The following is a 55215-nucleotide window of genomic DNA, read 5'->3' on the forward strand; positions in this document are numbered from 1 at the left end:
CGATCTGCAAGTCCATGTCGTCGAGCACGAAGAGGAAGACGTCCTCGATATCGCTTCTCGACATCGCGCCGCGTAGTTCGACATCCCAGCCGATGGTGCACTCGGTCGGTACCAAGTCGGCCAGCAACGGGATCTGATCGGTCCGGGCGACGATCCGGCACTCGCCCAGCGTGCGCAGCTCGTCGAGCAGCGCGAGCGGGTTGATGCCGTTCTGCATCGCTTCCGGCGGCAGTCGCAGCGACAGGCGCCATTGCTGGATCGCGGGTGCAGGTGCTTCGGTCGGGGCCGGGGCCCCATCAAGCGCCGCTTGCAGTTTCGTGAGGATCGCCTGGCCTTCTGCGTCGCAGGCGGCACCGTCGCCTTCGATCAACGCGCGCATATGATCCTGCGCCGACAGGATCACCGCGATCAGTTGCGGCGTCGCCGGCGTGAGGCCCTTGCGCACGCGATCGAACGCGGTCTCGCAGTGATGCGTGAAACTGGCCAGCGCATCGAACCCGAACATCGCGCCCGAGCCCTTGAGCGTGTGCAGGCCGCGGAACACCGCGTCGATCAGCTCGTGATCGTCCAGCCGATGCCCGAGGTCGAGCAAGCCTTGCTCGACTTGCTCGAGCAACTCGCCCGCCTCGACGCGGAACGCGGCGACGGGATCGTTATGGCTCACCGCCCGAGGACCTTGCGGACGACCTTGATCAGCTGATCGGGGACGAACGGCTTGACCAGCCAGCCGGTCGCGCCTGCCGCCTTCGCCTGCTGCTTCATCGCGTCCTCGGACTCGGTCGTCAGGAACAGGATCGGCGTGCCGCATTGTGCCGGGCTCTTGCGCAGCGTGCGGATCATCGTCAGCCCGTCCATGTTGGGCATGTTAAGATCGGTGATGATCATGTCGAACTTGCTGCCATTGGCCTTGCTCAGGCCCTGTGCGCCGTCGGCCGCTTCGGTGACGGCATAGCCGGCCCCGGTCAGGGCCATGCGGATGGCCATCCGCACGCTGTTGGAATCATCGACGATGAGAATGGATGCGGTCATTGCGGCAGGCCTCCGTGAAACCAGAATATTTGATCTGTTGGGACGATATCGGTGAGGAAGCCGGCGCGCTCGAGCAGGGCGGCCACTGCGTCGTTTGCCGGACTGGCGAGGCGCAGGGCCTTTCCGTCCCGCTCGGCCTGAAGGCGGGCGGCGCAAACGAGTTGCAGGAAACTGACGTCGGCGTCTGCGACCTCGGTCACATCGAGTTCGACAGCATCGTTTTGCGCGAGGTGCGCGGCGAGTTCGGCAGCGAACGGGGATACGGTCGCCGTCGTGACGATTGCCGGTACTAGGACCATCTGCGTCATGCTTTCCCTCTTCTTGGCCGCGCGGCGGCTTGTCTTTCCCGGAGCTTGGAAGTCTTGGTTCACCTTATAGAGACCGAGGGCGCGTCCGATCTTGGACTGACGTTTATTTTTGAAGGCTGGAACGCGGAGACGAGCGAAGCGTGGCACGCGGCCAACCGGGTGCATCGACGGAGCCATTCCGCGCGGCAGGGGGCTGTCAGACACGTTCGGTACTGATGCCGAACGGCAGAGGCGGGCAGGTCACCACGCGGTGGCCCGTCTCGCCGATGTCGCCTGTCAGGCCGCCTGTGTACCGAAATTGTCGTCCTCGGCATCCGTCCCGCCCTTGATCAGATCGAGCGCAAATCCGCTGACCCGGGCCTTCTGATCGGCGATCGAATTGGGTTTGACGCGCTTTGCCTTGACCCCGGGTCGCGCCACGCTTGCGCTGCGCGCCGACGGCTTGCGGGCCACGACCGGCGTATGCCGCCGATGGACCGGGTCCTGTCCGTTGCCCGTCCTGAAATAGGCAATGCTCGCCTGCAACTCTTCGGCTTGCGATGCCAGTTCTTCCGACGTCGATGTGATCTGCTCGGATGCGCCCGCATTCTGCTGGCTGATCAGGTCTAGCTGTTGGATCGCCTCGTTAATCTGCGCGGCGCCAATGTCCTGCTCGCGGCATGCGGCGCTGATCTCGGCGACGAGTTCGGCAGTGCGGCTGATATCGGGCACGAGCTTGGTCAGCATCTCGCCCGCCTCCGTTGCGGCGGTCACCGTCTGTGACGAGACCGAGCCAATCTCGGCGGCGGCGAACTGGCTGCGTTCGGCCAGTTTGCGCACTTCCGAAGCGACCACCGCAAATCCACGACCATGTTCGCCCGCGCGCGCGGCCTCCACCGCTGCGTTGAGCGCGAGCAGATCGGTCTGCCGTGCAATTTCCTGTACGATCCCGATCTTCTCCGCGATCGTTCGCATTGCGTTGACCGCGCGCTGCACCGCGATGCCGCTCAGTTCCGCGTCCTTGGCGGACTGGCGTGCGATCTTCTCGGTCTGGGCGGCGTTGTCCGCGCTTTGCTTGATGTTGGCGGCGATCTCTTCCATCGCCGAGGATGCCTCTTCGGCTGCTGCCGCCTGTTCGGTTGCACCTTGCGAGACTTGCTCGGAGCTTGCCGACAGCTCCTGGCTCCCGGCCGAAACATTGTCCGCGGCACCGTTGGCGTTGCCGACGACGCTGCGCAACTGTTCCACCATCCGAACGAGCGCCAATCCGAGAATATCCCGATCGGACAAAGGCTGATGCGATACCGACAGATCCCCGTCGGCAATCTTGTCGGCCAGATCGGCACTCACGCGCAGATTGTCGACCATCCGCACGATTGCCTGACCAAGCGTGTCTCGATCGGACAAGGGCTGGTGCGCCACGCTCAGGTCGCCATCAGCGATCTTGTCCGCCAGGCTGGCGCTGAGACGCAAATTGTCGATCAGCGCGTTGATCGAATCCTTCATGCGCCGGTGGTCGCCTTCGCACACGATGTCGACCGTCTGTCGCAGGTCGCCCACGCTGACCAGATTGAGGACCCTGTTGCCTTCCTCGATTGGCAGAAGCGTTGCATCGAGCATGTTGTTGACCCCGGCGATCATCGCCGCAAAATCCCCGACGAAGCGCTTGTCGTCGCCCCGCTGGCCGAGGTGCCCTGCCGTGGCGGCGGTGATGAGGCGCTGAACCTCGCCGATGATGTCGCGCAAATTGCGCCGCAGCATCTCGACGGTATCGTTGATGAAGGCCTTCTTGCCTGGGAATTGTTCGAGCGGCGCGTCGAAATTGCCCTCACCGAGTTCCTTGATGCACGCCATCGCCTTCTTCTTTACGGCAATGTGGTTGGCGACCATCGTGTTCACGCCGCGCGCCATCGCGCCGAAATCCCCGCGGAACCTGTCCGCCGCGACCCAGACGTCGATATCGCCCTTGTCATGCTCTTCGGACATGTGGTTCATTTCGGCGATCAGGCCCTGGAGATTGGCGCGCAACCTCTCGATCGTTTCGTTGATGAAGGCCTTCTTGCCGGGAAAGGGTTCGAGCGGCGCGTCGAAATTGCCCTCACCGAATGCCGTGATGCAGGCCATCGCCTTTTTCTTCACGGTAATGTGGCTGTTGACCAACCGGTTCAGCCGCTGCGCCATGACCGCGAAATTGCCGTTGAAGGCCTCGACCGGCAAAGTGGTATCGATGTCTCCACGGTCGTGCTCTGCGCCCCATTGCTCAATCCGATCGCCGAACTGGGTGACCGGTTGCAGCGCGCGATCGAGCAATTGATTGATAGCGAAGAGGACATCGTGCGTCGGTCCCTTGGCATGGGCCAGGTCCGCACGCTCTAAAACGTCACCATCGGCAAACGCCTTATCCAGACGAGCAAGTTCAGAACACAAGACGGTCGACGAGACGCCGAAGATATTCGTCAGCACTGGTGCCATTCCTTTCGACTTTTGTTCAGTCCACATTCAGCGCGTCGTTGAATTCGGTGAAAAAACTTCGAGTGTCGATCGGACGATCAAGTATAATTCGGGCGACGTAGATCGGACTGGTTGATGTTTGATAGGTATAGGAACGTCTGACGTTGGACGGTCGATGGCGGCGATAAAATCCGCGAGATGCCGTTCCGAAACGTTCAGCCGACGTATCCGGCCGGGGTTGCCTCACGACCACCGCTCGCCTTCCGCCCTGAAGGGGCGGGACGTTGCGGGCTGATGTTCCTACGTCGAGCGTGCGTCTGTGCAGGGATGTTGCGGTCCAGACGTGCGTGCCACTTCGAACTGCATGAAACACAAGCAGGGGCCGATCTCCTGCAGGACCGTGGGGGTTAAGCGTCAGCGTCGCATAAGCGGTGTTGGCGACGCCGAGCGTGCGGAGGGCGCCCGCGACCGCCGCCTGGTTGCCGGTCTGCGCGAGTGTCGCCAGCGACGCGCCGGTGCGCGCGAGATCGACGGCGATGTCGTTCGCGTTCTGCACCGGTCGGAATTCGGTGCCGCCGACCGGCGTCTGCACGAGCGTATAGGTGCCGATGACCCCGCCCGCCGCGGTCAGCAACGTGTAGCGCTGGCCGATCCGGAAGGTGCCGGCATCGCACGTCACGCTCAGCAGCACGCGAGCCCCGCGCCACCGTCGATCGTCCCGCTGACGCCGGTCGTCGCGCCGTTGACGACGAGGGTATCGTTGGCCGCGCCGAATTGCAGCGTGTCGGTAATCGTGCTGCCTGCCGCGACATAGGTTGCGCCCGTTCCCGACAGGGCACCGTAAGGCTCGTAGCCGAGATTGACGTTGCCGGTGATCGTGCCGGCATTGGTCAGCGTGCCATAGCCGGTGCGGATCGCGAATTGCCCGGTCCCGCCGCGGATCGTGCCGCCGGCGAGGTTGGCGATATTCGCGGCGAAATCGGACGTGATCGCGATGCCGCCGGTACTGACGATGCTGCCACTGTTCACCACCGTTGTCGGGCTGGCGATCGTGACGCCCTGCATCGAGGTCGTCCCGCTGTTGATGACCGACCCGACGCCGTTAACTCCGATCGACGCGACCGTGCCGCCATTCTGCGTGATCGATCCGCTGTTGTTGAGCGTGCGCGCCGCTCCCGCCGTCAGAACACCGTTCGACCCGACGCCGATGCCGTTCTGCACATTGATCGACCCGGCGTTGGTCACGCGGGTGCCGCCGACGATCGCGACCGTGTACGGCGTCGCCTGCGCCGTGGTGTCCGTGATGCTGATGGTGCCGGTATTGGTGAAGCTGTCATTGGCACCGAGCGATACCGCCGACAGTCCGGTCGAATTGCTGGTGCGCGTGTAGAAGAGCGCGCCGCGGCTGGTGATGGCGAGCCCGGTCGTCGCCGTGTCCGTCAAACCAGGGATCGGGATCGCGCCGTCCTTTAACGTGGGTGCATCGGTGGTAGCGATGGTGGCGTTGAGGTTGATCGTGCCCGAGCCCGTCAGGGTTAGGGTCAGGGTCAGGGTCAGGGTCAGCTTCTGCGTGCGCGTCGCCGACGCCGTCAGATTGAACTCTGCGCGGCCCACGAGATCGTAGCCGGCCTGCTGGAACGGCCCGACCGGCGCGAGCGTTATGGCGAGACCGGCATTGTGAGCTCGGGCATCTGCCGCCACCTCATCGTAGAAGGACAGCGCCACCTGATGGGTGATCCTTTAGTACTCGGCCGTGAAGGCGATGTTCGCGATAACGCTTTGCTGCCGCGCCGTGTCGGCCAGTTCCGCACGTATGCCGAGGTCGAACAACAGCCATTCGAGCGAAAGCGCCACGATGCCACTGACACCATCGCCGTTGCAGTCCGTCCGCAGGTCGAGCGTAGATAGGGTCGAACGATTGGCAATCCCGCTGGCCGCTCCGGTCAGCACGACGCATGGGGCGTAGCTGCTGTGGACCATGGCGGCGGCCAACGCCGCATTCCGCGCTTCCTAATAAGCGGTCCGCGTGCGCGGATTGTTGGAACGGGCGAAGTCAACCAGTTCCGATAGGGTGTAGCGGTGCTCGGGATCCGTCAGGGAAGCAGTTGGAACCGTCGGCAACACCTAGTTTGCGGGGAGGAGGTAATCGCTACCCGTAGCGCTCAAGGTAGCTGGGCGGCCAGTGTCGGCAGGATTTCACCGGCGGCATTGGTCGCGGGCGTCAACGGGAGATAATAGGATGGCGGTGCGAGCTGTTTCCTCGAGCCCAGGCATCCGCTCAGCATCGCGGTCGCCAGTGGAACAAAGGGTGCGACCGTATGCCGGCTTACGCGTCGAACTAGGGTCAGGACCCATAAACGGGATTCCTTTGGCGGCGCGAATGTGATTCAGGCTCGGCGACAGCAGGAGCGTGGGTTTGAGCGAGTTGTGGTTGAGTGAAGAGCAGTTCGAGCGGCTTCGGCCGTTGCTGCCGGACAAGGTTCGAGGGGTTGCTCGGGTTGATGACCGGCGTGTGATCAGCGGCATCATCCATGTGGTGAGATCGGGCGGTCGCTGGGTCGATGCACCGGCCTGCTACGGTCCGAGAAAGACGCTGTACAACCGGTTCGTCCGGTGGGCGGCGAAAGGCATCTGGCAAGAGATCTTCGTCACGCTGGCGGCAGCGGGCGGACCGCCTGCCGAAGTCCTGATCGACAGCACACATATGAAGGCGCACCGCTCGGCGGGCGGCGGAAAAGGGGGGCGCTCGTCCAGGCGATCGGGATCAGCCGAGGCGGACGCAACACCAAGCTCCACGCCCTTACCGACTGCGAAGGTCGCCCGCTCCGCTTCCTGCTGACCGGCGGTAACGTTGCCGGCTGCCGTGCTGCCGATGTCCTCCTCGACGATCTCCCACCGCGCACCATCGTTTTGGCGGACAAGGCGTATGACAGCAACGCGATCCGCGACCTGATCGAGCGCCAGGGTGCCGTGCCCAACATTCCCTCCAAGGCGAACCGGCGCTGGAAAAGCTGCTTCTCGCGCTCACTCTACAAAGGCCGAAACGCCGTCGAGCGCATGTTCTGCCGCCTCAAAGATTATCGTCGCATCGCCACTCGCTACGACAAGCTCGCCACAAACTTCCTCGGCGCGATCTACCTTGTGGCAGCCGTCACCTGGTGGTTATGAGTCCTAACCCTAGATCGGCGCGCTTTCTGCAAGCTATCAGATGGTCAGTGGTCCAAAGCGATTCCGTCCATGCGGTTTTGCCAATGACCGCGCGGACGTCCTTGGGAACGACCATGCGAAATTGCTCGATACGCAATTTGCTGCGCTTGACGGAATGCGACTTGCGACGCCCCTTTTGTAGCACCGGGCGCCTCACGAAGTATTGTTTTTCTTGGTATTCCGCCACTCTCAACCACTTCGTGATGGAGATGGTGACCCCTACGGGAATCGAACCCGTGCTTCAGCCGTGAAAGGGCCGCGTCCTAACCGCTAGACGAAGGGGCCGTCCCCGATTGCTCGGGAAGCGAAGGGCCGGTTAGGCAAAGTCTGCGCGGCGGTCAAGCGCTTTACGCATCAATTTGCCCAAGCGGCGTCATCGAGGTGCAATTCCGCAGTTGGGCGAGACCCCCAATCGTCGAGTTTGGCGCGGCCCGCGAGCCACAAGCGGCGATGCGGTGGGGCGCCTAGCAACGCCTGTCCGAGCAGACCCTCCGCCGCGCGGAAGGCGACCGTCTTGAGCGTACCGCCGCCATCGCCCGCCACGATCGCGCGGACGTGCCCGTTGCCGACGATGTCGGCCTTGATCACCCGGACCGGCCCCGCGACGATGCGCGGCTGCGGCCAGCCCATGCCGTAAGGTCCGCCGACTTCCATTGCCGTCACGAGCTCAGGATTGACCCCCGCCGTCGTCAGCACCGCGTCGAGCAGTAACGCCCGGTCCCCCATCGCGCGGGTGACGGCGGCGTCCAGGCGGTCGCTGAGGAAATCGTCGAGCGTGGCGATTCGGTCCTCAGCGATCGTCAGGCCCGCTGCCATCGCGTGGCCGCCGCCCGCGATCAGCAAGTCGGACTCCTTTGCGGCCAGGACCGCAGCGCCGAGATCGACGCCCGGGATCGATCGACCCGAGCCCTTGCCCATCCCTGCATCGTCGATCGCGATGACGAGGGCAGGGCGCCCGTATTTTTCCTTCAGCCGTCCCGCGACGATCCCGATCACGCCGGGGTGCCAGCCATGGCCTGCGACGACCAGGACCGCGCGATTGCTCTTCGATTGAGCGATGATGTCCGCCGCTTCCTGGACAATCGCCTCGATGGCACGGCGTTCTTCATTGAGCCGATCGAGTTCGACCGCGATGGCATCCGCTTCCGCCGGGTCCCGGGTGGTCAACAGGCGAACCCCGAGGTCTGACTTACCGACTCTGCCGCCGGCGTTGATGCGTGGGCCGAGCGCGAAGCCGAGGTCGCTGCACGTCGGCGCGCGCGTTAGGCGGGAGGCGGTGATCAGCGCGTTGAGACCGATGTTGCGGCGCTGCGCCATCACCTTGAGCCCTTGCGCGACGAAAGCGCGATTGAGCCCCTTGAGCTGCGCAACGTCCGCCACGGTGCCCAGCGCGACCAGATCGAGCAGGTCGAGCAATCGCGGCTCCGCGCGGGTTTCGAAGAAGCCGCGCGCGCGCAGGGTGCGGATCAGCGCGGCTGCCAGCAGGAAGGCGACGCCCACTGCGGCAAGGTGGCCGTGTGCAGCGCCTTCGGTCTCGTCGAGCCGGTTCGGATTGACCAGCGCATGCGTCAGCGGCAGCGCGGTCGCGCATTTGTGATGATCGACGACGACGACGTCGACCCCGGCTTCGCGCGCGGTCGCCAGCGCGTCGAACGCCTGGGCGCCGCAATCGACGGTGATGATCAGGCTCGCGCCTTCATCGTGGAGTTGAACCATCGCGGCACCGGTCGGTCCGTACCCCTCGGTCAGGCGATCGGGGATATAGGGCCGGGCCTCGATCCCGAGATCGCGCAGCACGAGGATGACGAGCGCGGCGGAGGTGGCACCGTCGACGTCGTAATCGCCGAACACGGCAACCTGCTCGCTGGCAATTACCGCGTCGGCCAGGCGGGCCGCGGCCTTGTCCATGTCCTGGAAGATCGATGGGTCGGGCATGAAGCCGCGGATACTGGGCGATTTGTGCAGTGCGATGTCGTCGCGCGCACATCCGCGGGCGAGCAGCAATTGGGTGACGAGGTCGTCGGGCGCGAAGCCCGGGTCGCGTGCGTCGGTTTCGAGCATGCGCCAGCGCCAGGGCTGGCCGAGGATCGAGCGGTCGATGTTGAGGACGGTGTTCACCCGCCCGGCTCTACTGGATCCGGAGGACGGCGCAAACATCGCTGGGATCGAACGATATTCAGGCCTTGATCCAGTTGCCCTCGCGAAACCACTTGGTGATGATCGACTTGGTCCCGGCGGTGACCGGCATACCTTCGTGCAACGTATTGGGATTGGGGCTTCCGTCCGGGCGCATGTTGTTCCAGGCGATCAGCAGTCCGCGCTTCGGGGCGATCCGCACGCCGACCAGCGGGAACCAGGTCGCGCCGCCTTCCTCGACATCGTTGAGATAGATCATTGCGGTCCATGTCCGCTGGCCGCCGCTCTCGATCATCTTCGGCCAGTACGGCTGGTCCTGGTTGAAGTAATCATTGTGCGCGCGGAAATGTTGGCCGATCGCATAGCGTTGGCCTTGCATCGTCTCGCCGTGGACCGGGTCGATCCCGAGCAGCGCGGCGATCGCTTCGTCGGTCGGGCGGACGTCGGGGGACCAGCGATCCATGTCGCAGCTTTCGCTGGTGCGGAAGTCCTGGACCGCGTCTTCCGCCAAGACGGTTGAGCGGCGGCGGTTCGCGTCGATGAGCTTGACGAACTTCGCGCAGGTGGCGGCATCGAGGAAATCGGGATGGCGATAGATTTGCGCGTCCCCGACCGATGACCGGGTGATCGCGGGATTTGCGTCCAGCCGCCGGGACACCGTCTCGCCGAACGCGCGCCGTACCGGCGACGTCGCGCCGGATTTCTTGGAAAAAAAGCCCATAACCGGGACTTTGCCCTCGGCACTGGAAAAGACAAGGGGTCGCGCCGCCGGACGGCACGACCCCGGGAGTCTTACCAGAAGATGTCGTAGACCGTGTCGACGACATTGCCCGTGCGGACGTCGACGAGGAGTGCGTCGTTGTAATAGCGGACCCAGCGATAGGGACCATAGGCCGGCGGAAGCCGGTAATAATCCGCGTTGGCGATCCAGTAATCCTGCCGGAACAAGATCGAGTTCAGTTGAAATCCGATCCCGAAACGACGATATCCATATCCCCAGCCGCTCGGCGCATAATAGCGGGGCAGGCGGTAGGCGTTGTAATTTTGACGTCGATAATCGCCGTAATTGAATCGATTGTCGCGCCTCCACTCGCGATTCCACGCCCCATTGCTGCCGTTCCAGCCCCGATTCGCGCCGTTTCGGTCGCCTGCGTTCCAATTGCCGGCGCGCCAATCGTTCTGGCGGTCGTTGCCGCGCCAGTTGCCGCCCCGACGGTCGTCGCCGCGAGGATCACCTCGACGATCGTCGTCGTTCCAGGTGCGTCGACCAGGAGCCTGGTTTCCGCGCTGGTCGTCGAACGCGCCGCGTCTGCCCTGATACCCGCGATCCTGGGGTTGCGGGTTCGGGACTTGTCCAGCCTGCTGGCCGCGATCCCATTCGCCGGGCCGGCGGAAATCGCCGCGCTCCCCATCGGGACGCCCGGGTCGGTCGGGGCGTTCGTAGCGCGGTTGCGGCTGGCTCTGCGGTTGGGGCTGGCTCTGGGGTTGCGGTTGCGGTTGCCGCTGAAACTCCGGCTGGCCGTTGGCACGCTGTTGCCAGCGCTGTCCGCGGTCTTGCCCGCCGTCCGGACCGCGATCGCCCCGGAAGCCCTGCCCGCGGTCCTGCGGCGGCTGGCCGGGCTGTCCCGCCTGTTGTCCACGACCTTCGCCGCGACCGCGCCGTTCGCCGCCATCCTGTGCGAGCGCTGCTGCCGGGATCAGGGCGGTTGCCGCAATGATGGCGGCGAGCAAAGACTTTCGCATTCTCATGTCCTTTACCGCGGCGGGGAAGAAGACCGAGCCGTGATCCACCGTGTAGACGCGACACGCTGCATCATGTCTGAATTGTCATGACAGCTTTGCGAAAGCTTCCGCTAACGCCGCACCACCAGCGCCGGCACCGCCCGGGCGGCATCGCCTGGCAGGATTCCCGGGGCAGGGGGAGCGTCGATCGTCTCGTCGCCGCGCTGGATGCTCGCCGCGAGCAGGATCGCCTCGACCAGCCGGGGGTAGCATCCGCACCGGCACAGGTTGGTGATCTCGCGACGAATGTCGTCCTCGCTCGGCGTGCGGTTATGCTGGAGCAGCACCGCCGCCGCCATCACCATGCCGGGGATGCAGAACCCGCATTGAACGACGTTCTTGGCGATGAAGGCGGTCTGGACCGGGTGGCTGCGGTCGCGCGACAAGCCTTCGATCGTCGTGACGTAGCTGCCCTCGATCGTGCCGATCGCACGAAGGCAGGATCGCACCGCGGCCCCGTCGACATCGACGGTACAGGCGCCGCACGACCCCGTACCGCAGCCATATTTGGTGCCGGTCAGGTTGGACGCATCGCGGAGCGCCCACAGCAATGGGGTCGCGGGATCCATAGCATATTGGACGGGCTGATTGTTGACGGTGAAGCGGGTCATGTGCGTCGCGGACTTTAGGGGAACTTTGCCGGTCATCAAGCGCTTCGAGCCCCGGGTGGTACCGGGCGATCCGCCCGGCGCCAAGGGATTGGCTGCAGGGGTTTATCACAGTGGCGGCGATACGCGATGCATGGCGCCAAGGCGTCGTGGCGATCATGCTTGGCGCGTCCGGCATGCTTGGCGCGTCCGGCGTCGCGAATGCGCAGTCCTTGCCCGCATCCCCCGCATCCTCGACCGAGAAACCGGGGCAGGAGGAGACCGCGCCGGCCAAGGATGACGATGGTCTGCTGGTTACGGCGGCGATCCGGGCGCGCTACGAAACGGTTGGCGGACGACCCAGTCCGGACGTTGCGGCCGCCGAACAGGCGTTCCTGGTCCGCACCGGGATCGCGCTGGAATACGGGCCCGGCCCGCTGACGATCGGGGGCGAACTGGTCGACAGCCGTGGGTATGGCATCGGCACCAGAACGCAAATCGACAATGGCGACATCAATGCGCTCGAACTGCCACAGGCGTACCTCAAGCTGCGGCTCGACCCCGGCGCGACCCCGCTGGGGCTGGCTTCGGTCGAGGGAGGGCGGTTTCTGATCAACCTGGGGTCGGGGCGCCTGGTGGCGACGGACGAGTATCGCAATACGGTGACGGGGTTCACGGGCGTGCGGTTCGACTTCAAGCCGACCCGGACCACCGGCGTGAGCCTATTCTACGTCATGCCGCAGGAACATTTGCCGAGCGGCGACGCCGAGGTTCGGCGCAACGTCGTGCGGTTCGATCGCGAGACGTTGAACAACGTCCTGTTCGGGGCCCACATCACGCAGAAGCAGGCGCTGGGTGCTGGGCAGGTCGAGCTTGCCTATTACCGGTTGGCGGAGCACGATTCGCCAGGTCGCGCCACCGCGGATCGCCGCTTGCATACGATCGACGCGCGGTTTTCGCGGAGCGCGCAGGACCGTGGCTTCGATTACGATCTCGAAGGCGCCTACCAGTTCGGGCGAGCGAGCGAGTCTATGCGCGCCGACGCGACCAACGCGCCGATGAAAGCGGGCTTCGTCCATGCCGCGGCGGGGTTCACTTTCGGCGGCGCGATCAAGCCACGGCTTGGGCTGTTCTACGATTATGCCAGCGGGAATGGCCGACAGGCGGGGGCTGGCGGGACGTTGCATCGCTTCGACACCTTGTTCGGCAGCCGACGCGACGATTTCGGGCCATCGGGCACCTATGCCGCGCTCGCCCGCAGGAATATCAGCGCGCCCGGCGTCCGCTTCGAGGCCAAGCCGGCCGATCGGTTCGAAGTGCTGACGGATTACCGCGGCATCTGGTTGGCGTCGCGCTACGACGGTTTCTATGATCTCACGGATCCGACCGGCAGATCCGGGCGCTTCGCCGGGCAGCAGGTCGAGGGGCGATTGCGCTATTGGGTGATCCCGAATCGGCTGCGGCTCGAAAGCAATTTTGCCGTGCTGTTCAAAGAGGCGTTCCTCCGGAACGTGCCCGAAGCGGTCGCCCGCAAGGCATCGACTGTTCGGTTTCTCGAAACCAATCTGCTCGTTACCTTCTGAAAACGCATCGGATCGATCGTCGCGGGGCGGGCGCGTAAATCACGCGGTTTGCCCGATCCGCGCGGGCGCGATAGGCCTGTCGAAACAGTCTGCACAAGCAGCGAATCGGGGACGCCGAAGCGTACCCCAGGGGGAGAAACGAATGACGTTCCGTGTCGCGGTCGCGCCGCTGTTGCTGCTTTCCGGTGCCGTATCGGCGCAAGTCGCCGCGCCCCCGCCGCCGGCCAAGCAGGCCCCCGATGCCGGGATGCCAGCGCTTGCCCCGTGGGACAAACCGCCAATCAAGGGCGTGTGGAGCGACGCGACGCAAACCCCCGATGCCCGCGCCAAGGCGCTCGTCGCCGCGATGACGACGGACGAGAAACACACCCTGGTGTTCGGCTATTTCGGCACCGACTTTCCAATCTCCCGCTACATCGCGCCCAAGGCGGCGCTCGAAGGTTCCGCCGGCTATGTCCCCGCCATCCCGCGGCTCGGCATCCCCGCGCAGTTCCAGACCGACGCCGGGGTCGGGGTCGCCACGCAGGGCGGCGCCAAGGTCAAGCGCGGGCGCACCGCGCTTCCCTCCGGACTCGCGATCGCGGCCAGCTGGGATCGCGACGTCGCGCGCGCCGGCGGTGCGATGATCGGGGACGAGGCGCGACGGTCCGGGTTCAACGTGATGCTCGCAGGCGGCGTCAATTTGCTGCGGGAACCGCGGAACGGGCGGAACTTCGAATATGGCGGGGAGGATCCCGTGCTCGCCAGCAGCATCGTCGCGCAGCAGGTGATCGGGATCCAGTCGAACCACGTCGTCTCGACGATCAAGCATTACGCGTTCAACGACCAGGAAACCGATCGCAACACCGGCAACTCGGTGATCGACCATAGTGCGGCGCGGGTCTCCGACCTGCTCGCGTTCCAGTTGGCGATCGAGGAAGCCAAGCCCGGATCGATCATGTGTTCGTACAACCGGGTCGACGGCACCCACGCGTGCGAGAACACATGGCTGCTGACCGACGTGCTGCGCCGCGACTGGGGCTTCAAGGGCTATGTCATGAGCGACTGGGGCGCGGCGCACAGCACGGTCGCCGCCACCACCGCCGGGCTCGACCAGGATTCGGGCTTCCCGTTCGACAGCAAGCCGTTCTTCGGGCGCCCGCTGCGCGAGGCGATCGACCAGGGAACGGTCAAGCCGGCGCAGCTGGACCTGATGGTCGAGCGCATCCTGTACGGCATGTTCGCGCAAGGCCTGTTCGAGCATCCGTTGCAGCAACAAGCGATCGACATGGTCGGCCATGCCGCCGTCACGCGGGCCGCCGCCGAAGCGGGGACGGTGTTGCTCAAGAACGCGCGCAACCTGCTGCCGTTGACCGCAAGCGCGAAGCGGATCGCGATCATCGGCGGTCATGCCGACAAGGGCGTGCTGGCGGGCGGCGGATCGTCGCTGGTCTACCCTGCCGAGGGCAATGCGGTGCCGGGGATCGCCCCGACGTTCTGGCCGGGACCGGTGATGTATTACCCGTCGTCCCCCATGGCGGAAATCCAGCGTCAGGCACCGGGCGCGGTCGTGCGCTATGCGGACGGAAACGATCCGGCCGCCGCCGCGGCGCTGGCGAAGGACAGCGACGTCGTGATCGTGTTCGCGACGCAATGGGCGGGGGAATCGTTCGACGTTGCGATGGCGCTCGACGGCAAGCAGGATGCGTTGATCGACGCGATCGGTGACGCCAATCGCAACACCGTGGTCGTGCTGGAAACCGGCGGACCGGTGATGATGCCGTGGCTCGACAAGGTCGGTGCGGTGCTTGCGGCATGGTATCCCGGCACCGCGGGTGGGGCGGCGATCGCCAACGTGCTGACGGGCAAGGTCAATCCGTCGGGGCGTCTCCCCGTCACCTTCCCGCGCGGGGTCGATCAGTTGCCCGATCCGGCGGTGCCGCACAGTGGCGACGTGGTGTACCGCGAGGGTGCGACGGTCGGGTATAAATGGTTCGATGCGAAGGCGTTCAAGCCGTTGTTCCCGTTCGGTTATGGTCTGTCGTACACGCAGTTTGCCGGGAGTGGGCTGAAGGCGGGCGTGGCGAACGGGGCGATCACCGCGCGCTTCCAGATGCGCAATACCGGTGCGCGTGCCGGGGCTGCCATCGGGCAGATCTATGTCTCGCCGGTTGCGGGCGGCTGGGAAGCGCCCAAGCGGCTTGGGGGTTTCGTTAAGGTGGCGCTGGCGCCTGGCGCGAGCAAGAGTGCGTTGGTGACGGTCGATCCGCGTCTGCTCGCGACGTGGGACGAGGCCGGGCAGCAGTGGCGGATTGCGGGCGGTGCGTACCGCGTGATGCTGGGGACCTCCGCTGCGGACATCGTGCAGACGGTGACGGTGACGGTCCCGGCGCGGACAATGCCCGCGACGTGGCGGGCGCGGTAAGACCGTCGTACCGTTGAGGCCGATCGAGTCCGGGTACAACCGCTCCCGGACTCGATCAGGCGCGCCACCCGGTGTCGATCTTGTCGACCAGCCGCACCATCGCTGCAAAGTCAGCCTGGCCCGGGCCACCCGGGACTTGCGCCATGTGCAGGTCGCGCTGATGCACCGCGACCACTTCGGGCGACACTTCGAGTGGGGTGCCCATGCTCGCGGTGGCAATCTGGATCTCGCACGCGCGTTGCAGCGACCAATGCTTGATGAACGCTTCCGGCAAGGTCCGGCCCATCACCAGGATCCCGTGGTTCTTCAACAGCATGACGCGCTTGCTGCCGAGATGTTCGAGCAACCGCGCACCTTCTTCGTCGCGCACCGTCACGCCTTCGAAATCGTGATAGGCGATCTGGTCTGCGAAATTGCACGCGTAGAAGTTGGTCGGGCGCAACCCGCCCTCGACCGAACTGACCGCCATGCCCGCCGTCGTATGCGTGTGCATGATGCAATGCGCGTCAGGGAGATGGCGGTGAAACAACGCGTGCTGGACGAACCCGGCGCGGTTGACGGGGTAGGGGCTGTCGTCGAGCTTGTTGCCGTCGATGTCGATCTTGACGAGGCTGGACGCCGTCACTTCGCTGAAATGCAGCCCGAACGGGTTGATCAGGAACGCGCCGTCCTCGCCCGGGATCTTAAGCGTGATGTGGTTGTAGATCATCTCCGACCAGCCGAGCATCGCGAACACGCGGTAGCAGGCGGCGAGTTGCTGGCGCGCTTCCCATTCGGCCTCGGACATCGGCACGGTGCGGACTGCGGCGGTTGCCATGATCGTCTCCTATCTGTGCTTTGGGGAAATTATCGCATGATCGCTGGGGCCGCGCAAATCACAGCAGCGCCGTGATCTCGGTGGCGCTGAACCCGGCTTCCTGGAGGATGGCCGCGCTGTCCGCCGCGCCGGCCATCCGGGGCGGGACGGTCGCACTCGCGGAATAGCGCGGGGCAGGGGCGGGTTGGACGACGTTTCCGCTGGTGACGAACGTTCCCCGCGCGACGTTGTGCGGATCGGCGACGGCTTCGTCGAAACCGAGCACCGGGGCGACACAGGCCTCATGTCCGGCGAAGGCGTCGATCCAGGCGTCGCGCGCGCGTTCCCGGAACCGTTCGGCCAGCAGACCTTTCAGCTTTGGCCATTGCGCAACGGCGAACTGTCCGTCCCACTCCGTCCCGTCGAGCGCCATCACGCGGCGCAAGGCGGCATAGAATTGCGGTTCGATCGCGCCGACCGCGATCCATTTGCCGTCGGCGGTTTCGTAGGTGTCGTAGAAGGGCGCGCCGCCGTCGAGCAGGTTGGTCCCGCGCGCGTCGCTCCACATCCCCATCGCGCGGAAGCCCCAGACCATGCTGGAGAGGACGGCGGCACCCTCGGTCATCGCGGCATCGACGATCTGACCCTCGCCGGTCGCCTTTGCGTGCAGAATCGCCGCGAGCATCCCGAACGCGAGCATCATCCCGCCGCCGCCGAAATCCGCGGCGAGGTTGATCGGTGCGGTCGGTTTGCGCCCCGCCTCGCCGAGCGCGTGGAGCGTGCCGGAGATGGCGAGATAATCGATGTCGTGCCCGGGCACGTCGGCGAGGGGGCCAGTCTGCCCCCAGCCGGTCATGCGGCCGTAGACGAGCCGCGGATTGTCCGCGAGCAACAGATCGGGACCCAGGCCAAGCCGCTCCATCACCCCCGGGCGATACCCTTCGATCAACCCGTCGCACGTGCCCGCCAGCCGCCGCACCGCCGCGACCGCGTCCGGCCGCTTGAGGTCGAGCACGATCGTCCGGCGCGATCGCAGCAAGGGATCGCGCGACGGATCGGTCAGGCCACCGCTGGACGGGCGCTCGACCCGGATCACCTCGGCGCCGTGGTCCGCGAGCATCATCCCGCAGAACGGCCCCGGCCCGATCCCCGCCAGCTCGAGGATGCGCAATCCAGCGAGGGGCGGGGGCGCGGTCATCAGAAGGCCGCGATGCCGGTGATCGCGCGTCCGAGGATCAGCGCGTGGACGTCGTGCGCGCCTTCATAGGTGTTGACGGTTTCCAGGTTCATCATGTGCCGCATCACCTGATATTCGCCCGAAATGCCGTTGCCGCCGTGCATGTCGCGCGCCATCCGCGCGATATCGAGCGCCTTGCCGACGTTGTTGCGCTTGACGATCGAGATCATCTCGGGCGCGAACCGGCCCTGGTCCATCAATCGCCCGACCCGCAGGCTCGCCTGCAGCCCGAGCGCGATTTCGGTCTCCATGTCGGCGAGCTTCTTCTGGAACAGCTGCCGCCCTGCCAGCGGGGTGCCGAACTGGTTGCGATCGAGCCCATATTGCCGCGCCGCATGGAAACAGAACTCCGCCGCGCCGAGCGACCCCCAACTGATCCCATAACGCGCACGATTGAGGCAGCCGAACGGACCCTTCAGGCCCTGCACGTTCGGCAGCAGCGCGTCTTCGCTCAGCTCGATCTCGTCCATCAGGATCATGCCGGTGATCGACGCGCGCAAGCTGAGCTTGCCTTCGATCTTCGGCGCGGACAGGCCCTTCGCGCCCCTTTCGACGATGAAGCCGCGAATGCCGTCGCCATGCGCGTCCGACTTTGCCCAGATGACGAAGACGTCGGCGATCGGCGAATTGGAGATCCACGTCTTCGCGCCCGACAGCAGATAGCCGCCATCGACCTTCTTCGCGCGCGTCGTCATCCCCCCGGGGTCGGACCCGGCATCGGGTTCGGTCAGTCCGAAACAGCCGATCCATTCGCCCGTCGCGAGCTTGGGCAGATACTTCTGCTTCTGCTCTTCCGAACCATAAGCGAGGATCGGGTACATCACGAGGCTCGACTGGACCGACATCATCGAGCGATAGCCCGAATCGATCCGCTCCACCTCGCGGGCGACGAGGCCGTAGGCGACATAGGATGCGCCGACGCCGCCATATTCCTCGGGGACGGTCGGACCCAGCAAGCCGAGCGCGCCCATCTCGCGGAAGATCTCGGGATCGGTCGTTTCGTTCTGGAATGCATCGACGATCCGCGGCGCGAGCTTGTCCTGCGCATAGGCGCGCGCGGTGTCGCGGATCATGCGTTCGTCGTCCTCGAGCTGGTCGTCGAGGAAGAAGGGGTCTGCCCAATCGAAACGCGCCATGTCGGCCATGAGATACTCCGTTGATTCTATCACGCGCTTCCCAGGCGAAGGCCGGGGTCCAGTTGCGGGACGATCGTTATCGAGCGCGGCGTGCGCAAACGGGATCGCTCACAACTGGCCCCCGGCCTGCGCCGGGGAGAAGCGCAGGGATTAGGTGTTCAGCACCCGGTCGTCGAACAGGCCGAACACGATGGTGGAAGCGTAATACGCAATCGCTTTGTCGCGCGGCATCGTGCCGGCCCATTTGCGCATGTCGAACGCCGCATTCTGCAATGCCATCAACGCCTGCGCCGCGATCAACGGATCGACCGCACGGACCGATGCCTCGGCGACACCGTCGCTGATCGTCCCAGCGTAGCGCCGTGCGATCCGATTGGAGCGATCGACCATCGCCCGCCGTCCCTCGGCGGGGAGGCCCGACAAGGCGGTCGTCCGCAACAAGGGGCCGCGTTCCGAGAATTGCACGTCGAGCAACGTCGCGATCGTTCCTGAAAGCCGATCCCATTGCGACCCGCCGCGTTCGTCCGCGAGATGCTGCGCATCGGCGATCGTATCGAGGCTGCGTTTGTAACAAGCGAGCACCAGATCATCCTTGGCGTCGAGGTGATGGTAGAAGCTGCCCTTTGTCACATTGAGCTGCGACGCAATCCGCTGGACCGACGCACCACGATAGCCGAGCTCGTTGATCAGCCGGGTCGCCGCGAGCAGGAACGCCTCACGCCCGGGCTCGGGTTCGTCGTGCACCAGGTCGATCAGTTCGGGGTCCCAGCGCGCCTTGGGGGCGGCGATGCCGTGCGCGAACACGTCCATCAGGCGTTCCTCGACCCGGGCATATTGATCGGGTTCGTAGCGCACGAGCCAGATCGGCAACCAGAAGGTGTTCTCCAGGAGGACGTGCGCGCGGGCGCCGAACAGATCGGTCTGGGCGCGGTTCGTGGCCGTGCCCCACAGGCTGCGGGTCTTGCGGAAGACTTCGCGCCATCCGGTCATCAGGCGCCCGAGCACGGGTTCTTCCATCGCGCGGAGATCCGACAGGATCGCGAAGGCGGTTTCCTCGCCCCGCTGGATCGCGGCCAACCGCTCGAAATTGAGCGCGAGATAGCGCGCAACGCGGTCGCGTGGCGTCGCCTCCGCGAGCGATTCGTCGAGCATCGCCTGCAACCGCTCGAGCGTCTGCTCGAAACAGGCTGCGGCAAGGTCCTCCTTGCGCTTGAAATAATAGGTGACGCTGGTCGTGTTGAGCCCGACCCGGCGCGCGACGTCGGCGAAAGTCATGCCCTTGGCGCTCTGTTCGTTGATCGCTTCCGCCGCAGCGGCCAGGATCGCATCGCGCTTGGCGCGGAATCGCTTGGTGCTGGTGCCGGGATCCGCCGCCTCTGCGGTCTGTTCGATTGCTGTTTCCTCCATGCCGGAAACCTTACCAACATCTTTTAGAAGAAACAGTCCTTTTTCGATCGCGCCGACGTAGCCGTAATTTACCGCTCGAACCGGCTTTACCGAAAACCCGGTACGGTATACCCAACGCCGGTGAAGGCCGCAAACGGCCACCCTTGGAGAGACGCGATGGACTTCAGCTTCACCGAACGCGAAACCTATTTCCGGGATCGCGTGAAGAGCTTCATCGACGAACAGATCCGCCCGCGCCAGTCCGAATATGACGCGCAGGCGCATGAAGGCGAGCGCTGGAAGGTCATTCCGGTGATCGAGGAGATGAAGGAGAAGACCAAGGCTGCCGGCCTGTGGAATTTCTTCATGCCCCCGCATTCCGGGCAGAATCACGTCGACGACACGTTCGAGTTCGAAGGCACCCAACTCAGCAATCTTGAATATGCGTTATGCGCCGAGGAGATGGGCAAGGTCGGCTGGGCGAGCGAGTGTTTCAACTGTTCGGCACCTGACACCGGCAACATGGAAGTGCTCCATCGCTACGGTACGCGCGAGCACAAGGATCGCTGGCTGCGGCCGCTGATGCACGGCGAGATCCGCTCCGCCTTCCTGATGACCGAACCGGCGGTTGCTTCGTCGGATGCGACCAACATCGAGACGTCGATCGTCCGGGACGGGGACGACTATGTCATCAATGGTACCAAATGGTGGTCGTCCGGCGTCGGTGACCCGCGCTGCAAGGTCGCGATCACGATGGGCAAGACCAACCCTGACGCCTCGCGCCACAGCCAGCAGAGCATGATCCTGGTGCCGATGGATACGCCCGGTGTGACGATCAAGCGGATGCTGTCGGTCTATGGCTATGACCATGCGCCGCACGGGCACGGCGAAGTGGTGCTCGAGAATGTCCGCGTGCCCGCCGAGAACATCCTGCTCGGCGAAGGCCGCGGGTTCGAGATCGCGCAGGGGCGGCTCGGGCCGGGCCGGATCCATCACTGTATGCGGACGATCGGCGTTGCCGAAACCGGGATCGAGGCGATGGCGAAGCGGCTGCTGAGCCGCGTCGCGTTCGGCAAGCGGATCGCCGACCAGTCGGTGTGGGAGCAGCGCATCGCCAAGGCGCGGATCGACATCGAGATGACCCGGCTGTTGTGCCTGAAGGCCGCGGACATGATGGACAAGGCGGGCAACAAGTCCGCGCAGCTCGAGATCGCGATGATCAAGGTGCAGGCGCCCAACATGGCGCTGCAGATCCTCGACGATGCGGTCCAGGCGCATGGCGGCGGCGGGGTGTCGGGTGACTTCCACCTCGCGCATGACTGGGCCGCGCTGCGTACGCTGCGGTTCGCCGACGGGCCGGATGAAGTCCACAACCGGGCGATCGCGCGCAACGAGTTCGGCAAATATGCCGATCTGCCCGCGGCGGTCGCGGCGAAGGATGCAGTGCGGCGCTGACATGCTCCCTCTCCCCGCCTGCGGGGAGAGGGCAGGGGAGAGGGGCAGTCCGCTAACACATGAGATCAGAGCCGATGTGGAGAGACTGCCCTCTCCCCGGCTCTCTTTCGCAAGCGGAAGAGGGAGAAGACATGAAAGCCGCCGTCCTCCACGCGCCCAACACCGACCTCGTGATCGAGGACATCCGCATCGCCGACCCGGCACCGCGCGAAGTGCTGATCCGCACCGTCGCGTGCGGGGTGTGCCGATCCGACCTGCACTTCGTCGATGGCGCGTTCCCGCACCCGATGCCGACGGTTCCCGGCCATGAAGCCGCCGGGATCGTCGAGGCGGTCGGATCGGACGTGGCGCATCTGAAGGTGGGGGATCACGTCGTCACCTTCTTCACGGTGTTCTGCGGTGCGTGCGAGATGTGCGTGACGGGGCGGCCATCGTTGTGCGTCGATCCGTCGACCCGCCGGCCCAAGGGCGCGGACCCGCGATTGAGCCTGGCGGACGGGACGCCGCTCACGCCGTTCCTCAATCTGTCGGCCTTTGCCGAGATGATGCTGGTGCATGAGAACGCCTGCGTCGCGATCGACAAGGCGATGCCGCTCGACCGGGCGGCGTTGCTCGGCTGCGCCGTGATCACCGGGGCGGGATCGATTTTCAACGATAGCCAGTTGCGGCCCGGCGAAACCGTCGCGGTCATCGGGTGCGGTGGGATCGGGCTCGCCGCGATCAACGCCGCGAAGATCGCGGGCGCGGGCATGATCCTCGCGATCGACCCGGTCGGCGAGAAGCGCGCGCTGGCGGAGAAACTCGGCGCGACGCACAGCTTCGATGCGAATGCGCCGGATCTGGCAAAGCAGGTCGCCGCGTTGACCGGGGGTGGGGTGCATTATGCGATCGAGGCGGTCGGGCGGTCCAACACCGCCGAACTCGCCTGGACGATCCTGCGCCGTGGCGGGACCGCGACGATCCTCGGCATGATCGCGCCGGGCAATGACGTGAAGATTCCCGGCCCGACCTTCCTGACAGGCAAGAAGCTGCAAGGCTCGCTGCTCGGGTCGACGCGCTTCCCGATCGACATGCCGCGCCTTGTGCGGCTGTACCTCGATGGGAAGCTCGACCTCGATACGATGGTCGCCGAGCGGATCGGGCTGGAGGACGTCAACGACGCTTTGGCCAAGCTGCGCAGCGGGGACACCGTTCGCTCGGTGATCGAATTCGCATGACCGACTTTGCGCCACAGACGATGGCGGTCCCCGACAAGGATCGGCTCGACGAGGATCGGCTGACCGCGTGGATGGTGGCGAACGTCGCCGGGTTTGAAGGCCCGCTGACCTATGCCAAATTCTCGGGCGGGCAATCCAATCCGACGTTCAAGATTTCCGCTGCCTCGGGCGACTATGTCCTGCGGCGCAAGCCATTGGGCAATCTGCTGCCTTCCGCGCATGCGGTCGACCGCGAATATCGCGTGATTGCCGGACTGTACCCGACCGGCTTTCCGGTCGCGCGGCCTTATGGGCTGTGCACCGATCCGGCGGTGATCGGGACCGACTTTTACGTGATGGGGTTCGCCGATGGGCGTAACCTGTGGGACGGGACGCTTCCCGAATTTGCGCCTGCCGAACGGACCGGCATCTACAATGCGATGTGTGATACGCTGGCGGCGCTGCACATGACCGATCACGAGGCCGCAGGGCTCGGCGATTACGGACGCCCCGGCAATTACTTCGAGCGGCAGGTCGCACGCTGGACCAAGCAATATCGCGCGTCCGAGACCGAGCGGATGGAATCGGTCGAGCGTCTGATCGACTATCTTGGCCGCACCGTGCCGCCGCAGACGCGCACGTCGATCGTTCACGGCGACTATCGCATCGACAACATGATCTTCCACAAGACCGAGCCGCGCGTGATCGCGTTGCTCGACTGGGAGCTGTCGACGCTCGGCGACCCGCTCGCCGATTTCAGCTATTTCCTGATGAGCTGGGTGACCGCGCCCGAAGGGCGTTCGGGCGTGCTTGGCCATACTGGGCCTGCCACGGGCATCCCGACGATCGAGGACATGGTCGCACGCTATTGTGCCGCGACCGGGCGGGACGGGGTGCCCGATCTCAACTGGTATTTCTCTTACAATCTCTTCCGACTGACCGGCATCGTCCAGGGGATCAAGAAGCGGATCGTCGAGGGTACGGCGTCGAGCGCGCAGGCCGAGAAATCGGCAGCGGGGGTGTATCGGCTTGCTGATGCTGCGTGGGATTTCGCGGTGAAGGCGGGGGCTTAAAGCACTCCCTCTCCCCTCAGGGGAGAGGGCTGGGGAGAGGGGCAGTATCGGGACGCGGCGCTTGTAACAGCCCCTCTCCCCGGCCCTCTCCCCGAAGGGGAGAGGGAGAAGAAGATGTCGCAATTCGATTTAACCGGCAAAGTTGCCGTCGTGACCGGCTCGTCACGCGGGATCGGCAAGGCGAGCGCCTTCGAACTCGCGGAACATGGCGCCAAGGTCGTCATCTCGAGCCGCAAGCAGGACGCTTGCGATGCGGTCGCCGCGGAGATCAATGCGCGGCTCGGTGAGGGCACCGCGATCGCGGTGGCGGCAAACATCTCCGACAAGGCGGGGCTGCAACATCTGGTCGATGCGACGCGCGCCGCGTTCGGGCAGATCGACGTGCTCGTCTGCAATGCCGCCTCCAACCCCTATTACGGTCCGCAAGCCGGCATCGCGGACGATCAGTTCCGCAAGATCCTCGACAACAACATCGTCTCCAACCACTGGCTCATCACGATGGTCGCCCCCGAGATGCGCGAACGGCGCGCCGGATCGATCATCATCGTCTCGTCGATCGGTGGCTTGCGGGGGTCGACGCTGATCGGGGCCTATTGCATCTCCAAGGCCGCCGACATGCAGCTCGCGCGAAACCTCGCGCATGAATTCGGGCCGGACAACGTTCGCGTCAATTGCATCGCGCCGGGGCTGATCAAGACCGATTTCGCGCGCGCCTTGTGGGAGGATCCCGAACGGATCGAAGCCGCGAACAAGACCGTGCCGCTGCGCCGGATCGGCGAACCCGAGGAAATTGCAGGCGCGGTCGTGTTTCTCGCCAGCCAGGCGAGCAGCTTCATGACCGGGCAGACGATCGTGCTCGATGGTGGCGTGACGATTTAGGGGGAGCAGCACATGACGCAGCGTTTCACGGGCAAGTCGATCATCGTCACGGGGGCAGGGTCCGGCATCGGCCGCGCCAGCGCCTTGCTGTTCGCGCGCGAGGGCGGATCGGTGCTCGTCGCCGATCGCAGCGATACGGTACATGAGACCGCGGCGCTGATCGACCAGGCCGGGGGCACGGCGCACGCGATCCAGGTCGATGCGGGCGACGAAGCGGATGTCGTCCGCGCAGTACAGGTGGCGTGCGAATATTACGGCGGGCTCGACATCATGTTTGCCAACGCCGGGGTTTCCGGCGGGATGGCGAACCTGTTCGATACCGATGTCGCGCTGATTACCGAGGTGTTGCGGGTGAACCTGATCGGTCCGTTCCTGGCGATCAAACATGCCGCCCCCAGGATCGCGGAGCGTGGCGGCGGTGCGATCGTGCTGACGGCGAGTGTCGCGGGGATCCGGTCGGGGGCGGGATCACCGGCGTATTCGGCGTCCAAGGCGGGCGTGATCAACCTTGCGATGGTGTCTGCACAGCAATTGGCGGGATCGAACGTGCGGGTGAACGCGATCTGCCCGGGGCTTACCGAAACCGGCATGACCAAACCCACGTTCGATTATGCGCGTGAGGCGGGAAAGATCGACCGGGTCGGCCGGCTCAACCCGCTGCGTCGCGGTGCCCAGCCCGAGGAACTCGCCGAAGTTGCGGCCTTCCTCGCGTCGGATGCGGCCAGCTACGTCAACGGTCAGGCGATCGCGGTCGACGGGGGGCTGTCGAGCAGCCACCCCGTCACCAAGCAGGAATATGGCAAGACCGCGGTCTGATCAGTCGAGCGCGGGCAGCGCCTTGGGTTCGTGGATCGGGCAGCGGTTGAAGTCGGCGCGGAAGTCCGACGACATCTGATACGCCGACTTGCGGACCCGGTTGATCTGGCCGAGCGGCTGGTGTGCCGCGAGCCCGGTCCACACGCTGAACCGCATTCCGTCGTCGATCGCCTTGGCGCGATCGGCGGTCCAGCTTGGCTGCGCGGCTACCCGGATCGTCGCGACCGTAGTGAAGGGGCTTTCCGCCTCATCCCAGACTGCGTCGGCTTTCTCGATCGGCATGGTTTCGAGGTCGCGGCACAATTGTACGCGAAGCTCCCACATGGCGTCGCCGGCCGTCATCACCGCGTTGATTTCCTCGCGCAACGCATCGGGGCGGTTGTGCGTGTCGACCTTCTCCTTGGTGTGCGCGGTCAGATTGCTAGACACCGGGGCAAGCGAGAATTTGGCGATATAGCTGCCGAACCGGAATGGCGTCGCGCTGTAATAGGTCTCGCCAAGCGGGTGGACGTTGGGCGCGCCGCCAAGCGTCTGCAACGCGGGGCTGGGCAAGCCGATCGCCTCCAGCGCCGCCTCGGTCCCGCGCAGGACGGCGGACAGCACCTTCTTTGCGCCCTCCGCTTTGTCGGTGGTCTTAGCGAGCAGCTTGAGGTTGGCGAGGAACGGCCTGGCGTTTGGCGTCGCAAACGCGGGGCCGTTGATCATGATGAAGTCCTGCGTCGTTTCCCCTTCCGAGCCGGGGAGGCGATCGCCCGCAACGTCGAGCAGCTTGAACGCAAGACCGCGCGGAACGGAGATCGAATCGTCCAGAATGTCACCGGGGTTGGTCGAGAAACGCATCACGACGGGGTGCTCGCCCGCCTTGGCGAACACGCCTTGCGCGAGCTCGGCGGGCAGAGTGTCGTGGATCGTCAGTGTGCCTTCGAGCAGCCCGTGGCTTTTTGCATGGACCGACCGAACGGCATGACCGTAGTTTTCGGAGGTTGTCTCGAGGATGTCGTGCAGCGCCTTGTTGAGGCCTTGCGACGTTTCGCTCTCGTCTTCGGTGGTCGTCTCGACAGTGGGGGTGAAGGCGACGGGGGGCTTGAGCGCTTCGGACATCGGATACTCCATACAACGGTACGCCGATGATAACCTGCCGATCCGTTCGGTGTTCCGCTCGTCTATTTTGCCCATTTATTCTCGGAGCCGGATCAGCCCTTCCTGCGCGACACTTGCCACCAGCCGCCCGTCGCGCGCGAAGATCTTGCCGCGATTGAACCCGCGTGCGTGGCCCGCCCACGGGCTGTCGCACGCATAGAGCAGCCAGTCATCCGCGCGGAAATCTTCGTGCAGCCACAGCGAATGGTCGAGGCTCGCGGTCTGGAGCTTGTTCATCATCCAGTTGACGCCGTGCGGCAGCGTCGCGGTGCCGAGCAGCGACATGTCGGACGCGTAAGCGAGGATCGCGCGGTGCATCGCGGGGTCGTCGCCGATCGGTGCGACGACTCGGAACCAGCTGTTCTGGAACGGCGGATGCGCGACGGGATCGAGCCAACTGCGGGGCGAGACCGGGCGGATCTCGACCATCCGCGGGCGGAGGAACATCGTGCGATAGCGTTCGGGGATTCGGTCGATCATCGCGAGCCGAAGGTCGCGGTCGTTGGTCAGGTCCTCGGGCGGGGGCACGTCGGGCATCGTATCCTGATGCGCGAGCCCATCCTCGGGGATTTGCAGCGAGCAGGCGAGGTTGAGGATCGGCACGCCGCGTTGGGTCGCGATCACGCGGCGAGTCGAGAAACTCTTGCCGTCGAAGTCGCGGACCACGCGGTAGAGGATCGGGTGATCCTCCGCGCCGGGGCGCATGAAATAGGCGTGGAGCGAATGGGCGGTCTTTGGCGCATCGGTCGACCGCTGCGCGGCCTGGAGCGCCTGGGCGATCACCTGTCCGCCGAACACGCGGCCGAAGCCGTCGTTGCCGCGTGGGCCCCGGTACAGGTCGGTATCGATTTCCTCGACGTCGAGAAGATCAATCAGGTCTTGCGCCAGGGTGGCGGGGTTTGGGTCGGTCATAGCCTGTCGGTAGTCACTTGCGCCTCCCCGGCCAAGACCGGGAAGGCGCTGCTGGGCAACGCGGCGGTCAATATCCCGCCGCGCGCGCGATCCGGTCTGCGTGGAAATTGGCGTCGCCGAACATCTCGGCGAGTACGCGCGCGCGCTTCATGTAGAAGCCGATGTCATATTCGTCGGTCATCCCGATCCCGCCGTGCATCTGGACACCTTCCTGCACCGACAGCGTCGTCGCGAGCGCGGTCATTGCCTTGGCGACCGACACCGCTTCGTCGGCGTGGGCGCTGCCGGTATCGAGCAGTTGCTGTGCCTTGAGCACTGCCGCGCGCGCGACTTCCATCTCGGAGTAGAGATGCGCCGCGCGGTGCTGGAGCGCCTGGAAGCTGCCGATCAGCATGCCGAACTGCTTGCGTTCCTTGAGATACCCGACGGTCATGTCCATCGCGCCGCCGCCGACGCCGAGCAGTTCGGCCGACGCGCCCGTTCGTCCGGCGCGCAGGAGACGGTCGAGCGGGGTGCGCCCGCCGTCGACGTCGCCGATCACCGCGTCGGCATCGACCTCGACGCCGTCGAACTCGAGCCGCGCTGCGATGCTGGCATCCGCGAGGCGTTCGGGGGTGGCGGTCAGGTTCGCCGCATCCCTGGGGATTGCGAACAGCGTTACCCCCTCGGTATCGGTCGCGCTGCCGGCGGTGCGTGCGGCGACGATCAGCAGGTCGGCGACGTGGCCGTGCGTGACGAACTGCTTTTTGCCCGACAGTTTGAAGCCGTTGCCCGAACGCTCGGCGCTCAGCGTGACGGTGTCGCGATGCTTCGCGCCCTCGTCGATCGCCAGCGCGGCGATGGTTTCGCCGCTCAGGATGCCGGGGAACCAGCGCGTGGCGTGCGCGCTGCCCTTGAGCGCCTCGACTGCGGCGACGGCGGTCGTGAGGAAGGGTGAGGGCGACAGGTTGCGACCGATCTCTTCCAGCACGACGCCCGCCTCGACATGGCCGAGCCCGAGGCCGCCATCCGCCTCGTCGATCAGGATGCCGGTGAAGCCCATTTCGGCGAAACTGCGCCAGAGGTCGCGGCTGAAGCCGGATGCTTCGCTTGCGTCGCGAAGCCCGCGCATGTGGCTGACGGGGGCCTGCTCCGCGACGAAATCGCGGATCGTATCCTGGAGGGCGGTCTGATCGTCGTTGAGATACAGCGGCATTGTTCTTCCTTCTTCTCCCTCTCCCCGGTGGGGAGAGGGTCGGGGAGAGGGGCGGTTCCGGGACGCTACCGTCCGCGTTTTTGCCCTCTCCCGACCTTCGCTTCGCTCGGCCACCCTCTCCCGCGAAGCGGGAGAGGGAGAATTACGCCGGCAATTCCAGGATGCGCTTGGCAATGATGTTGAGTTGGACCTCGCTGGTCCCGCCCTCGATCGAGTTCGCCTTGGTGCGCAGCCATGCGCGCGCTTCGCGGCCGCCGCCCGAGGCTTGGCTTTCCCATTCGAGCGCGTCGGAGCCGCCGGCTGCCATCTGGAGTTCGTGGCGGCTCTTGTTCAGCTCGGTGCCGTAATATTTCATCATCGAGGGCTGGGCGGGGTGGGCGCGGCCGGCTTTGAGTTCGTCGATGAAGCGTTCGGACATCGCCCCGAACGCCCTCGCGCGGACTTCGAACATCGCGATCGTTGCACGCAGGAGCGGGTCGGCAAGACGGCCTTCGTGGTCGAGGCCAACGGTCGCAATTGCGCCTTCGATCAATGGGTTGCCGCCAGTACTTGCCAGCCCCATGCCGGAAATCATCTCACGCTCGTGGCCGAGCAGATATTTGGCGACGTCCCAGCCCTTGTTCTCGTCGTGGATGCGCTGGGACTTGGGGACCTTCACATTGTCGAAGAACGTCTCGCAGAAGGGGGAATAACCCGAGATCAGCAGGATCGGCTTGGTCGAAACGCCTTCGCTCGCCATGTCGAACAGGACGAAGCTGATCCCGCCCTGCTTGGACTCCTTCGACGTGCGGACGAGGCAGAAGATCCAGTCGGCCTTGTCGGCGTAGGAGGTCCACACCTTCTGGCCGTTGATCACATAATGATCGCCTGCATCCTCCGCCGAGGTGGCGAGCGAGGCAAGATCCGACCCCGCATTCGGCTCGCTATACCCCTGGCACCAGCGGATTTCGCCGCGCGCGATCTTGGGGAGATAGTCGAGCTTCTGCTCCTCGGTGCCATATTTGAGCAGTGCCGGTCCGAGCATCGAAATACCGAACGAATTGAGCGGGTTGCGCGCCTTGATTGCGGCCATTTCTTCGCGCAGCACCTTGGTCTCGGCGGGGGACAGGCCGCCGCCGCCATAGGCCGCGGGCCAGTCGGGCACGGTCCAGCCGCGCGACGCCATCGCGTCCATCCATTCCTTCTGACCGGGTTGGAAGTCCGGATTGCGGCCGCCCCAGCAGGCGTCCTTTTCCGAACGAACCGGCTGGCGCATTTCGGGGGGGCAGTTCGCCTCCAGCCATGCGCGCGTTTCACTGCGGAATGTGTCGATATCCTGCGTCATTGGGTCAACTCCTCACCAGTTCGTGCGCCGCGCGCGCCACGGCGATCGCGGTAAAATCGCGGTTATAGTCGGCGATCACCTGCACCCCGATCGGCAGGCCATCGGGATCGGTCCCGATCCGAACGCTCGTCGCGGGGAGCATCGGGAAGGTGGCTAGACCGGGATAGGCCATCTGGAGACCGGCGGGGGTGTCGAGCCCGTCGATCGCGGTGATGCGGGTCATCAGCGGGGTGTCGTCGTGCGGGTAGGCGGTGGTGCCCCAGATTGGCGCGATCACCGCGTCATAGTGCGTGAACAGCCGCGCCCAGTCGCGGCGGCACTTGGCCTGCGCGTCGATCAGCGTGAACCAGTCGGGGAGCGCGAGCGGCTGCCCGCCTTCCATCGGCGCGCCGCGCGCCATCGCGACGACGAGCATGTGGATATAGGCGCCGTGCTGCGCGACGAGATTGGGCAGAAGCGGGCTGGCGTCGTCGACCTGCGCGCCTGCTGCCCGGAAGGCGGTGCCGACCGCGGCGATTGCGGCCTGGATCGCGGATTGCGATTTGGCGAGCGGGTGTTCGGGGAGGAGCAGGATGCGGCAGTCGCCTGAAGCGCGGGGGGCGGGTCTGGCGAGCGCATCGCCGCCCATGACGGTGAACAGCGCTTCGAGGTCGTCGGGGTCGCGGGCAAGGGGGCCTACGACGTTGAGGGCTACGCCACAACTCTGTGTTCTCGGGAAGTTATGGCCGAAGGATGAGAGTGCGTTGTAGGTTGGTTTGTGACCCCAGACGCCGCAGAAGGCGGCGGGGAGGCGGATCGAACCGCCGATGTCCGAGCCGATCTCGATGGGGACGAACCCTGCGGCGAGCGCGGCTGCGGCACCGCCGGACGAGCCGCCCGGGACGCGGTCGTGGTTCAGGGGGTTGCGAGTGCGGCCGTAGACTGGGTTGTTGGTCTGGAGGTCGGCGAGCGCGACGGGGACGTTGGTCTTGCCGAGGATGACTGCGCCTGCGTTTTTGAGGCGGGTGACCTGGACGGCGTCTTCGGTTGCAACGAAGTCGGCGTGTTCCTCGAAACCCCAGCAGGAGACTAGGCCGGCTACGTCGAAGCTTTCCTTGACGGTCATGGGGACGCCTAGGAGAGGGCGGGTGTCGTCTTTGGAGCTGGCGTCGATGGCGCGGGCGGCTTCGCGGGCGCGGTCGAAATCTCGGACGACGACGGCGTTGATGGTGGTGTCGCCGGATTCGATTCGGGTGATCGCGGCTTCGCATTCGGCGAGCGCGGTGGTTTCACCGGCGCGGATCTGGGCGGCGGTTTGGAGGGCGGTGCGCATCACTTCTCCCTCTCCCCGCAGGCGGGGAGAGGGCAAACGAGGCGAAGCCGATGCGCGGGAGAGGGGCAGTACAGAGAGGTCGCTCTGCTAGACTGCCCCTCTCCCCGACCCTCTCCCCGCAAGCGGGGAGAGGGAGAAGAAGAGTGCTTACCCATTGAACCGGCCACCGCTCTCAGCCTTCGACTTGAGCAGCTCCGCCACCGCGAAGCCGTGCTTCTCCAGCCCCGCGACGATCGTCTTCAGCCCCTCGCTATCCGCCCAGAACATCGGCCCGCCGCGATAGACCGGCCAGCCGTAGCCGTAGATCCACACCACATCGATATCGCTCGCACGCTGTGCCATCTTCTCCTCGAGGATGAGCGCGCCTTCGTTGACCATCGTGTAAAGCGTCTTCTCTACGATCTCCTGATCGCTGATCTCGCGCTTCTGCAGGTTCGATTTGGAGCGGAAATCCTCGATGATCTCCGCGACCCGAGGCGAGGGCGTGGGGTTCCGTTTCTCGTCGTAATCGTAGAAGCCCTTTCCGGTCTTCTGCCCCCAGCGACCTTCGGCGGCGAGCGCGTCGCGGATGTTCTCGATGCGGTTGGGATCACGGTGCCAGCCGATGTCGACGCCCGCGAGGTCGCTCATCTGGAACGGCCCCATCGGCATGCCGAACGCGACATGGACCTTGTCGATCTGCTCGGGCGTCGCGCCTTCCATCAGCAGCTTCATCGCCTCGACCTGGCGGGGCTTGAGCATCCGGTTGCCGATGAACCCGTCGCACACGCCAGCGACCACCGCGACCTTCCGGATCGTCTTGGACAGCGCCATCACGGTCGCGAGCACATCGTCCTCGGTCTGCGCGCCGCGCACGACTTCGAGCAGTTTCATGACGTTTGCGGGCGAGAAGAAGTGCATCCCCACCACATCGCCGGGTCGCTTGGTGACCGAGGCGATCTCGTCGATGTCGAGATAGGAGGTGTTCGACGCGAGGATCGCGCCGGGCTTGGCGATCGTGTCGAGCCGCGCGAAGATGTCCTTCTTGACGGCCATGTCCTCATACACCGCCTCGATGATGAGATCGCAGTCCGCGAGCGCGTCGAAATCGAGCGTCGGGGTAAGCGCGCCCATCGCGGCCTCGACCTGCTCGGGCTTCAACCGGCCCTTGGCGGCGGAGGCTTCGTAATTCTTGCGGATCGTCCCCGCACCGCGATCGAGCGCCTCCTGCGCCATTTCGACGATCGTCACCGGGATGCCCGCCGACAGGAAGTTCATCGAAATGCCGCCGCCCATCGTGCCCGCGCCGATCACGCCGACGCGCTTGATCTCGCGGAGCGGGATCTTTGGATCGATGCCGTCGATCTTGGCGGCCTGGCGTTCGGCGAAGAAGATGTGGCGCTGGGCGGCGGACTGGACGCCCATCATCAGCTTCATGAATTCCTGTCGTTCGAACGCGATGCCCTCGTCGAAGCTCGATCCGTCGGTCGCTTTCTCGACGCAGGCGATGTTGGCGGCGGGGGCTTCGAAGCCGCGGAAGCGTTTGGCGTTGTCCTTCCTGAACTGGGCGACGGCTTCGGGGTCGGCCTGTGCCACCTTGTCGCGCGCGCGGGGCAGGGGCTTGGCGTCGGCGACTTCGCGCGCGAAGGCAATCGCGTCCGCTTCGAGACTGTTTTCGTTGGCAAGTCTGTCGATCAGCCCGGCGGAAAGCGCGAGCTTGGCCGGGATCGGGTCGCCCTTGGCGGTGAGTTCAAGCGCGAGTTTGACGCCCGCGATGCGCGGCAGGCGTTGCGTTCCGCCCGCGCCGGGGAGGAGGCCGAGCTTAACCTCGGGGGTGCCGATCTTGGCCGAGGGCACGGCGATGCGATAATGGCAGCCGAGCGTGACCTCGCACCCGCCGCCGAGCGCGGTACCGTGGATCGCGGCGACGACGGGCTTGTCCGATGCCTCGATCATGTCGACCACCGTCGGGAGACCGGGCTCCTGCATCGGTTTGCCGAACTCGGTGATGTCCGCGCCCGCAAAGAAGGTGCGGCCGTCGCAGCGGATCACCATCGCCTTGACCTGCGGGTTGGCGAGCCCTTCCTTGATCCCGGCTTCGAGGCCCTGGCGGACCGCTGCGCCGAGCGCGTTGACCGGTGGGTTGTTCGAGATGATGACGAGAACGTCGTCGTGAAGCTGGGTGGTGATCGGGCCGGTCATTTTGCTCTCCTCTTTGTTCTCCCGCGAGCGGCGGGAGCCCAGGCCGCGGGCGCGGCGGTCGTATCTCTGCGCTCCTGCCTGCGCAGGAGCACGGCGGGGGTCAGGTCAGTGCACTGTAAATCAACGTCTTCAGCTCGCGGCGGATCGGGTAGAGACTGGACGGCGAGACTTGCGTCATGAACACCATGTGCAACTGCTCTACGGGATCGATGAAGAAGGCGGTCGAGAACATCCCGCCCCAATAATATTCGCCGACCGAGCCGGGGATCATCGAGCGCGCGACGTCCACGTTGACCGCGAAGCCGAGCCCGAAGCCGGTGCCTGCGTTGGCGGCCTCGCTGAACAGCGACTTGGACATTTTCGACAGATCCGATCCGCCGGGAAGGTGGTTCATCGTCATCAGGTCGATCGTCTTGCGCCCGAGGATGCGGACGCCTTCGAGCGTGCCGCCGCCCAGCAGCATCGTGCAGAAGCGGTGATAATCGAGCGCGGTCGACACGAGCCCGCCGCCACCGGAGACCAGCTTCGGCGCGCGGCTCCAGGCGCTTGCGGCGCCGCGATCGTAGAGGATGCGGCCCTTGTCGGGGACGAATGTGTAGCAGTCGGTGAGGCGGTCGATCTTGTCGTCGGGGACGTGGAAGAAGGTGTCGTCCATCCCGAGCGGTGCAAAGATGCGGTCGCGGAAGAAGGTTTCGAGCGGCACGCCCGATACGCGCTGCATGACCGCGCCGAGCACGTCGGTCGCGACCGAGTAGTTCCACGCGTCGCCCGGCGAGAATTCTAGCGGCAGTTTCGCCAGCGCGGCGATGAAGCCATCGAGGTCGTGGTTGCCGTGCCAGCTTTCCAGCCGCAGTTCGCGGTGCGCGGCGTCGACATTGGAGCGGTTCTGGAAGCCGTAGGTGAGGCCCGCTGTGTGGCGCAGCAGGTCGATCATCCGCATCGGCTCGGCGGTCGGGCGGGTCTGGAACGGCACGCCGCCACCGCCGCCGGCATAGACGCCGACATGCTTGAACTCGGGGAGGACGTGATGAACCGGCGTGTCGAGCGCGACGCGGCCTTCCTCGACCAGCATCATGAACGCGACCGAGGTGATCGGCTTGGTCATGCTCGCGATGCGAAACAGCGAGCGTTCGTCGATGCTCGCTGCTTCGCCTTCGCGTGCCGGGCCCAGGGAGGAAAAGTGCGCGATCTCGCCGGCTTGGGCGATCAGGATCTGCGCGTGCGGGAGTTTGCCGGTGTCGAGATAGCGTTCCTGCAGGAATGCATCGATCCGGGCGAGGCGGCGCGCGTCGAATCGGCCGGTTACGGGTGTCGCGACATTCATCTCGGCTTCCATACCCCCCATTCGAAACGCTTGCCACCCTATTGCCTTGAGTGGCGCGCAAATCAACACTAACCTGTGCGAAACAGCATCGCGCGGCAAACCCGACCTTCAACTTCCGGGTAGGCGCGCCGTCAGGAGAGAGTCGTCTTGGATATGCAACCGCTTGTCGCGCTCGACCCGGCCTGGCCCCGGATGACGCTTGCCGATGTCACCGCCGCGCTGACCGCTGCAGGGACGAAGTTCGAGATGGAGACGGTCGACGTCGAGGGTGTGCCGACTCGCGTGTGGAAACATGCGCCGCCGTCGCTCGGCTGGCTCGCGGCGGCGTCGCGGGCGCATGGGGCGCGGGTGTTCACGGTCTATGAGGACGAGCGGGTCACCTATGACGCCAATGCGCGCGCGGTGGCGGCGTTGGCGCAGGCGTTGCTCGCGCGCGGGGTGGCGAAGGGGGACCGGATCGGGCTGGCGATGCGCAATCTGCCGGAGTGGCCGGTGATCTTCTTTGCCGCCGCGAGCGTGGGGGCGATCGTCGTGCCGCTCAACGCGTGGTGGACTGCGGGCGAGCTCGCGTATGGGATCACCGATTCGGGGTGCCGGATGTTGTTCGTCGATGACGAGCGCTATCGGCGGCTGGTCGAGCATGCCGCGGATTTCCCCGCGCTGGAGACGATGGTCGTGGCGCGCGCCTCGGCGCCGCTTGGCAGGAAGGCCGAGCGGTTGGAGGATCTGATCGGCACGCCGCACGCTTATGCCGCGCTTCCGGAGCCGGTTTGGCCGGAGGTGGCGGTCGCTCCGGATGATCCCGCGACGATCTTCTACACCAGCGGCACGACCGGCGCGCCCAAGGGGGCGCTGGGGTCGCATCGCAACCTTACGACCAACATTCTGTCGGCGGCGTATTCCTCCGCGCGTGCGAGCCTGCGGCGCGGCGAAACGCCGCCTGAGCCTACGCCGAAGACGCTGCTGATGGTGATCCCGTTGTTCCACGTCACCGCCTGCTCGGCGACGATGATGGGGTCGATCGCGGCGGGGAATACGCTCGTCTTCATGCGCAAATGGGACACCGTCCGCGCGATGGAGCTTATCGAGACCGAGCGGGTGCACATGACCGGCGGCGTGCCGACGATCGCGTGGCAGATCCTCGAACATCCCGATCGCGCGCGCTACGATCTCTCCTCGCTCGAGGCGATCGCTTATGGCGGCGCTCCGTCCGCGCCCGAGCTGGTCAAGCGGATCTACACCGAGTTCGGCGCGCTGCCCGGCAACGGCTGGGGGATGACCGAGACGATGGCGACCGTCACCAGCCATGCGGGCGAGGATTATCTCAACCGCCCGACCAGCGCGGGGCCGCCGGTCGCGGTCGCGGATCTCCGGATCATGGACGAAGCGGGCGAGCAGGAACTGCCCACGGGCGAGGTCGGTGAATTGTGGGCGCGCGGGGCGATGATCGTGAAGGGGTATTGGAACAAGCCCGAAGCGACCGCCGAGACCTTCGTCGACGGTTGGGTGCGCACCGGCGATCTTGCGCGCGTCGACGACGAGGGGTTCGTCTATATCGTCGACCGCGCCAAGGACATGATCATCCGCGGCGGCGAGAACATCTATTCGTCCGAGGTCGAGAACGTCCTCTACGCGCACCCGGCGGTCACCGATTGCGCGCTGATCGGCGTGCCGCACCGCACATTGGGCGAGGAACCCGTCGCGGTGGTCCATCTCGCACCCGGCAAGACCGCAAGCGAGGCGGAGTTGCAGCAATGGGTCAAGGATCGGCTCGCGATCTTCAAGACGCCGGTGGCGATCCGCTTCGTCCCCGAGACGCTGCCGCGCAACGCCAATGGCAAGATCCTCAAGAAGGACCTGAAGACGTTGTTCGCCGACCGGTTCGAGGCGGCGGCCTGACCCTACGGCAGGGGTAGGCGAAGCACGCGCCCCACAGTATCGGGCAGCATGCCGCTGCGTTCCCGTCTCACCCTTCCGCTGGCGCGCCTGCGCCGGGGGATCCGCGCCAGCGAATTCGCGCTGATCGCACTGGCCGTCGTGATCGGCGCGTCGGCGGGGCTCGGGACGGTCATTCTCGGCGCGCTCGCGCGGACGTTGCAGCACTGGATGTTCGCGCTGCCGACCGGGCAACGCCTCAGCGCGACCGATTCGCTCAGTTGGGCGCAGCTCGCGATGCTGCCGGTCGGGGGTGCGGTGCTGTCGATCTTTTCCTGGGGGGTGCGCAGCAAGCGGCGGCGGATGGTCGACGCGGTCGAGGCCAATGCGTTGCACGGCGGGCGGATGGCAGTGCCCGACAGCCTGGTCGTGGCGGGGCAGACGGTGATCTCGAACGGGTTCGGCGCCTCGGTCGGTCTCGAAGCGGCTTATGCCCAAATCGGCAGCGTGGTCGCGTCGGTGGCCGGGGCGGCGCTGCAATTGCGGCGCAGCGACTTGCGCAATCTCGTCGGCGCGGGGGCAGGCGCCTCGATCGCGGCCGCGTTCGGCGCGCCGCTGGCGGGGGCGTTCTATGCGTTCGAGATCGTGATCGGCGCCTACACCCCCTCCGCGATCGCGCCGATCGCGGCGGCGGCGATTTCGGCGGTGTTCGTCTCGCAGCTCTTCGGCGCGCAACCCTATGTCATCGACACGGTCGCGTTGTTTCCGTCCGAATCGCATCATTATCTTTTGTTTGCGGGGCTCGGCGGGCTGTGCGCGATCCTCGGGATCGGGTTGATGCGGCTCGTCGCGATCGTCGAGCAGGGATCGCGGGCGATGCCGCTGCCCGACTGGATGCGCCCGATCCTCGGCGGGGCGTTGCTGATGCCGATCGCTTTCTGGTCGCCGCAGGTGCTGTCGTCGGGGCATGGCGCGCTCCACATGGATATCGCGGTCGGCGCATCGCTTGGTTTCGTGGCGCTGGTGTTTCTCGCCAAGGCATCCGCGTCGGTCGTGTCGCTCGGGTTCGGCTTCCGCGGCGGATTGTTTTTCGCCTCGCTGTTTCTGGGGACGCTGATCGGGCATCTGTTCGCGGGGGTACTCGCGCTGATCGCTGGCTATCAGGTGGTCGAACCCCACGACGCCGCGATGGTCGGGATGGCGGCGCTGGCGGTGGCCGTCGTTGGCGGCCCGATGACGATGGCGATGCTGGTGCTGGAGGCGACGCAGGACTTCGCGCTGACCGGCGCGGTGCTGGCGGCGGCGCTGGTGTCGTCGACGATCGTGCGCGAGACGTTCGGCTATTCCTTCTCGACCTGGCGGCTGCATCTGCGCGGCGAGACGATCAAGAGCGCGCGCGACATCGGCTGGATCCGCGCGCTGACGGTGGGCAAGATGATGCGGCGCGAGACGCGTGCGACCGATTGCGAGATCAGCATCCGCGAATTCCGCCAGCGTTTCCCGCTCGGCGCCGCGAGCCGCGTGGTATTAATCAACGCCACGCAGCATTATGCCGGCATCGTCCAGACGCCGGTGGCCTATGCCGATGGTCTGGACCCCGATGCCGGCGTCGGCACGATTGCGATCAACGCGGAGGCGGCGCTTTCGGTTGATATGGACATCGTCACCGTGATGAAACGCTTCGACGCCTCGGGTGCGGACGAGCTGGCGGTTCTCGATTCGGATCGCCACGTGGTTGGCATCCTGTCCGAATCCTATGTCCGGCGACGCTATGCCGAAGAGCTTGAGAAGGCCCAGAACGACTTGTTCGGCGAACGTTAGGCGTGTGAATTATATTGCTTAACCGGGGCAGTTTGTAGATCCGGGGCACATGATCCTCGTCATCGTCCACCATGTACGGTGGCATGACGGGGAAGACGCTGCGCGGGTGTGTCGCGGAGCTTTGTTGCTGACGTGTATGTCAGAGTGGTGGAGTAAAGCGTGAGTATCGTAGAGCGTATTCGCAAGCTGAGTGAAGCCCACACCCGTCTGATCGCGCTGAGCATCATCGCCATGGGCGTGCTCGAACGGCTCGTCTGGCTGCATCAGCACCCCGACACGAAAAACGGGTTGGCCGAGGCCTATAACGTCGCGGCGTCGTTCGCGCGCGACGGAACCATCGCGGATACATTTCGCAGAGGCAGCGGCCTTTCCACGCATTTCACGCCGGTCCTGCCGACCATAGCCGGATATGTCTATCGGACCTTCGGGCTTCAGACGTTTGCGGCGCAAGCGATCCTGACGACGCTGGCGCTGGGAACGGTGCTGCTGAGCGGATATGTTCTGTTTCTCGTCTTCGAACGCCTGGGGATGCCGGTCGTCTGGCGGCTGATTGCGCTGGGCACCTTCAGCCTCCTTCCGCTCTTCCCGTATCTCGAGACGGTCATGTTCCAGATCTGGGAAGGTGGCCTGGCATGTTTGTTGAGTGCGTGGGTGTTGCTGCGCCTGCTCGACGCCGATCGGTCGCACGACGCGGGAATGCGACCCTGGATCGGCACGAGCTTCATTGCGTCGTTCCTGTTCTTCCTCAACCCCCCGTCGGGATTGGCGTGTTTCGTCATGATGGGGATCTGGCTGTTGCGGCGGCGCCCGTTGCGGACGTGGCCCGGTCATGCGGCGTGGGGCGCGCTTGCGCTGGCACTCGTTCTGGCACCGTGGACGATCCGTAACTATGAGGCGTTCGGACAATTCATCCCGTTGCGCAGCAACATGGGGCTCGAGCTCGCACTCGCCAATCATCCGGCCGCGGTGAGTGGCAAGGATGCGCGGCAGGTGTTCGAGACACGCCTCAATACGATCCACCCGCAGACCAGTCAGGCTGCGTTCGACCGGATGGAGGCGATGGGCGGCGAACGCGTGTATGCCAAACGGTTGGGCGACGAGACGAAGCAGTGGATTGCCCACAACCCGGGCGCGTTTGCGACGCTGTCGTTCCGGCATCTCGTTCAATTCTATTTCCCGCCGCGCTGGCAGTGGGAACTGAACCAGGGTGGCAATAGCGCAACGGGCGTGAAGCAGGCGCTGACCTGGCTGTTCGCCGGGATCGGGCTGTTGGGCGCGGTGTTGGGCGTGCTGGTGTGGCGGGGGCTGTTCTTTTACCCGGCGACGCTGATCATCGTTCCGGCGCTTCCCTACATGGTCGTCCAGCCGATCCTGCGGTACCACTATCTGATCTACGGGATCACGCTGTTCTTGGGGGTCGAGGTGGTTCGGCGTTGTATCGCCGCCATGGTTCCAAGCCGCGCATCCGCCGCTTAGGGCTTCGCGCCGTCAGGCCTGGCGGAGACCAAAAGCCGGACTGGCCGAGGCGGATGGCACCACCGCTTCGACCAGATCATAGAAGGGCGGAGGGTACCCACACCGGCGCGCTCCGTCGCAGCAAATTCAGCGGCGATTGCCCGGTGCCGGATAGGAAAGATACGCCAACCGCCGGACTTCGAGGCGTCCACGAACGACCGTATCGAGGATCAGCCCGGTGAAGACGTTGAGCGCGGCGAGCGTCACCAGTCCGGTGATCATGATGAACGTCGGGAAGCGCGGGACCAGGCCCGTGTTCGCATAGGTGATCGCCAGCGGCACCGACAGGATCGCCGCGAGCAGCAGGAATACCGCCCCGATCGCCCCGAAGAACAGCACGGGACGTTCGATCCGGTACAGCGCGAGAATCGTGCGCAGGATGCGCCAGCCGTCGCGATAGGTCGAAAGCTTCGAGGTCGAGCCTTCCGGACGCGCGTAATAAGGCGTTTCGATTTCGGCGACGGGCATCTTGAGCTCGAGCGCGTGGACACTGATCTCGGTCTCGATCTCGAACCCGGCCGACAGCGACGGGAAGCTCTTGGTGAAGCGGCGCGAGAAGACGCGATACCCGGACAGGATGTCGGTGAACGACCGACCGAACAGCTTGGCCAGCATCCCGGTCAGCAACGCATTGCCGAAGCGATGCCCGCGGCGGTACGATTCCTGGACTTCGCTGATGCGCGATCCGACGATCATGTCGAGTTGTTCCTCGACCAGACGCGCGATCAGCGCGGGGGCGGATGCGGCGTCATACGTCGCGTCGCCGTCGGCCATGATGTAGATGTCCGCGTCGATGTCGGCGAACATCCGGCGGACGACCGCGCCCTTGCCCTGGATCCGCTCGCGCCGAACGATCGCGCCTGCGGCGCGGGCCACCTCGACGGTGCGGTCCTTGCTGTTATTGTCGTAAACGTAGATCGTGGCGTCGGGCAACGCCGCGCGGAAGCCCGCGACGGTCTGCGCAATCGCGGCTTCTTCGTTGTAACATGGCAATAGCACGGCGATCGACGGCGCGGTCATTGATGATTCCCTCAACTCTGTCTGGATACCCCGCGTCAGGGTTTTCCGAGTCGGGCGATAGCTCGTGCCGCCGGATGTTACTACCTTTACGGTAACAAATTACGGCTGGCGCGGCGGAGACGCGCGTATCCTTTTGGCACGGACGGGCCTCAGCGGCCTTTCGCGCCGATATCTTCGGCCAGTTCCTCGGAGCGCCGCTTGAGCTTGATCGCTTCGTCGATCAGCTCGGCGGCGTGGCTGGTGTCGCGTTCGCGAACCGCGAAGGTGACGCAATTCATCGCTTCCTTGTGCAATCGCGAGGCGCGGGACTGGGATCGGTCAGGTTTGGCGGGCATTGGTCTTCAAATACAAAAGGGGAGGCAATGCTTAAAAAAAGCGTCAGCCGGTCAATAGGTTCCAACTCAGCGGGTCGGATCGGGGGGGCGCTGTGACATGGCGCTCACGCCTGTGCCCGTGCAGCTTTATACCTTAACGCCTCAGGGGCATACCGTCGATTGCGCAACGGCGGAATGGCGCTACGGTCTCCGGCATGGCGGACCCTAACGATATCCCGACTGGTGCCTTCGGGCTGGCACCTTCCGGTGGCGACATTGAAGACGAGGCGCGTGTAGCGTTGAGACGCGACCGGCTGTTGGCGGCGTTGACACTGACCGCTGGCGTCGGCCTGGCGATGGCGATGCCGTTCGCGCTCAAGGCTGGCGCGGAGTTCTTCCTGCCGACCACCACCGCGCTGGTGATCGCGGTCGCGCTGGTGCCCGTGCTGGAATGGCTCGAGCGGCGGCGCGTGCCGTCGGCACTGGCGGCGCTGACGTGCGTGTTGCTGTTCCTCGTCGCGGCGAACGTCGCGCTGGCGGCGATCGTCGTGCCCGCGACCGAATTCTTCCGGCGCCTGCCCGAGCGGATCGACCGGATCCAGATGAACATCGCGCCGCTGATCGACCTGTATTCGAGCCTCGAAAAATATCTCAATCGCACGGTGCAGCATCTGGCGGCGTCGGGCCCGGTCAAATCTCCCCAGACCGCCGCCGTGTCTCCGCCGAGCTCGATCCTCGAGCTTGCCGCCACCTCCGCGCCGTCTGTGATCGTCCAGGTGTTCTTCGGGGTGCTGGTGGTGTTCTTCTTCCTCTCGGGCTGGACGCGGATGCGCAAGCGCACGATCACCAGCCGCGCAAGCTTCGGCGGCGCGATGGCGACCGCGCGGGTGATCCAGAGCGTGGTGGACGATACCTCGGCGTATCTCGGCACGATCACGATCATCAACTTCATGCTGGGCGTTGCGATCGCAGGCGTACTGTACGTGATGGGGATGCCCTATCCGCTGATGTGGGGCGGGATCGTCGCGCTGCTCAACTACGTGCCGTATTTCGGGCCGATCGCGGCGGCGGGGTTGCTTGCGCTGGGCGGGTTGATGACGTTCCACGACATTTGGGTCGCGTTGCTGCCCGCGTTCATCATGATCGGCTTCCACGTCGTCGAGGCGAATGCGATCACGCCGCTGATCGTCGGGCATCGGCTGACGATCAACCCGATCCTGATTCTCGTCTCGATCAGTTTCTGGTCGTGGGTGTGGGGGACCGCGGGGACGCTGCTGGCGGTGCCGCTGCTGATTATCCTGCAGACCGTGGTGCGCGCGGCGGGCAAACCGGACATCGCCGGATTCTTGTTTGAACACGGCACGTTGACGCAACAGCGGCGCGGAAGTTTCGCGCCATCGAGCGAGGAAGCAGAAACGGGTGTTGACAGGGTAGGGGGTGTCGCTTAACAGCCGCGCCTCACGCTTCTCAAGCGGGTGTAGCTCAGTTGGTTAGAGCGCCGGCCTGTCACGCCGGAGGTCGCGGGTTCGAGTCCCGTCACTCGCGCCATCCTTTCCCTGCTTGGGGATCGGTATGGTTGCGAAGCGCGTCATGATCCGGTTCATCGGGCCCTCGGGTTCGATCTGCGCGGGTGTAGCTCAGTTGGTTAGAGCGCCGGCCTGTCACGCCGGAGGTCGCGGGTTCGAGTCCCGTCACTCGCGCCATTCCTTCCACCCCAGCGGTGCGGGAATGGCGCTTCGAGGTCCGGCTCGATCAGCCCCAGCGGCCCGTTTCCATCCAGACCAGCATCCGCCTGAGCGGCAGCACCCAGATCCACGCAATCCCGGCGACGAGATAATAGACCGCCTGCAATAGCGGGTGCCATCCGCCGACCACCGCGGACAGGCTTGCGGCGAGCACGCACCAGATTGTCACGGCAGCCAGGATGACGAACATCCCGACCGGTTTGCGCCAGCTGGGGGTCATGGTTTGAAACTCATCGGCAAGGGGATCCACGCGGTTTCGGTGATGACGGCGTGGAGCGGCATGTCCCACGCATCGGTCGGCAGGGTTTCGACCTGCTGGACGCTCCACGCAACCCCGATCCGCTTGGCGTCGGGAAACTGCGCGAAGGCGCGATCGTAATAACCTGCGCCCTGGCCCAGCCGATCGAGCTTGGCGTCGAACGCGAGCAAGGGGGTGAGGATGATGTCGGGCGCGAGGACTTGCGACTCACCGTGCGGCTGACGGAGACCCAGGGGGCCGCGATGGAGCGTCTCGTCGTCGTTCCAGCGCAGGAAGCGCATCGGCTGGTCTCGGCTGGTGACATGGGGCAGGGCGATCGCGCACCCCGCCGCTCGCGCCGCCTGGACGAGCGTGGCGGGGTCTGCCTCGCTGCCGATCGGGACATAGGCGCTGACGGTGAAGCCGGGCTCCAGCAGGGCGCGGAATGGCGCTGGCGCGGCGATGTCGCGGGTGCCGCTGGCGACGAAAGCGTCGCGGGCGGCGCGGATGTGAGCGCGCAGCGCGGGTTTGTCGGTTGGGGGCATGGAGGGTTCGGTCATACGCGCCGCAATACGCCCAAGCGGCGCCGCGCGCACTGCCGCTTTACCGTCACCCGGCGAGGTAGGGTGCGTACCGCTCGCCGAGCGCGCCCGAGATGGCGCGGCGGGGCATGAAAGCGAAACGGAGGCGGGGTGGCGGGACCGCCGTGGCCGTGTGCCGGGTTATCCTCTGACGCACGGTACGTCAGGTGGGGATCATGTGCGTCGGGCCAGGGCCCGGGCAGGGACAACCCCCTTGGATGAAGAATAGCCTCAGGGATAATAAAGGCTCGTACCGGGCAGTGCCCGCCATGGATGGATATAGGCGCTTCCGCCTTATTGCTCAAGGCGGTCCGCGAGCAATTCGAGCTGCTCCGCGACCAGCCCCAACAGGACCACGTCGCTACTGATCACGGGCGCGACCGCGGGGCGGCGATTCGCTTCGTCGAGCGCGTCGGCGAGCATCAGCGCGATGAACAGCATGGTGCGTTCGCCGCTCAACCCGGCGGAGGCGCGCTCGGCCATTTCATATTTGTCCGCCAGCATCGCGCCAAGGCGGCGGAGATGGTCTTCCTGTCCGTCCGGACAAGCGACGGTGTGGCGGCGCGTGCCGATCGTGAGCGTGATCTCGGCCATCAGGCGTCTCCCCCCTCGTCGACGTTGGTATCTGGATCTGTCTCGGCCTCGTCCGCGCTGGCGGCGTCCGCCGCCGCCAGGACCGTATCGAGCGTGGCGACCGTTTGGGTCATCCGGTCGCGCAGCGCATGATGTCGCTGCTCCATCCTGCTCAATGCGTCGGCGCGTTTCTGCGTCGCGATCTCGATCCGCGTAAGCGCGTCCTCGATCCGATCGACCATGATCTTCTGCGCGTCTTCGGGCGAAAGCGCAGCCGACGCCGTCGGCGCTGCCGAGGGCGCAGGGGGGGAAGCGGTACGATCGGACGCGACTGCTGGGGGTGCCTGGGTGGCGGTGGGGTCTGCCATCGTCGCGAGATAGCATGGCTCCGCCGCGCTACAAGGCGCATTTGTGACGGGATTGCGTCATGCCGGGCGGTTGACGCGCCCGCCCGCGCCCCGCAAAGACGCGCACGTCCCATAGGAGTCGGCGCAGCGGACATGCCGCGCCGCGCATAAGCTTGAGGAGCGCATTACGATGACGGTCAAGGTAGCGATCAACGGTTTCGGGCGTATCGGTCGCCTTGTCGCACGCGCCATTCTCGAGCGTGCCGACAGCGGGCTCGAGCTCGTCACGATCAACGATCTCGCCGACGCCAAGTCGAACGCGTGGCTGTTCAGCCGCGATTCGGTCCATGGCCGCTATCCGGGTGAGGTCTCGGCCGAGGGCAACGACCTGGTCGTCGACGGCAAGCGCATCCGCGTCACCGCCGAGCGGGACCCCGCCAACCTACCGCATGCCGAGCAAGGCATCGACATCGTGCTCGAATGCACGGGCTTCTTCACCGATCGCGAGAGCTGCCAGAAGCATCTCGACGCCGGCGCCAAGAAGGTGCTGATCTCGGCGCCGGGCAAGGGCGTCGACCTGACGGTCGTCTACGGCGTCAACCACGACAAGCTCGAAGCCGGGCACACGATCGTCTCGAACGCATCGTGCACGACCAACTGCCTCGCGCCGGTCGCCAAGGTTCTGAACGACGCGATCGGTATCGAGCGCGGCTTGATGACGACGGTCCATGCCTATACCAACGACCAGAAGATCCTCGACCAGATCCACCCCGATCTGCGGCGCGCGCGTGCCGCCGCGATGTCGATGATCCCGACCACCACCGGTGCCGCGCGTGCGGTCGGTGAAGTTTTGCCCGAACTCAAGGGCAAGCTCGACGGATCGGCGATCCGCGTGCCGGTTCCCGATGGCAGCCTGATCGACCTGACCTTCATGCCTTCGCGCGAGACGACCAAGGAAGAGGTCAACGCGATCCTCAAGGCCGCGTCCGAAAGCGGTCCGCTCAAGGGCGTGCTGGTGTTCTCGGACGAGCCGCTCGTTTCGATCGACATCGTCCATACGCCCGCCTCGTCGACGATCGACAGCCTGGAGACCGCGGTGATGGACGGCAAGCTCGTCCGCGTCGTCAGCTGGTACGACAATGAGTGGGGCTTCTCGAACCGCATGGTCGACACCGCGGGGGCGATGGGCAAGTTCCTCTGATGGGAACGCTGGCGGGGATCGCTCGCCACGGCCGGCCCAAGGGACCGATGGAGACCATCGACCACGTCGAAGTGACGTTGGACGGTGGTCTCCACGGCGACTTTCGCGGAACGGTCAAGCCCGGCGGGAAGGGGCGGCGTCAGGTGACGTTGCTCGAACGCAGCGACTGGGACGCCGCGATGGCCGAGGTCGGGCACAGCCTGCCGTGGCAGGAACGGCGCGCCAATCTGCTGGTCGACGGGCTCGACCTGCCGCAGGTTCCCGGTGCGCGCTTGCGCATTGGTGACACGGTCGAACTGATGATCACGCGCGAGACCGATCCGTGCGAGCGGATGGAAGCACTCGCACCCGGTTTGCGCGCGGCGATGATGATCGACTGGCGCGGCGGCGTATGCTCGCGCGTCCTGGTCGGCGGGACGATCCGCGTCGGCGATCCGATTATACTTATCGAGGAGTGACGACATGACACGGGCCTTCAAGACGCTGGACGATATCGGCGATGTTCGGGGCAAGCGCGTGCTGGTGCGCGAGGATCTCAACGTGCCGATGCAGGACGGCGCGGTCAGCGACGACACGCGGCTGCGCTCCACGCTGCCGACCGTTACCGAACTGGCGGACAAGGGCGCGATCGTCCTGATCCTTGCGCATTTCGGGCGACCCAAGGGCAATCCTTCCGCCGAGCTGTCGCTCAAGCAGCTGGTCGAGCCTTATGCCAATGTGCTCGGGCGGCCGGTTACCTATGTCGACTGGGAAGGCGATGCGGCGGCGGTTGCAGCACTCGCGCCGGGTGATGTCGCGATCCTCGAGAATACGCGTTTCTTCAGTGGCGAAGAGAAGAACGATCCGGCGACGGTCGATCGGTTCGCATCGCTTGGCGATCTGTACGTCAACGACGCTTTCTCCGCCGCACACCGCGCGCACGCATCGACCGAGGGTCTGGCGCACAAGCTGCCCGCGTTTGCTGGGCGCGCGATGGAAGCGGAACTCGACGCACTCGACAAGGCGCTCGGCAATCCCGAGCATCCGGTTGCGGCGGTCGTCGGCGGAGCGAAGGTTTCGACCAAGCTCGACGTGCTCAAGCATCTCGTGACCAAGGTCGATCACCTCATCATCGGCGGCGGGATGGCCAACACCTTCCTCGCGGCGCGCGGCGTCAACGTCGGCAAGTCGCTGTGCGAGCATGAGCTGACCGGTACGGCGGACGAGATCTTCGCGGCGGCGGACAGCGCCAACTGCACGATCCATCTGCCGTATGACGTGGTTGTCGCGAAGGAATTCCGCGCCAACCCGCCGATCCGGACGGTCAACGTGCACGAGGTCGCGGCGGACGAGATGATCCTCGACGTCGGTCCGGCGGCGACAGAAGCGCTGGCTGATGTTTTGAAGAACTGCCGGACGCTGGTGTGGAACGGCCCGCTCGGCGCGTTCGAGACGCCGCCGTTCGATACCGCGACGGTTGCGCTGGCGAAGACTGCGGCGGCGTTGACCAAGAGCGGGTCGCTCGTCTCGGTGGCCGGGGGCGGGGATACCGTTGCCGCGCTCAACCAGGCGGGTGTGGCGGACGACTTCACCTTCGTCTCGACTGCGGGCGGTGCGTTTCTGGAATGGATGGAAGGCAAGGACCTTCCCGGCGTCGCGGCGCTCGCGCGCGGCTAAGCTTTCGGACTATTTGAACGATTTCTGTTCTCCCGCGAAAGCGGGAGTCCAGGAGTCTCGAGAACTGTAAGCCGTTGTTCGGCTTGGCTCTGGGTTCCTGCTTTCGCAGGAACACAAGAACGTCAGGCGGGCTTCAGCCTCGCCTGGATCTCCTGAATTCGCGCTGCCTGCTTTTGCAACGCCGCCTGCGCCTTCTGCCGCAAGGTCGCGATCGCGGGATAGTCGGGCTTGCCCGCCGCTGCGCGCGTCAGCGCCAACTCGTCCAGATCGGTAATCGCGGACGACGTCGTCGCGCGCAGCCCGTCGAGCTGCCCCAGCGCGGTTTGGGCGGCGATCCAGCGGTCGCTGCCGACCGCATCCCCCTGCGCGGCCTTGGCGTTGCGGTCGGCGTCGTCGGCGGCGGCATCGAACGTCTTGGCGGCGGTGTCGATCGCCTTCTCCAGATCGACCAGCGTCGCATCGGTCGCGGGTTCGGTTTCGACGATCATGACCGGCGCGACCGGCTCGGCGTCGCTGCGCGATTCGATCGCTCGGGGCAGAAGCGAGGGGAATTCGGCGGACCGCGGTGTGGTGCACCCGCCCGTCACAAGGAGGAACGCCACGACGAGGCGGCTGGGATTTGCACGGTAGGTCATCTGCATTCGCTCTATGCCGATGGCTCCGCCCGCGCAACGTTCGAGGATCGGCACAAAAAATTGCCGCAACGCGGAAAAGGTCTTGCGCCCCCCGAACGGCCCGGCTAACAGCGCGTCTCCAGGCACCCATAGCTCAGCTGGATAGAGCATCAGACTACGAATCTGAGGGTCGGGCGTTCGAATCGCTCTGGGTGCACCATCTATTTCCCTTGATCTGGCAAGGGCTTAGCGGCCTCCACTCCTAACGGAATGGGGGCCGTTTTTGTTTGGCGGAAACGCAGATACCCACGCGGCACCCACGCTCTCAGAATGGGACGGGTTCCTAGCGTGGTCCTAAAAGCCGGCGGCAAATTCGTCCGGTTTTGGCTTCCCGCCGTTCACCGGCACCCAAATTTCATCCTGCCATATCCGGCGCGCCTGTCGGACCGGCATCATGGCGAGCGCGGGATTGCCTGCCGCCATTTCGGGAAAGCCGCCGAACCGCACGCCGGGTTTTGATCCCGCTGCCGTCCTGCTGCCCTTCGACGCATAGAGCTTGCGCAAGTAGCCCCGGCGGACCTGTATTAGATCCGCCTCACCATACTCGCGCATCCAACGCTTGATCGTGCCGATGCCCGCGCAATAGTGATACTCGATTGTCTTATGCCCGAGCAGCACGAACATCTCCGGGAAGTCGGCTGGCATCGAGCGTTTCTGGGGCGTGCAGTGAAGCATGCCGCCGGGTGTTCATGAAACCTGTGAGGCGCTTTACGGCGGCCAGACCAGCGGAAGGCTTACCGATGCTAGCAAACTGTAGCGCCCATTTCCTCTAACCAACTTGACCAACTGTCGTCGCGCAGCCGTCGGTGCATCGATCCGTAACCCGCATCTACGTCCATGCTCAACATCTGGATAGCTGGGAGGGGCGCTTTGTTATTGTGTTTGTGATTTACTGGCAGGCTATAATAGGTTCGCCACTCCTGCATTGTCTGGCGCGTGATATTGCACAGCATCGCCATCGCCACATCATTAAGGCCAATCAAGTGAAACGCGATCCTCCGCTCGCGCTCTTCTTTCGGAAGGGGGCTGAGCCGCTTTTGTAGCGGCGGCAAACCGGCGTTCGTCCGCCATCGCCATATGGACTTGCGATCCTTGCCGAGCTCTCGCGCGATCTGGCGATCTGATTTGCCGGCATCGTAAAGCTCTTGTCGGTTGTCCCGTGGCCGCGTTGCCATGTCGCTTCTCCGAAGGTTCGCCAAAACTATGGTGTTTGCAATGCTGTCCGACCGCGTGTGCGTAGTCGGACAGCATACTTACGCATCGCCTATGGTGCCCGGTAGCCAAGCGGATCGGCGATGAACTCTTCGATATCGCTCTCGTACCAGTAGACGGCACGCACGCTCAGCTTCTTGCATCGCGGGAACGTGCCTTCGTCCATGCGTCGATAGACGGTCGAGCTTGCCAGACTGGTCCGGCGTCGGACTTCCGGGAACCGCAGCAGGCAATCCCGCCTGCGGTCCTTATCTGCTGCGGCGGTCATGCTCATTGCTCCGCTGGTGGCTTATTGCTGCGGTCAGATAGTGCCACGATTGCATCGCGAGACAAGCGGATCCATTCCCACAGGCGCGAGGTTTTTGCCCCGTATCGCCGATCGATCGCGCGCCACCCGCCGGCGACGTAGGTTTCCGCGAAGTCCGCGGGCACCGCTGCGCGCTCAATTACGTGACAGGTCATTGCCCGTTCTCCCGCGCCACAGGATTAAGGATTGCGTCCATTCGTCCGCACAGCTCGTCTAACGTGTCGCCTACGCCGCGGATCGCGTCGGTGATATCCGCAGGCAGATCGTCGTGCATGCCTATGATGCGCGCGATCGCCGCTGTGTGGTCGAAGCGGCTGTTCAGGGTCTCCAGCGCCGCCCGCTCAGCTGTCTTCATACCGTTGTGATCAGACAATCGTCGGACGTCTGCCAAAAGCTTCGACACAAGATTATCGCTCGGGATACTTTGCCCCAAGTCGCACGCGATCTCGAACGCGGTCGCAAATTCGCTCCAGTCAGCGACAGGCGCTTCGTCGACCGCATTTACCGCCGCAATGAACTGGTCATGCTCGCGATCAAAGGTGGCTTTGTCCTCTCGTTCCAGATTTTGGGGCAAGCCTTCAAACCGCTCAACCGCGGTGCGATACTGTCCCTCAGCGATACGAAAGGGGGATACGGTTGATGCTGGCGAGGTTTGATTAAATGGCGCACTTAGGGGTGCGCCCGTGTTAGGGGCGTGAGTAGCCATGATCGTTGTCCTAGAACGGTTGCGGTTAGAAGCGGCGTGAGGGTCCTAAGCCTTGCGCCGCTTCGCCTTTTCTAATATCGTTAATGCATGAGTAACGCAATAGACGATATTGAAAAATCACCCCGTGGCCGTCCGCGGACAGGCGCGACGCCGGTTATGGTTCGTCTGGATCCCGAGCAACTTCGTCGCCTTGACGACTGGATTGAAGAAGACGGGGGGCGGTTCTCGCGTCCTGAAGCGATCCGCCGATTGCTAGAACATGCATGGGGTCGGACAGCCGCGTCCTACGGTATCAAGACGCTTCCGCCGGTGTTGCGCGAGCTTCCAGATTAGAGGACAGTTTGCGTGTGAACCGATAATAGCCAGCGCCTTAACAGGCCAAGTATTTCAGTGAAACATGTCGATATAGAGCCGGACGTCTGCCAGGTTTTCGTTGCGTTCTTCTTTAAATTCAACGTCTGCCTTGCGAAGCGCGGTAGCCAGAATCTTTGAGACGGTTTTGTGCTCATCAGAGGAAGCTTGCGCAAGCGTCAAACCCTTGTTCATCACTCGCGACCCAAAAAGAACCGTGTCCGGCTCAACAGACCATCCTCCGAGAGAAAGGGCCTCTTTAAAATCGTGAGCGTAGATCGCAGACTCCGGAGAGCTTCCTACGTATATAATGTTTAGCAGATCATTAGGTAGCGCATTGCCTGCAACATGGCGGCCAATGCAAGCTTTTTGGTCTTGCGTTAGAGACCTCTGCTTTGGCTGCAGTTCCAATACCTGCCGTTCAAGCTCAGCAATTCGCTCACCTGCTTCTTTCGGCGTAGCTCCTTGAAGCTTCCGCTTATAATCAGCAATCTCATCGTCTCGGAGCTTCAACCTCGCTTCTAGATTTTCAATCTGATGCTTCAGGCCTTCGATTTGGCGCTTACTGAACTCCTTAAGGACGATCCAGATCAGACCCGACATCAAACCAGCCACTATCGCGAACGCCCAGGGGGCTCCCGCGATCACAGACCAATTATCCCGAAGTGTCCGGACCATCTCCCTCATATTGCCTTCATACAAAGCGACTACGGGTTTGTAAGCCACGCAATCAGCTGGTCTTGCAGTCTTAAAATTGCCGGATTGCCAGTCGCGTCCGCCACCGGCCTCCTTTATGCTCAGCGCAGAGGATGGAGAGCCGACATGACAAAGCGTACGAGCAAAAAAGAAGACTTAGCCCTTATTCGAGCGACGCTCCAAAAGGATATGTCTGGCGGCGCTACGGCGGATCAAGCGTTTGCGAAAGTTTGGGAAAAACATCCGGATGCCGTAAAGCGCGTAACAAAGCGCAAGCCCGATGCTTAACGGCCCCAGCGGAAAGAAGCGCCCGCCGAAGAGTCGGGCTGCTAGCAAAATCGAGAAGATTACCATTGGCGACAGGTCATCGTCTAAGCTCGAGGAAATGGGCGCAACGGTTTGGTGCGCGTGCGTTGCGGCTCAGGCGCAGTAACCAAACGTTCTCCGGCGTCGATCGCGGTTGCTGCTGCGGGCGCGGTTGCACATCCAGCTATCCCACCATCAACGACCCACAGGCAATCCAGGAACAAATAAAAACTTCCGGATAGGCTGCTGTTTTAAAATGATTATTCTCAAGCGCTGCATCAATTTAAGCGAACGAAACATATAAAAATTCTACGCGTAGGATGGAATGTAACGAGCATTCCGGTTGCCTTGATCGGGGTCGAGAGGCTTAATGCGCCCCTCGTTGATGGCGTCGCGAATGACGTTTGAAACCTGGGAAATCTGGGTTGTTGGAAGCCCAAATCGTGACCGAAGCGATGCATTGCTGAGTTCTTCGTTGCGTTCGTGCAGCAACTGAGCGTGCTGAAAGCAAGCGCGGATCCGCTCAGCGGATGTCATGTCAGCGAATTTCTTCGGCATGAATACGGTTACGATTGTTGATCCCTCCACTTGGGAAAACAACGGGGGCGGTAAGATTGCGCGCTCAATCTCGCGTATCGCTCGGTCGACGCCGCTGCCTCGCAACTCGCAGAGGCCGGCTTGGTGCATCAAAGTCGCGAGCTGCTCGTTGCGGGACCGGGAAGGGGTGTCAATGAACCGGTCAGGGTCCACCAATGGGCGACCTGGGTTGATAAAACGGACCCGATCCTTGTATATCTCGACCAGTGGGCGCGAACCCCGGCTTGTCAAATCCTGATGCACCAGCGTGTTGGCAAGAAATTCTCGTATTGCTAATTCGGGAATAGCGTACACCTTCGTTCGCACACCATGCAGCATCTGTTCAGCGCTGGGAATTTTCCCCATTATAAATGAAAGCATCGCTTTAAAGGACGTTATGTATCCCCGCTGTCCTTCAGTATCATCGGACGACTCGAGCTTATCAGTCCCTTTGTAGACCGTTACACGAAGGCCCTTAAATTTGGAAAGGGGGAAGTCGTTTAAGTTCTCAGCAGCGCCAAGTCCAAGTAACGCAAAGACGGTGTATCCGCCCTGCATATTAGATTCGATCAATCCGCGCGACTCGAGATTATCAAGCATTAGCGCCTGAGACTTTCCCTCATGGCCAAACAGGGCTAGAAGTTTCTTTATGGCGAAATTGTTAAATATTTCGTCAGGTGTTGCGTGCGCGATAATGACAGACTTTTCGAACGAGTAGCTTGACGTAATCTGCCACAATGACCGTGCTCGTTCGGGATAGTTCTTCAGCGATTGTAGAGCTGAATCAACTCGAACCGTTTCTTTCCCTTGGAAAGCTACCGGTTGGATGTACCCAGGCTCGATGCACAGCATCTCGACATGCTTGCCTGAAACATCGAAGGCGACATGGTGAACATTGATATGAGGCGTAAGATACTTATTTAGCCAAAGCATGAACGGTTCTGCACCAACGGTAGCCGCGGCCAAGTCGACCGTTGTCCCGACGATCTCGTGATCGCCGTCGCGGACACCCCAAACCATGAACGCAGAGTCCTTGTTTTCGAGCATTGCGGCATTGGCGAGCCCGGAGACGTAGCTGCCGACTGTCGCCGCTTCGAACTTATTTTCCTTAAATTCCAGCCAGCCTGTTTCTCGCGGCAGTTCGCACAGCGACGCTAGAAGGCGCGGTGCGTCGTGTACCTCAAAGCCCATAGCAGCCCCCAGCGGTCACAGTTTCCTTACAAGACAGAGAAGCGGTCCTTTAAGCTGCAGAGTCGGAAACGCAGAGCTGCAAGAACGCAAAGTGGTTGATTCGTGGCGAGTGTCAACCGAGCGCTCATCCTGTCCCGGCGTCGCTTGGCGCTCACTCGGGCGGCGGCGGCGGACGAGTGAGCGTCAAACTCCCTTGTACCCTCGCTATTGCAACGAGCCACCGATCAACTGGTCAAGCCGAACAGCGATCTGTTTCCATCGGTCGACGCCGGCTTGGTCACCATCGGTCGCGAGTGTGCCAATACGCTCGGCTACATGGACGTGCGCGCGCTCGCCGTGGGCGCGGTATGCGGCCAGGGCTTCAGCCCAGCGCTCAATGTCCGGCGTCATCGGCATTCCCCCATATGATAGCGGCGCCAGTACCGATCCCACCGCACCGCTGCGCCCGCCGCTAGTATCGCGCAGGATAGTGATCGCCCGTCTTGTAGAGTGCAGCGAGCAACGACGCGCGAATAACTCTTGCCCATGGGTTGGCAGACCATTGTCTGGTGGAAGATTAGGCGCTCGACGACGACGCGGCTGCGCTCCGCGTCGACGTTCGAGCAAGTAGAATTAGCGCGGCGCTTCCGACATGGCGCCGTATCTTCGAAGTCCGGCGCTTGGATGCCCGCGACTCGTATCTTCACACCGTTCGCGCACCAAAGCGGACCATCTCCGTCGTGAACGCGTGTAACGGTGCAAGAGAAGGCAGGCGGGGTGTCAGCGGCGTTCGAAAGCATAATGCCCTCTGACACCCCGTTCCATCGTCGTCATTACCGAAGCCAACGGCAGTTTATTTTCCGGTAGTGGCAGCAGCCTTGATGATCGGGGCAGTGGGAAGCGCGGCGGGAACGACCATCGGTGCTGGCGCCTGGGCGAACGCCAACGGAACGTCCTCGGCAATGAACCCCTTTACCTGCGCGCCGGAGGCAACGCTTGCGCTTGTGCCTGTGGTGAAGAACCCGACGACCGGTACAAAGGCGATCGCGGCAACAACCCCCGCAGTGCCGGTGACGCCCTTGTCGTCGAACGTTCCGGACAACCTGATCTGGCGACCATTGACCCGGACATACAAGATGCTCGCCGTCAGGTGACCTGACTTCCCCCACATTCCCTTATTGCGAACCTCGGTGACTTCGCCAGTCGCAGGACTGCCGGCAGGGATTACGATCTGATTGTTCACAGACACGGCTTCGGCGACTTCCATCTGGAAGTGATAGCCAACGCGTAAGGCCTTGCCCTTCGTGCTCAACGGCTCCGATAGCTTAAGTTGAATTTCTGTCCCGGTGCGAAGCATATTGTCAGGCGCGACGCCTACCTGCATTGCCGGCGCGTTGACTGGCGTTGGAGCGACCTGGGCACCGCAAGGCGAGCAGGCGAAAACCATTGCGCTCGAAAGCGCGTATACAAACCTATTCATTGCATCCCCCCGGTGTAAATCGG

The 55215-nt window shown here is 64.3% G+C and carries 54 protein-coding genes and 4 tRNA genes; 19 read left to right on the forward strand and 39 right to left on the reverse strand.

Translation table 11 applies throughout. The features are described from left to right. The 7 genes from QBJ92_RS02685 to QBJ92_RS02715 form a co-directional block, all read right to left on the reverse strand. Nucleotides 1-664 (reverse strand): Hpt domain-containing protein (locus tag QBJ92_RS02685; RefSeq protein WP_277968146.1); only part of this gene is annotated, 664 nt, incomplete at its 3' end. Continuing rightward, nucleotides 661-1029, reverse strand: a complete 369-nt coding sequence (locus QBJ92_RS02690; RefSeq protein ID WP_277968147.1) for a response regulator — start codon at nucleotides 1027-1029, stop codon at nucleotides 661-663. The genes QBJ92_RS02685 and QBJ92_RS02690, both read right to left, overlap by 4 nt. Continuing rightward, complete coding sequence (locus QBJ92_RS02695) at nucleotides 1026-1337, reverse strand: STAS domain-containing protein (protein WP_277968148.1); 312 nt, start codon at nucleotides 1335-1337, stop codon at nucleotides 1026-1028. Before QBJ92_RS02695 ends, QBJ92_RS02690 begins: the two co-directional genes overlap by 4 nt. 276 nt (nucleotides 1338-1613) lie before the next feature. Then, the gene (locus QBJ92_RS02700) at nucleotides 1614-3779 is read right to left on the reverse strand and encodes a methyl-accepting chemotaxis protein (RefSeq protein WP_277968149.1); all 2166 of its coding nucleotides are present in this window, start codon (nucleotides 3777-3779) and stop codon (nucleotides 1614-1616) included. A 25-nt stretch (nucleotides 3780-3804) separates the two neighbouring features. Further along, nucleotides 3805-4458 (reverse strand): hypothetical protein, encoded by a 654-nt coding sequence (locus QBJ92_RS02705; RefSeq protein WP_277968150.1) that lies wholly within the window; start codon nucleotides 4456-4458, stop codon nucleotides 3805-3807. Then, nucleotides 4449-5492, reverse strand: a complete 1044-nt coding sequence (locus tag QBJ92_RS02710) for a hypothetical protein (protein WP_277968151.1) — start codon at nucleotides 5490-5492, stop codon at nucleotides 4449-4451. Before QBJ92_RS02710 ends, QBJ92_RS02705 begins: the two co-directional genes overlap by 10 nt. 15 nt (nucleotides 5493-5507) lie before the next feature. Further along, on the reverse strand, nucleotides 5508-5759 hold the full coding sequence (locus QBJ92_RS02715; protein WP_277968152.1) for a hypothetical protein: 252 nt from the start codon (nucleotides 5757-5759) through the stop codon (nucleotides 5508-5510). 424 nt (nucleotides 5760-6183) lie between these two features. On the opposite strand from QBJ92_RS02715, the gene QBJ92_RS02720 reads away from it, so the two are divergent. Continuing rightward, nucleotides 6184-6935, forward strand: a protein-coding gene (locus tag QBJ92_RS02720) for an IS5 family transposase (protein ID WP_277968153.1) whose coding sequence is annotated in 2 segments (ribosomal slippage) — nucleotides 6184-6517 and nucleotides 6517-6935 — 753 coding nt in all. Because the reading frame shifts where the segments join, the coding sequence is not laid out codon by codon here. Here the strand turns inward: QBJ92_RS02720 and QBJ92_RS20615 are convergent. The 6 genes from QBJ92_RS20615 to QBJ92_RS02745 all read right to left on the reverse strand — a co-directional run bounded on the left by QBJ92_RS20615 (nucleotide 6919) and on the right by QBJ92_RS02745 (nucleotide 11503). Then, nucleotides 6919-7050, reverse strand: a complete 132-nt coding sequence (locus QBJ92_RS20615; protein ID WP_431358360.1) for a DUF6538 domain-containing protein — start codon at nucleotides 7048-7050, stop codon at nucleotides 6919-6921. The genes QBJ92_RS02720 and QBJ92_RS20615 overlap by 17 nt on opposite strands. 134 nt (nucleotides 7051-7184) lie before the next feature. After that, nucleotides 7185-7259: transfer RNA gene (locus QBJ92_RS02725), tRNA-Glu, on the reverse strand. A 69-nt stretch (nucleotides 7260-7328) separates the two neighbouring features. Next, entirely contained in the window at nucleotides 7329-9092 is a 1764-nt protein-coding gene (gene recJ, locus QBJ92_RS02730) for a single-stranded-DNA-specific exonuclease RecJ (RefSeq protein ID WP_277968154.1), read from the reverse strand. Between the two features lie 58 nt (nucleotides 9093-9150). Further along, a complete protein-coding gene (locus QBJ92_RS02735) occupies nucleotides 9151-9831 on the reverse strand; it encodes a prolyl hydroxylase family protein (RefSeq protein WP_277968155.1) in 681 nt (226 codons plus the stop codon). A gap of 71 nt (nucleotides 9832-9902) precedes the next feature. Next, the gene (locus QBJ92_RS02740) at nucleotides 9903-10853 is read right to left on the reverse strand and encodes an RcnB family protein (RefSeq protein WP_277968156.1); all 951 of its coding nucleotides are present in this window, start codon (nucleotides 10851-10853) and stop codon (nucleotides 9903-9905) included. Between the two features lie 110 nt (nucleotides 10854-10963). Further along, nucleotides 10964-11503, reverse strand: coding sequence for a (2Fe-2S)-binding protein (locus QBJ92_RS02745; protein WP_277968157.1), 540 nt, complete (start codon nucleotides 11501-11503; stop codon nucleotides 10964-10966). A gap of 110 nt (nucleotides 11504-11613) precedes the next feature. Here QBJ92_RS02745 and QBJ92_RS02750 point away from each other — a divergent pair, with 110 nt between their 5' ends. Both QBJ92_RS02750 and QBJ92_RS02755 read left to right on the forward strand, forming a co-directional pair. After that, nucleotides 11614-13062, forward strand: coding sequence for an alginate export family protein (locus tag QBJ92_RS02750; protein WP_277968158.1), 1449 nt, complete (start codon nucleotides 11614-11616; stop codon nucleotides 13060-13062). Between the two features lie 142 nt (nucleotides 13063-13204). Beyond that, nucleotides 13205-15466 carry a glycoside hydrolase family 3 C-terminal domain-containing protein gene (locus QBJ92_RS02755; protein ID WP_277968159.1) on the forward strand — a complete coding sequence of 754 codons (2262 nt, stop codon included), beginning with the start codon at nucleotides 13205-13207 and terminating at the stop codon, nucleotides 15464-15466. 55 nt (nucleotides 15467-15521) lie between these two features. Here QBJ92_RS02755 and QBJ92_RS02760 read toward each other — a convergent pair whose 3' ends face one another. The 4 genes from QBJ92_RS02760 to QBJ92_RS02775 form a co-directional block, all read right to left on the reverse strand. Then, on the reverse strand, nucleotides 15522-16283 hold the full coding sequence (locus QBJ92_RS02760; protein WP_277968160.1) for a class II aldolase/adducin family protein: 762 nt from the start codon (nucleotides 16281-16283) through the stop codon (nucleotides 15522-15524). Between the two features lie 58 nt (nucleotides 16284-16341). After that, complete coding sequence (locus QBJ92_RS02765; RefSeq protein ID WP_277968161.1) at nucleotides 16342-17460, reverse strand: CaiB/BaiF CoA transferase family protein; 1119 nt, start codon at nucleotides 17458-17460, stop codon at nucleotides 16342-16344. Next, nucleotides 17460-18644 (reverse strand): acyl-CoA dehydrogenase, encoded by a 1185-nt coding sequence (locus QBJ92_RS02770; protein WP_277968162.1) that lies wholly within the window; start codon nucleotides 18642-18644, stop codon nucleotides 17460-17462. Before QBJ92_RS02770 ends, QBJ92_RS02765 begins: the two co-directional genes overlap by 1 nt. 141 nt (nucleotides 18645-18785) lie before the next feature. Beyond that, entirely contained in the window at nucleotides 18786-20042 is a 1257-nt protein-coding gene (locus QBJ92_RS02775; protein WP_277968163.1) for a TetR/AcrR family transcriptional regulator, read from the reverse strand. Nucleotides 20043-20198: 156 nt separating this feature from the next. Between QBJ92_RS02775 and QBJ92_RS02780 the strand changes: the two genes are divergently transcribed. The 5 genes from QBJ92_RS02780 (at nucleotide 20199) to QBJ92_RS02800 (ending at nucleotide 25440) form a co-directional block, all read left to right on the forward strand. Beyond that, a complete protein-coding gene (locus tag QBJ92_RS02780) occupies nucleotides 20199-21476 on the forward strand; it encodes an acyl-CoA dehydrogenase family protein (protein ID WP_277968164.1) in 1278 nt (425 codons plus the stop codon). Between the two features lie 131 nt (nucleotides 21477-21607). Beyond that, the gene (locus QBJ92_RS02785; protein WP_277968165.1) at nucleotides 21608-22693 is read left to right on the forward strand and encodes a Zn-dependent alcohol dehydrogenase; all 1086 of its coding nucleotides are present in this window, start codon (nucleotides 21608-21610) and stop codon (nucleotides 22691-22693) included. Further along, nucleotides 22690-23745 carry a phosphotransferase family protein gene (locus QBJ92_RS02790; protein ID WP_277968166.1) on the forward strand — a complete coding sequence of 352 codons (1056 nt, stop codon included), beginning with the start codon at nucleotides 22690-22692 and terminating at the stop codon, nucleotides 23743-23745. The genes QBJ92_RS02785 and QBJ92_RS02790 overlap by 4 nt, the downstream gene beginning before the upstream one ends. A gap of 114 nt (nucleotides 23746-23859) precedes the next feature. Next, nucleotides 23860-24624 carry an SDR family NAD(P)-dependent oxidoreductase gene (locus tag QBJ92_RS02795; RefSeq protein ID WP_277968167.1) on the forward strand — a complete coding sequence of 255 codons (765 nt, stop codon included), beginning with the start codon at nucleotides 23860-23862 and terminating at the stop codon, nucleotides 24622-24624. A gap of 12 nt (nucleotides 24625-24636) precedes the next feature. After that, the gene (locus QBJ92_RS02800) at nucleotides 24637-25440 is read left to right on the forward strand and encodes an SDR family NAD(P)-dependent oxidoreductase (RefSeq protein WP_277968168.1); all 804 of its coding nucleotides are present in this window, start codon (nucleotides 24637-24639) and stop codon (nucleotides 25438-25440) included. On the opposite strand, the gene QBJ92_RS02805 is transcribed toward QBJ92_RS02800, so the two are convergent. From QBJ92_RS02805 to QBJ92_RS02835, 7 genes are all read right to left on the reverse strand, one after another. After that, nucleotides 25441-26541 carry a catalase family protein gene (locus QBJ92_RS02805; protein ID WP_277968169.1) on the reverse strand — a complete coding sequence of 367 codons (1101 nt, stop codon included), beginning with the start codon at nucleotides 26539-26541 and terminating at the stop codon, nucleotides 25441-25443. Between the two features lie 75 nt (nucleotides 26542-26616). Then, on the reverse strand, nucleotides 26617-27492 hold the full coding sequence (locus tag QBJ92_RS02810; protein WP_277968170.1) for an acyl-CoA thioesterase: 876 nt from the start codon (nucleotides 27490-27492) through the stop codon (nucleotides 26617-26619). Nucleotides 27493-27559: 67 nt separating this feature from the next. Beyond that, nucleotides 27560-28687, reverse strand: a complete 1128-nt coding sequence (locus QBJ92_RS02815) for an acyl-CoA dehydrogenase family protein (protein ID WP_277968171.1) — start codon at nucleotides 28685-28687, stop codon at nucleotides 27560-27562. A gap of 142 nt (nucleotides 28688-28829) precedes the next feature. Further along, nucleotides 28830-30011 (reverse strand): acyl-CoA dehydrogenase family protein, encoded by a 1182-nt coding sequence (locus QBJ92_RS02820; protein ID WP_277968172.1) that lies wholly within the window; start codon nucleotides 30009-30011, stop codon nucleotides 28830-28832. Between the two features lie 4 nt (nucleotides 30012-30015). Then, entirely contained in the window at nucleotides 30016-31323 is a 1308-nt protein-coding gene (locus tag QBJ92_RS02825; RefSeq protein WP_277968173.1) for an amidase family protein, read from the reverse strand. Between the two features lie 147 nt (nucleotides 31324-31470). Further along, on the reverse strand, nucleotides 31471-33504 hold the full coding sequence (locus tag QBJ92_RS02830; RefSeq protein WP_277968174.1) for a 3-hydroxyacyl-CoA dehydrogenase NAD-binding domain-containing protein: 2034 nt from the start codon (nucleotides 33502-33504) through the stop codon (nucleotides 31471-31473). A 100-nt stretch (nucleotides 33505-33604) separates the two neighbouring features. Further along, on the reverse strand, nucleotides 33605-34840 hold the full coding sequence (locus tag QBJ92_RS02835) for a serine hydrolase domain-containing protein (protein ID WP_277968319.1): 1236 nt from the start codon (nucleotides 34838-34840) through the stop codon (nucleotides 33605-33607). Nucleotides 34841-34981: 141 nt separating this feature from the next. Between QBJ92_RS02835 and QBJ92_RS02840 the strand changes: the two genes are divergently transcribed. The 3 genes from QBJ92_RS02840 to QBJ92_RS02850 all read left to right on the forward strand — a co-directional run bounded on the left by QBJ92_RS02840 (nucleotide 34982) and on the right by QBJ92_RS02850 (nucleotide 40000). Continuing rightward, complete coding sequence (locus QBJ92_RS02840; RefSeq protein ID WP_277968175.1) at nucleotides 34982-36727, forward strand: class I adenylate-forming enzyme family protein; 1746 nt, start codon at nucleotides 34982-34984, stop codon at nucleotides 36725-36727. A 48-nt stretch (nucleotides 36728-36775) separates the two neighbouring features. Then, nucleotides 36776-38524, forward strand: a complete 1749-nt coding sequence (locus QBJ92_RS02845) for a chloride channel protein (RefSeq protein WP_277968176.1) — start codon at nucleotides 36776-36778, stop codon at nucleotides 38522-38524. Between the two features lie 159 nt (nucleotides 38525-38683). Next, nucleotides 38684-40000, forward strand: coding sequence for a hypothetical protein (locus QBJ92_RS02850; RefSeq protein WP_277968177.1), 1317 nt, complete (start codon nucleotides 38684-38686; stop codon nucleotides 39998-40000). Nucleotides 40001-40126: 126 nt separating this feature from the next. Here QBJ92_RS02850 and QBJ92_RS02855 read toward each other — a convergent pair whose 3' ends face one another. Both QBJ92_RS02855 and QBJ92_RS02860 read right to left on the reverse strand, forming a co-directional pair. After that, on the reverse strand, nucleotides 40127-41059 hold the full coding sequence (locus QBJ92_RS02855; protein ID WP_277968178.1) for a glycosyltransferase family 2 protein: 933 nt from the start codon (nucleotides 41057-41059) through the stop codon (nucleotides 40127-40129). 149 nt (nucleotides 41060-41208) lie between these two features. Continuing rightward, on the reverse strand, nucleotides 41209-41394 hold the full coding sequence (locus tag QBJ92_RS02860) for a hypothetical protein (protein WP_277968179.1): 186 nt from the start codon (nucleotides 41392-41394) through the stop codon (nucleotides 41209-41211). Between the two features lie 194 nt (nucleotides 41395-41588). Here QBJ92_RS02860 and QBJ92_RS02865 point away from each other — a divergent pair, with 194 nt between their 5' ends. From QBJ92_RS02865 to QBJ92_RS02875, 3 genes are all read left to right on the forward strand, one after another. After that, entirely contained in the window at nucleotides 41589-42821 is a 1233-nt protein-coding gene (locus QBJ92_RS02865) for an AI-2E family transporter (protein ID WP_277968180.1), read from the forward strand. Between the two features lie 23 nt (nucleotides 42822-42844). After that, nucleotides 42845-42921, forward strand: a tRNA-Asp gene (locus tag QBJ92_RS02870). A gap of 78 nt (nucleotides 42922-42999) precedes the next feature. Beyond that, a tRNA-Asp gene (locus QBJ92_RS02875) sits at nucleotides 43000-43076 on the forward strand. A gap of 49 nt (nucleotides 43077-43125) precedes the next feature. On the opposite strand, the gene QBJ92_RS02880 is transcribed toward QBJ92_RS02875, so the two are convergent. The 4 genes from QBJ92_RS02880 to QBJ92_RS02895 form a co-directional block, all read right to left on the reverse strand. After that, entirely contained in the window at nucleotides 43126-43338 is a 213-nt protein-coding gene (locus QBJ92_RS02880; protein ID WP_277968181.1) for a DUF2842 domain-containing protein, read from the reverse strand. After that, the gene (locus QBJ92_RS02885) at nucleotides 43335-43916 is read right to left on the reverse strand and encodes a 5-formyltetrahydrofolate cyclo-ligase (protein ID WP_277968182.1); all 582 of its coding nucleotides are present in this window, start codon (nucleotides 43914-43916) and stop codon (nucleotides 43335-43337) included. The genes QBJ92_RS02880 and QBJ92_RS02885 overlap by 4 nt, the downstream gene beginning before the upstream one ends. Before the next feature lie 315 nt (nucleotides 43917-44231). Continuing rightward, a complete protein-coding gene (locus tag QBJ92_RS02890; protein WP_277968183.1) occupies nucleotides 44232-44531 on the reverse strand; it encodes a cell division protein ZapA in 300 nt (99 codons plus the stop codon). Continuing rightward, nucleotides 44531-44878, reverse strand: a complete 348-nt coding sequence (locus tag QBJ92_RS02895; protein WP_277968184.1) for a hypothetical protein — start codon at nucleotides 44876-44878, stop codon at nucleotides 44531-44533. Before QBJ92_RS02895 ends, QBJ92_RS02890 begins: the two co-directional genes overlap by 1 nt. Before the next feature lie 169 nt (nucleotides 44879-45047). Here QBJ92_RS02895 and gap point away from each other — a divergent pair, with 169 nt between their 5' ends. The 3 genes from gap to QBJ92_RS02910 are packed head-to-tail and all read left to right on the forward strand — an operon-like array spanning nucleotide 45048 to nucleotide 47714. After that, nucleotides 45048-46058: a type I glyceraldehyde-3-phosphate dehydrogenase gene (gap, locus tag QBJ92_RS02900; RefSeq protein WP_277968185.1), complete on the forward strand. Its 1011-nt coding sequence runs from the start codon at nucleotides 45048-45050 to the stop codon at nucleotides 46056-46058. Beyond that, nucleotides 46058-46516 (forward strand): MOSC domain-containing protein, encoded by a 459-nt coding sequence (locus QBJ92_RS02905; protein WP_431358356.1) that lies wholly within the window; start codon nucleotides 46058-46060, stop codon nucleotides 46514-46516. The genes gap and QBJ92_RS02905 overlap by 1 nt, the downstream gene beginning before the upstream one ends. Nucleotides 46517-46520: 4 nt before the next feature. Beyond that, nucleotides 46521-47714, forward strand: a complete 1194-nt coding sequence (locus QBJ92_RS02910; protein WP_277968187.1) for a phosphoglycerate kinase — start codon at nucleotides 46521-46523, stop codon at nucleotides 47712-47714. Nucleotides 47715-47836: 122 nt separating this feature from the next. Here QBJ92_RS02910 and QBJ92_RS02915 read toward each other — a convergent pair whose 3' ends face one another. Then, nucleotides 47837-48349, reverse strand: coding sequence for a hypothetical protein (locus QBJ92_RS02915; protein WP_277968188.1), 513 nt, complete (start codon nucleotides 48347-48349; stop codon nucleotides 47837-47839). Between the two features lie 122 nt (nucleotides 48350-48471). Here QBJ92_RS02915 and QBJ92_RS02920 point away from each other — a divergent pair. Further along, a tRNA-Arg gene (locus tag QBJ92_RS02920) sits at nucleotides 48472-48548 on the forward strand. Between the two features lie 134 nt (nucleotides 48549-48682). Here the strand turns inward: QBJ92_RS02920 and QBJ92_RS02925 are convergent. The 5 genes from QBJ92_RS02925 to QBJ92_RS02945 form a co-directional block, all read right to left on the reverse strand. After that, nucleotides 48683-49033 carry a hypothetical protein gene (locus tag QBJ92_RS02925; protein ID WP_277968189.1) on the reverse strand — a complete coding sequence of 117 codons (351 nt, stop codon included), beginning with the start codon at nucleotides 49031-49033 and terminating at the stop codon, nucleotides 48683-48685. 98 nt (nucleotides 49034-49131) lie between these two features. After that, nucleotides 49132-49563 carry a helix-turn-helix domain-containing protein gene (locus QBJ92_RS02930; RefSeq protein ID WP_277968190.1) on the reverse strand — a complete coding sequence of 144 codons (432 nt, stop codon included), beginning with the start codon at nucleotides 49561-49563 and terminating at the stop codon, nucleotides 49132-49134. Nucleotides 49564-49652: 89 nt separating this feature from the next. Next, entirely contained in the window at nucleotides 49653-49868 is a 216-nt protein-coding gene (locus QBJ92_RS02935) for a helix-turn-helix transcriptional regulator (protein ID WP_277968191.1), read from the reverse strand. 190 nt (nucleotides 49869-50058) lie between these two features. Next, nucleotides 50059-50613 carry a hypothetical protein gene (locus tag QBJ92_RS02940; RefSeq protein WP_277968192.1) on the reverse strand — a complete coding sequence of 185 codons (555 nt, stop codon included), beginning with the start codon at nucleotides 50611-50613 and terminating at the stop codon, nucleotides 50059-50061. A 387-nt stretch (nucleotides 50614-51000) separates the two neighbouring features. After that, nucleotides 51001-51567: a hypothetical protein gene (locus QBJ92_RS02945; protein WP_277968193.1), complete on the reverse strand. Its 567-nt coding sequence runs from the start codon at nucleotides 51565-51567 to the stop codon at nucleotides 51001-51003. A gap of 219 nt (nucleotides 51568-51786) precedes the next feature. On the opposite strand from QBJ92_RS02945, the gene QBJ92_RS02950 reads away from it, so the two are divergent. Then, nucleotides 51787-51948: a hypothetical protein gene (locus QBJ92_RS02950; RefSeq protein WP_277968194.1), complete on the forward strand. Its 162-nt coding sequence runs from the start codon at nucleotides 51787-51789 to the stop codon at nucleotides 51946-51948. Nucleotides 51949-52275: 327 nt separating this feature from the next. On the opposite strand, the gene QBJ92_RS02955 is transcribed toward QBJ92_RS02950, so the two are convergent. From QBJ92_RS02955 to QBJ92_RS02965, 3 genes are all read right to left on the reverse strand, one after another. Beyond that, on the reverse strand, nucleotides 52276-53733 hold the full coding sequence (locus tag QBJ92_RS02955; RefSeq protein WP_277968195.1) for an ATP-binding protein: 1458 nt from the start codon (nucleotides 53731-53733) through the stop codon (nucleotides 52276-52278). A gap of 204 nt (nucleotides 53734-53937) precedes the next feature. Next, on the reverse strand, nucleotides 53938-54123 hold the full coding sequence (locus QBJ92_RS02960; protein WP_277968196.1) for a DUF6961 family protein: 186 nt from the start codon (nucleotides 54121-54123) through the stop codon (nucleotides 53938-53940). 442 nt (nucleotides 54124-54565) lie between these two features. After that, nucleotides 54566-55096: a hypothetical protein gene (locus QBJ92_RS02965; protein ID WP_277968197.1), complete on the reverse strand. Its 531-nt coding sequence runs from the start codon at nucleotides 55094-55096 to the stop codon at nucleotides 54566-54568. Nucleotides 55097-55215: the final 119 nt, after the last annotated feature.

Origin of the sequence: Sphingomonas echinoides, from assembly GCF_029623395.1 — a bacterium.
Lineage (GTDB): Bacteria > Pseudomonadota > Alphaproteobacteria > Sphingomonadales > Sphingomonadaceae > Sphingomonas > Sphingomonas echinoides_A.

Bases quoted from the DNA above. Each gene is read 5' to 3' on its own strand.
- QBJ92_RS02745 (WP_277968157.1), bottom strand. From the start codon at position 11,503: ATGACCCGCTTCACCGTCAACAATCAGCCCGTCCAATATGCTATGGAT.
- QBJ92_RS20615 (WP_431358360.1), bottom strand. From the start codon at position 7,050: ATGGTCGTTCCCAAGGACGTCCGCGCGGTCATTGGCAAAACCGCATGG.
- gap (WP_277968185.1), top strand. From the start codon at position 45,048: ATGACGGTCAAGGTAGCGATCAACGGTTTCGGGCGTATCGGTCGCCTT.
- QBJ92_RS02815 (WP_277968171.1), bottom strand. From the start codon at position 28,687: ATGCCGCTGTATCTCAACGACGATCAGACCGCCCTCCAGGATACGATC.
- QBJ92_RS02960 (WP_277968196.1), bottom strand. From the start codon at position 54,123: ATGACGCCGGACATTGAGCGCTGGGCTGAAGCCCTGGCCGCATACCGC.
- QBJ92_RS02895 (WP_277968184.1), bottom strand. From the start codon at position 44,878: ATGGCAGACCCCACCGCCACCCAGGCACCCCCAGCAGTCGCGTCCGAT.
- QBJ92_RS02790 (WP_277968166.1), top strand. From the start codon at position 22,690: ATGACCGACTTTGCGCCACAGACGATGGCGGTCCCCGACAAGGATCGG.
- QBJ92_RS02865 (WP_277968180.1), top strand. From the start codon at position 41,589: ATGGCGGACCCTAACGATATCCCGACTGGTGCCTTCGGGCTGGCACCT.
- QBJ92_RS02785 (WP_277968165.1), top strand. From the start codon at position 21,608: ATGAAAGCCGCCGTCCTCCACGCGCCCAACACCGACCTCGTGATCGAG.
- QBJ92_RS02765 (WP_277968161.1), bottom strand. From the start codon at position 17,460: ATGACCGCGCCCCCGCCCCTCGCTGGATTGCGCATCCTCGAGCTGGCG.
- QBJ92_RS02890 (WP_277968183.1), bottom strand. From the start codon at position 44,531: ATGGCCGAGATCACGCTCACGATCGGCACGCGCCGCCACACCGTCGCT.
- QBJ92_RS02880 (WP_277968181.1), bottom strand. From the start codon at position 43,338: ATGACCCCCAGCTGGCGCAAACCGGTCGGGATGTTCGTCATCCTGGCT.
- QBJ92_RS02810 (WP_277968170.1), bottom strand. From the start codon at position 27,492: ATGACCGACCCAAACCCCGCCACCCTGGCGCAAGACCTGATTGATCTT.
- QBJ92_RS02910 (WP_277968187.1), top strand. From the start codon at position 46,521: ATGACACGGGCCTTCAAGACGCTGGACGATATCGGCGATGTTCGGGGC.
- QBJ92_RS02800 (WP_277968168.1), top strand. From the start codon at position 24,637: ATGACGCAGCGTTTCACGGGCAAGTCGATCATCGTCACGGGGGCAGGG.
- QBJ92_RS02770 (WP_277968162.1), bottom strand. From the start codon at position 18,644: ATGGCCGACATGGCGCGTTTCGATTGGGCAGACCCCTTCTTCCTCGAC.
- QBJ92_RS02955 (WP_277968195.1), bottom strand. From the start codon at position 53,733: ATGGGCTTTGAGGTACACGACGCACCGCGCCTTCTAGCGTCGCTGTGC.
- QBJ92_RS02760 (WP_277968160.1), bottom strand. From the start codon at position 16,283: ATGGCAACCGCCGCAGTCCGCACCGTGCCGATGTCCGAGGCCGAATGG.
- QBJ92_RS02950 (WP_277968194.1), top strand. From the start codon at position 51,787: ATGACAAAGCGTACGAGCAAAAAAGAAGACTTAGCCCTTATTCGAGCG.
- QBJ92_RS02840 (WP_277968175.1), top strand. From the start codon at position 34,982: ATGCAACCGCTTGTCGCGCTCGACCCGGCCTGGCCCCGGATGACGCTT.
- QBJ92_RS02690 (WP_277968147.1), bottom strand. From the start codon at position 1,029: ATGACCGCATCCATTCTCATCGTCGATGATTCCAACAGCGTGCGGATG.
- QBJ92_RS02775 (WP_277968163.1), bottom strand. From the start codon at position 20,042: ATGGAGGAAACAGCAATCGAACAGACCGCAGAGGCGGCGGATCCCGGC.
- QBJ92_RS02855 (WP_277968178.1), bottom strand. From the start codon at position 41,059: ATGACCGCGCCGTCGATCGCCGTGCTATTGCCATGTTACAACGAAGAA.
- QBJ92_RS02915 (WP_277968188.1), bottom strand. From the start codon at position 48,349: ATGACCTACCGTGCAAATCCCAGCCGCCTCGTCGTGGCGTTCCTCCTT.
- QBJ92_RS02755 (WP_277968159.1), top strand. From the start codon at position 13,205: ATGACGTTCCGTGTCGCGGTCGCGCCGCTGTTGCTGCTTTCCGGTGCC.
- QBJ92_RS02825 (WP_277968173.1), bottom strand. From the start codon at position 31,323: ATGCGCACCGCCCTCCAAACCGCCGCCCAGATCCGCGCCGGTGAAACC.
- QBJ92_RS02940 (WP_277968192.1), bottom strand. From the start codon at position 50,613: ATGGCTACTCACGCCCCTAACACGGGCGCACCCCTAAGTGCGCCATTT.
- QBJ92_RS02905 (WP_431358356.1), top strand. From the start codon at position 46,058: ATGGGAACGCTGGCGGGGATCGCTCGCCACGGCCGGCCCAAGGGACCG.
- QBJ92_RS02930 (WP_277968190.1), bottom strand. From the start codon at position 49,563: ATGGCAACGCGGCCACGGGACAACCGACAAGAGCTTTACGATGCCGGC.
- QBJ92_RS02795 (WP_277968167.1), top strand. From the start codon at position 23,860: ATGTCGCAATTCGATTTAACCGGCAAAGTTGCCGTCGTGACCGGCTCG.
- QBJ92_RS02830 (WP_277968174.1), bottom strand. From the start codon at position 33,504: ATGACCGGCCCGATCACCACCCAGCTTCACGACGACGTTCTCGTCATC.
- QBJ92_RS02965 (WP_277968197.1), bottom strand. From the start codon at position 55,096: ATGCAGGTAGGCGTCGCGCCTGACAATATGCTTCGCACCGGGACAGAA.
- QBJ92_RS02885 (WP_277968182.1), bottom strand. From the start codon at position 43,916: ATGACCGAACCCTCCATGCCCCCAACCGACAAACCCGCGCTGCGCGCT.
- QBJ92_RS02935 (WP_277968191.1), bottom strand. From the start codon at position 49,868: ATGACCGCCGCAGCAGATAAGGACCGCAGGCGGGATTGCCTGCTGCGG.
- QBJ92_RS02780 (WP_277968164.1), top strand. From the start codon at position 20,199: ATGGACTTCAGCTTCACCGAACGCGAAACCTATTTCCGGGATCGCGTG.
- QBJ92_RS02835 (WP_277968319.1), bottom strand. From the start codon at position 34,840: ATGGAAGCCGAGATGAATGTCGCGACACCCGTAACCGGCCGATTCGAC.
- QBJ92_RS02945 (WP_277968193.1), bottom strand. From the start codon at position 51,567: ATGTCGGGTCTGATCTGGATCGTCCTTAAGGAGTTCAGTAAGCGCCAA.
- QBJ92_RS02740 (WP_277968156.1), bottom strand. From the start codon at position 10,853: ATGCGAAAGTCTTTGCTCGCCGCCATCATTGCGGCAACCGCCCTGATC.
- QBJ92_RS02925 (WP_277968189.1), bottom strand. From the start codon at position 49,033: ATGCCAGCCGACTTCCCGGAGATGTTCGTGCTGCTCGGGCATAAGACA.
- QBJ92_RS02805 (WP_277968169.1), bottom strand. From the start codon at position 26,541: ATGTCCGAAGCGCTCAAGCCCCCCGTCGCCTTCACCCCCACTGTCGAG.
- QBJ92_RS02735 (WP_277968155.1), bottom strand. From the start codon at position 9,831: ATGGGCTTTTTTTCCAAGAAATCCGGCGCGACGTCGCCGGTACGGCGC.
- QBJ92_RS02820 (WP_277968172.1), bottom strand. From the start codon at position 30,011: ATGACGCAGGATATCGACACATTCCGCAGTGAAACGCGCGCATGGCTG.
- QBJ92_RS02860 (WP_277968179.1), bottom strand. From the start codon at position 41,394: ATGCCCGCCAAACCTGACCGATCCCAGTCCCGCGCCTCGCGATTGCAC.
- QBJ92_RS02695 (WP_277968148.1), bottom strand. From the start codon at position 1,337: ATGACGCAGATGGTCCTAGTACCGGCAATCGTCACGACGGCGACCGTA.
- QBJ92_RS02845 (WP_277968176.1), top strand. From the start codon at position 36,776: ATGCCGCTGCGTTCCCGTCTCACCCTTCCGCTGGCGCGCCTGCGCCGG.